The organism is Prevotella jejuni, assembly GCF_900187995.1.
In the GTDB taxonomy this organism is placed as follows: domain Bacteria; phylum Bacteroidota; class Bacteroidia; order Bacteroidales; family Bacteroidaceae; genus Prevotella; species Prevotella jejuni.
The window spans coordinates 57,672-106,054 of sequence record NZ_FZNZ01000012.1 but is presented as its reverse complement, the minus strand read 5'-3'; the positions used below and the strand labels follow the sequence as shown (position 1 = coordinate 106,054).

Sequence of the window (48,383 nt, the reverse complement as noted above, 5' to 3'; positions counted from 1 at the left end):
TCCATCATGGAAAGACTAACAGAAAGTAATAAACTAAAAGAACAACGAAAAATGAAGAAAACAATGAAACAGCATTCATTCGCATCACGTTTAAAGTCTCTGGCACTTGTGTTCGGCATAGGTTTGGCTTTTGCTTCTTGTGCCAATGAGGACATAGCGCAGAATCCCAATGGCAAAGATTACGATGCAAACCTAACAACTTTCTCAACAGGTGACCCAACAACCCGTACATCAATGGAAAGTGACGGTAAATTCTTTTGGGAAGCAGGCGATAAGATATACGTAAAGGACGATAACGGCACTTGGAACGCAAGTAGCAATTCGCCAACAGGTAAAACTGCTTACTTTAAGTTCAAAGTTCCTGGCACATACACAGCTCACATGTCTTACGAAGTTTATTACCCTGGTAAGAATGGCAATCAGAACCAAGTAACAATCGCCGCAAACCAAAGCCAGGCAGAGCCAAACAGCACCGCTCATTTTGGCGCATCAGGCGATTGTGGTATGGCAACAGCAACACGCATAGCAAGCGAGCGTAATTTTAACTTTACACTCGACCATAAGGCAGCTTACCTTCTCTTCTTGCCACGTACCAGCAATACCATTTTACAGGGCTGCTACTTGACTAAGGTAGAGGTTAACTCAGACAACGACATTACCAGTACTTATACGCTCAACCCAACAACAGGCGAACTAACAGGGACAGGTACAGGCAACCAGATTATCGTTTCAACAGGTGGTAGCGGAATATACGCTAATGGATTTCCTTTAAATAATAACGCAACAAGCGCAGCTACCAACGGTGCATACGTCGTAATAAAGCCAGGAACGCACATACTAAAGATACGTTATTGGGTGAAGGACGTTGCAACTGGTACAGAGGGAACTATAACCAAGACATTATCATCAGCAACCTACGACCAGAATAAGTATTATAATATCACCGCTAACCTTGATGTAACAAACTACGACGGCGACCATTATTATATGTGGGATGCCCAGCAGCAATATTGGTATGGTTACGAATGGACAAAGCACTTGTCAGGAAACACAGGTCAGCCAACATTAAACGGTAGCAGTTCATCAAATTACCCCCAGAGCAACGCTGACTCACGTTACTACAACGAGTATTACCCAGGTTATGGCGTAAGTAATCCAGCTACCCACGCATCATGTAAAGACCTTCCTAATGCTAACGAGATGTCTTGGTATTGCATGTACGGCGATCCTCGTTGGGACGGCGATGAACTTTGGACTACTATGGGTCATTTATATAAAGGTGGCATGTGGTTTAAGAAGAAGTCAGTATTACAAGCCGAGCATAATTACGACACAGAGAAATCCGCCGATAATACAACTGACTTGCGTACAACATACAAGTTTTATAACAACACTAACAGTAGCATCAACACCTCCGGCCTTCCTTCTGCAGCCGATGCAAACAAATATTTCTACCTGCCCGCCTTGGGTTTCTACTTCTCTGGTCAGCTGATCAATGTTGGCCGCGATGGCTACTATTGGTCGTCGAGTGCTTACCCATGGAACAGTTACTATGCGTACCGCCTGGGCTTCGACAGTGGTAGCGTCAGCGTGAACAGCTACAGCAACCGCATCAACGGGTACAGGGCGGAGGCGCTTCAGTAGTTCTCGCGATAGCCCCTTTACAGGTGTCGCCCTCTAAAAGGCGACACCTAAAGAACCGCCGTAAGACCCCACCCCGGCCCTCCCCGAAGGGGAGGGAGTGCCTAACGGATAGGGTTTCTGTTAAATGCGTATTCCGTTGCTGCGCTCACCGTATCTACGTGTTGGCAGATACGTATTTAGCTACTCGTAGATACGCATTGCGCAGCCGTTAGATGCGTATGTAACGGCAGCGCTCACCGCATTCAGCAGCAGCGCTCACCGTATCTAACGGCACGTAGATACGCATTGCGCAGCAAGGGAATACGTATTTAGCGGGAAGAGGATGTGGAAAGGAGGAAAGAAGAGACGATGAAAGGCAGGAAATGAACCAAGAAAATAGAATGGGGCAGCATGAAGAAGCACAAAGAAAGCTGCAGAGGCGTGCTGCCCTACGCTATGATAATAAGAATCTAATGTATAACTTTAAACACGAAGAATTATGAAAATTCGTTTAGTACCAAAGAAAAATCCGCAGAAGCGGGAGGAAGTAAAGTTTTATGCTAACCCTGTTAACCTTGGGCATAAGTCGCTCGACGACATTGCACGTGACATTGCGGGGCGTTCGTCCTTGACACGTGGTGATGTGTCGAACGTGTTGTATAACTTTATCGATTGTCTGCCCCATTATCTCCGTGATGGTTTCAGCATTCAGTTGGGCGAGTTTGGCTCAATGCGTGTCACACTATCGAGCAAAGGAGCCGAAAAGGAGGAGGATTTTAAGACCGCAACCATTAAGCCCCGTGTTGTCTTCACGCCTGGCGGAGAATTAAAGCGAGAGTTAGCCGCTAACTCCTATGAGTCGGTGAGGAAGAAGGAGGAAGCAGAGAAAGACAAGAAAAAGGAGGATAAGAAAAAGAATGGAGGAGGAAGTGGGCCGGTAGCGGGCCAGGGATAGGAAAGGATATTGGGCCAATGGGCCTAATAAGGCTAATAAGGCCAATAGAGCCTATTAGAAAGAAGAACAAGTTCGGTTTTAATAATACTGAATTGATTAATTTAGTTTTAATTATGTTTCCAGCGGGAAGCCATTGATGTGATATCAATGACGATACATCGGTAATTTAATTTTCGTTTCTTGCCCCTATCACCATCCTTGGTGTCATGGGGCAAGTTTTTTTGTGGTAGCTCGTTGAATTTTTTCTCACAGATTTTAGAACGTAAGAAACTCGTTGGGGATTTTATCTCTCACAGATTTTCACAGATGAACAGAACCCTTTCAGCGAACAGGGAGAACCCACAAACGCCGGCAAGCGACGACAGATATCACAGACCCTTTCTGCTAATTTCGGTTATATCGTTCTGTGTTATCGGTTGACTTAATGTCTCTGTGCGCCTTTGTGATTTCTGTTCTTCTGTGCAGTTCTGTGAGAAAAAAAGGAGAACATGAGAGAGAGCGGCCCCTCCCCCAACCCCTCCCCCGAAGGGAAGGGGCGTGATCACCGAGATACCCTATAATGAGGGTGTACGCTTCGTTCTATCTTCTTATCAACAGCCCTATAGGGGTAACCTCACATACTACGCCCCTTCCCTGCGGGGGAGGGGTTGGGGGAGGGGCCGCTTCCTTTAACGTTAGCTGAAAGGCTCTGTGATATCGGTTGACTTAACGTCTCTGTGCGCCTTTGTGAAATCTGTTCGTCTGTGTAGTTCTGTGAGAAAAAAAAGAAGAACATGAGAGGGAGGGGCCGCTTCCTTTAACATTAGCTGAAATGCTCTGTGTTATCGGTTGACGTAATGTCTCTGTGCATCTTTGTGATTTCTGTTCTTCTGTGTAGTTCTGTGAGAAAAAGAATACAAGTGGCTCGATAGATGTTCTGAATGCCATTATATAAGAGCTTTAGTTTATAACACCAAATCTCAGAAGAGTCCCCATAATTCACAATACAAAATAATAGTTTATCCTATATTTTTCTTACCTTTGCAATCAGAACATAAAATATAGTTTAACGAAATAATAAAGAAAATGAAACCTACATTATTACTCCTTGCGGCAGGTATGGGAAGCCGCTACGGTGGGCTGAAGCAGCTCGACGAATTAGGCCCTAATGGTGAGACCATTATGGATTATTCTATCTATGATGCTATCCAGGCAGGATTTGGTAAGATTGTCTTTGTTATCCGTAAGGATTTCGAGGAGCAGTTCCGCAGCCAAGTTCTTTCAAAGTATGAGGGTCATATCCCTGCAGAACTTGTATTCCAGAGCATTGATGCACTGCCAGAAGGCTTCTCTGTACCAGAAGGTCGTGAGAAGCCATGGGGTACAAACCATGCGGTATTGATGGCAAAAGATGTTATCAAAGAGCCTTTCTGCGTTATCAACTGCGATGACTTCTATAACCGTGATTGCTTCAAGGTTATCGGCAAGTTCCTTGCTGACCTCCCAGAAGGTGCAAGAGACAAGTATGCAATGGTTGGTTTCCGCGTAGGTAACACACTGAGCGAGAATGGTACTGTTGCTCGTGGTATCTGCTCTACAGATGCAGAAGGAAACTTGACAACTGTTGTTGAGCGCACAGAGATTGAGCGTCGCGATGGCGAAATCAAGTACAAAGACGACAATGGCGAGTGGGTAGCCGTAGGCGAGAACACTCCTGTATCTATGAATGTATGGGGTTTCACACCAGACTACTTCGAGTACAGCGAGGCCTACTTCAAGGAGTTCCTCTCTGATCCTAAGAACATGGAAAATAAGAAGTCTGAATACTTCATCCCATTGATGGTAAACAAGCTCATCAACGATGGTACATCTACCGTGAAGGTGCTTGACACTACCAGCAAGTGGTTTGGCGTAACATACGCTGCCGACCGTCAGAGTGTGGTTGACAAGATTCAGTCACTGGTTGACGATGGCACCTATCCTGCTAAATTGTTCTAATTGATATCCCTGCCTGGGTACTATTTCCACATACATCCTTTGATATTATTCAAGATGTAAGACGGATATCCAGGCAGGGCTTTTTTATCTCTTACATCTCTATACACATCGGGCATAATAGCCCAACCAATTTCAAACACACCAAAGCTTACAGCCGTAATGGAATTAAACCTATTGAATCAAGAAGAAATTGTGACGCTTCGCAACCTTCTCTCCAATGCAACAAACATCGTAATCTGTGCGCATAAGTCGCCTGACGGTGACGCAACAGGTTCGTCACTGGCATGGATGCACTATCTGAACCAGATTGGCAAGACTAATATCAAGGTATGTATGCCTGACGCTACACCTGATTTCCTGCATTGGCTACCAGGACATAATTCCATTATCCGCTATGACAGACGACCCAAAGAGGTAAAGAAAGCTTTTAAGGAAGCAGACCTCGTTTGCTGTCTTGACTTCAACCAGCGTTCTCGTGTAGATACGATGCAAGAGGTATTGGACTCTTCCAAGGCCCCTCGCCTACTCATCGACCACCACTTAGAACCTGAGACAAACAACGCCTTGACGGTTTCACACCCAGAGATGTCAAGTACATGTGAGATTGTCTTCCGTCTGATTAGTCAGTTAGATGGCTACGAGAAGATGACAACCCAATGTGCGTCTTGCATTTATTGTGGTATGATGACAGACACTGGTGGCTTCACCTATAATTCGTCACGCCCAGAGATATTCTATATTATCGGTCAGCTTCTTGCAAAGAATATTGATAAGGACGAGATTTATAACCGTGTATTCCACAACTACTCTACCAATGCCCTCCGCCTCCGTGCACACATTATCCTCAATAAGATGAAAGTGATTGAAGAGTTGCATGCGTCTTACTACACCGTAACAAAGGAAGAGATGGCACAGTTCCATTTTATTAAGGGAGACATGGAGGGACTTGTTAATATTCCACAGCAGATTAAAGGACTTAAACTAAGTATCTCATTACGAGAAGATACAGAGAAGCCTAAGACCGTACTCGTGAGTCTTCGTTCTTGCAATGGGTTCCACTGTCAACCTATGGCAGCAAAGTTCTTTAATGGTGGCGGTCACGCTGACGCATCAGGTGGAAGACTAAATTGCACCATCGAGGAAGCAGAACAGATTGCCATTAAGGCGATATTATATTATAAGGAGGAATTGCAATAGGTAAAATCCTCCATAGAAAAAGCATCAACAACATCGTATCTCATAGCCTACTCCCTGTTGAAAGGCCTTTATTCTTCACATTATGAGCATATTAGAACTGTCCCAAAAGCGCTTTTCCGTACGTAAATATAGCGACAAGCCTGTATCAGAAGAGGACTTACAATATATTTTAGAATCAGTACGTATGGCCCCCTCAGCTGTCAACAGACAACCATGGAAATTTGTCATTGTGAAGTCTGAAGCAGCTCGCAAGCAACTACAAGAATGCTACGACCGTGAATGGTTCAAGTCCGCACCACTCTACATCATTTGTATGCGTGAGGTTAACAGCAACTGGATACGCAAAGAAGACAACAAGCAGCATGGCGATATTGATGTTGCCATTGCTACTGAACATCTTTGCTTGGCTGCAACAGAGCGGGGCTTAGGTAGCTGTTGGGTATGTAATTTCAATGTGGCTAAATTAAAGGAGACATTCCCATACGTTGGGTTTGAACCTGTTGCCATCATTCCTATCGGTCACATAGCTGACGACTGTCCAACGAATGAGAAGAAGCGAAAGACATTAGAGGAAATTACAGACATCATATAATCTTCATAACAACCTTTGTCGTTTGGTGAACATTACCCGTAGAGATTGGTCATTAGTCGACTTATAAATATAATGTAACAATCATCGAGAATCTTTTCTCTTATCTTCATACAATACGCAGAAGGTCCTCAACACACAAGATGAAGCCAGTGTGAACAGTAAGATATTGTAAGAATTAGATTCAAAACTTACCTTATAATATTCAAGCAGAGGAGTCATCTGCTTATCAACATCATTATTCAACAATCAATTATGCGTATTCTTGGAAACATTATATGGTGGATATTCGGTGGCTTAGAAGCTGCCATCGGATATTTTACAGGTAGTTTAGCACTTGCCATCACCATTATCGGCATACCAGCTGCAGTACAAACATTCAAGCTCGGACTCTTGTGCCTATGGCCTTTTGGGGCAGAAGTGAGAGATGGAGAAAGTCTTTCAGGCTGTATCACCATTCCACTCAATATCATTTGGATAATCTTTGGTGGTTTATGGGCATGTCTTATCCACATCTTCTTTGGACTACTTCTTGCCATCACGATTATAGGTATTCCTTTTGCCAAGCAACACTTCAAAATGGCAGGCCTGTCCCTTGCTCCATTTGGTAAAGATGTTGAGCTTAACTTTTAGTCTAAAGCCGAAAATAAAGACATTTCTAAAACATTTGAATTAAATTCTTTTAATTCCTTGGTAGAACTATTAAAAGTCAGTATCTTTGGCAAAAACAAAGGAGAAAAAGCCCATGATTACGCAAGACAATTTCAACCAAGAATACGCTGACCCGATAGAGGAGCAGCAGATTCGCCATTTCGTGTGCATCGAAATGGGGCGACAGATACACAGATATATCAAAGCTATGCACGGCAGCAAGCAACAGATGTTACGTTTTGAAGAGCATCTGAAAGACCTTCCTATGAAGGAAAAGGAGGCTGCTATCGCCCGATACATCGATTTGAATCGCAAAGCTATCAAAGGGTTAGACATGAAGATCGTCTTAGCCCGTGCGATGGCCAACTACTCTGACACCTTCGAATACCTCGTTACATTGGTTAACGATAAGCGAAAGATGGTGAAGTATCTGAACCTCATACGTGAGATATACATTCAGTATCACGAGGTTATCGAACGGAAAGGAATGTTTGGAATCCTTGACCATAGAGGACGTATACTCGTTGAACCAAAGTATGAGTTTCTTCGTACTTGTTATGTATATGTCGACGACTTACGTACTATGCCACTCATAGCCCAGTTAAACGGCAAACTTGGTTTGATACTCCCCGATGGTAAAGATACTATCATTGCACCTTTCATCTATGATAGTATATCATTGAGAGATGAACCACCTTATTTCGAAGCAAAGAAAGGAAACAAGGAAATTCTGCTTAACACGGATGGTGAGGAGCAATAATACCCAAAAAGAGCTGTAACTGCTAATGCGGTTACAGCTCTTTTTTATTACGATAGAATCTTCTTTAAATCTTCTTCAACAAAGCAGTCAAACCAGCAAGTTGCTCCTGCCACATAGTAATCTTACTATTCACCTTGCCAAGGTCGACTCCCTGATTTAGTTCAGGAGAATCACGCTGCTGCTGCAACAAACTGATATACTGATTAACAAGTGCTATCTTAGCCTTAACAGTCTTCTTCTTAGGATAGCCACGTTTCTCTACCTCGCGCTGATACTGCTCAGATATAGTATTAATCTGACGACCACACTCTTCATACTGGCTCAACCATTGCTGGTAAGCAGCGCTATTCTGCTTGTTCTCAAACTGTGTCGTGTTAGCAGAATCACTCTTCTGCTCGTATGAGCTTTGTGCTATACCCATCATTGGGAAAGCCATCAAAGCAATAACCAATAACTTTTTAACTCTCATAATTGTGTTCTTTTAATATATAATATCGCTGCAAATATAAAGTAAATATCAGAAAGAACCAAAGTTTTTTTGTAATTTTGCATATTCCGATTAGCCCTTTAAATCTCTTTTAAGGGTCTATAAGAGTAAATATAGAATAAAGTTGAGCAATATGAATAAGTATATTGAGGTAAAAGGAGCCAAGGTTAACAACCTAAAGAATATAGACGTAAATATTCCTCAGGGACAATTTGTCGCCATCACAGGCGTATCTGGTTCAGGTAAGTCATCACTTGCCTTTGATACGCTTTATGCTGAAGGACAACGCCGATATGTGGAGAGCCTTTCTGCTTATGCCCGTCAGTTCTTAGGCAGAATGTCGAAACCTGAGGTCGATTTCATCAAAGGACTTCCCCCTGCTATAGCCATTGAACAAAAGGTTATATCCCGTAATCCACGTTCAACAGTGGGTACTTCTACCGAGATATACGAATATCTCCGTCTTCTCTATGCTCGCATTGGTAGGACCTTCAGTCCAATATCTGGCGAGGAGGTGAAGCATCACTCTGTTGAAGACGTCATTGAGAAAGTCATGTCGTACTCAGAAGGAACAAAGTTCTGTATCCTCGCTCCACTCCACATTGTCGAAGGACGAAGCATACAGAACCAACTTGAGATGGAGATGCAGGAAGGTTATGCACGTATCTATGTAGATAACGACTTTATCCGTATAGAAGATTGGCTGGAACAGAACCCTGCTGACGACAACAACAAAGCTACAACTAAGGATAAGACAAAGAGTATCTATCTTGTCATCGACCGCCTATCCGTTGACAGCTCTAAAGACACACTGACCCGACTCACCGATTCTTGTGAGACAGCCTTCTATGAGGGCGATGGCAATATGCAGTTAATGATTCTGCCAGCCAAGCTTACTTACGATTTCTCTACACGCTTTGAAGCAGACGGCATACGCTTTGAAGAACCGAACGATAACATGTTTTCGTTTAATTCTCCCCTCGGAGCATGCCCTACTTGTGAGGGTTTTGGTCGCGTCATTGGCATAGACGAGAAGTTAGTTATCCCTGACTCTTCTCTTTCTGTCTATGATGGTTGCGTTCAGTGTTGGCATGGTGAGAAGATGGCAACATGGAAAGATGAGTTCTGTAGACGTGCAGCTAAAGACAATTTCCCTATCTTCAAGCCTTATTTTGAACTAACAAAGGATGAGAAGGAAAGTCTTTGGAAGGGTCTGCCAAGCGAAAGAAAGAAAGACATCCACGACCGTATCTGTATTGATACCTTCTTCCAAATGGTAAAGGAGAACCAATACAAGATTCAATACCGTGTCATGCTCAGCCGTTATCGTGGTAAGACTGTTTGTCCTGACTGCCATGGCACAAAGCTAAAGAAGGAAGCTACATGGGTGAAGATAGGTGGTATGGCTATCACCGACCTCGTTGATATGTCTATTATCAACCTCAAACAATGGTTCGACAAACTGGAACTAACTGAGCATGAGCAAGAGGTCAGCAAGCGACTAATGACCGAAATAACAAGTCGTCTACAGTTCCTTTTAGATGTAGGACTCGGCTATCTCACCCTCAACCGCCAATCAAACACACTGAGTGGTGGTGAAAGTCAGCGCATCAACCTTACAACCTCCCTTGGTTCTTCCCTCGTTGGCTCACTCTATATACTTGACGAACCTTCCATTGGCTTGCATAGTCGAGATACGGATCGACTTATCCACGTACTCAAGGAACTTCAAGCATTAGGCAACACCGTAGTTGTCGTAGAGCATGACGAAGAGATTATGCGTGCAGCTGACTACTTAATTGATGTCGGACCAGATGCTGGACGACTGGGTGGAGAGATTGTATTTGAAGGTAAAGTATCTGACATCAAACGAATAAAGGGAGACATCAATGATAAAAACAATGCTGAGTCAAAGCAACTCCTTGAGAAGTATCCTCGTTCATACACCATTAAATATCTGACGGGAGCGGAGGTTATTGAAGTTCCAAAGAGTCGTCGACCATGGAATATGGCCATAGACCTAAAGGGAGCTCGCATGAATAATCTCAAGGGAGTAGATGTTAAGTTTCCTCTGAACGTCTTTACTGTGGTGACAGGAGTTAGCGGTAGCGGTAAGTCTTCCCTTGTGAAAGGAATCCTCTATCCTGCCCTCAAACGTCATTTAGATGAGGTTGCCTACACCCCTGGCGAATATTCTTCTCTTGGAGGTGACTGGAAACAGATTAAACACGTGGAGTTTGTGGATCAGAACCCTATCGGTAAGAGTACACGCTCTAACCCTGCGACATACGTGAAGGCATACGACGAAATCAGAAAGCTATTTGCTGACCAGCAGTTATCAAAGCAGATGGGCTACACCCCACAGTATTTCTCATTCAACACTGAGGGTGGTCGCTGCGAAGAATGTAAGGGTGCGGGTGTCATTACAGTAGAGATGCAGTTTATGGCAGACCTTGTCTTGGAATGTGAGGAGTGTCACGGACAACGTTTCAAACGTGAGATTCTCGACGTACAGTTCCAAGGTAAGAATATCAATGATGTCTTGAACATGACTGTGTCTGAGGCTATTCAATTCTTCAGTGAGCACAAACGCAAAGCGATTGTCAACAAACTTAAACCGTTGGAAGATGTTGGATTGGGCTACATCAAACTCGGACAAAGTTCTTCTACCCTCTCTGGCGGTGAGAACCAACGTGTGAAACTCGCCTACTTCATCGGACAGGAACAGCAAGACCCAACGCTCTTCATCTTTGATGAACCAACAACAGGTCTGCACTTCCATGATATCGATCGGCTACTCCATGCTTTCAATGCGCTTATCGAACGTGGCCACACCATATTGGTTATCGAACACAACCTTGATGTTATCAAGTGTGCCGACCATGTCATCGACCTTGGTCCTGATGGAGGTGATAAGGGCGGAAACCTCGTAATAGCTGCTACACCAGAAGAGGTGGCTCGCTGCAAGGAGAGTCTGACAGGTAAGTATTTGAAAGAAAAATTATAAATTCACGCCTTGATAAGCATTAATCCTATCACAACAGATTGATAACACCTCCCTTCACAGGCGTTTCTTGGTGGTATTAAGACACACTGCAACATAAATCAGTCGACTGAATCTTTTAAGACAGTCGACTGATTTTTAAAAAGGTCAACCCTTTTGAAGAAAAAGGTTGACCTTTTTGAGAGAAAAGGTTGACCTTTTTGAGCAAAAGGGTCAACCCTCTTTAGGAGAAGCGTCGACCGCTTTGAAAGCTATTACCATAACGCTGTTATCTGCCACATGCGTACATCCTCTAATCTGCTATAAGCAGTTAGGCGGATTCTATACGCTATCTGATTACAATAACATAGGTAATAGACTCATTATGACTATACCACCAAACGTCGGTATTGTAAGTAGACAAATAAAAAGGCTGAACTCATCCATTGAGCTCAGCCCTTTTTATATCATTGTATGAAACTACCAGAAAACTATATCAAAAGACCCATTTACAGTAGTCATACGTTCATTCTTGTATTCTACTATGCAACCTTCTCCAAACGCTTCATCATCAAGAACATGAAACCAGCGGAGAGGAGACAAAGTACAATAAAGACAGACCATACAATTGTCAGAGGTATGTCATTCCACAAGTATCCGCCGACACTAACAAGCAGGTTACCGATGGCTGTAGCAACAAACCATCCACCCATCATCGCGCCCTTATACTTTGGAGGTGCAACCTTACTAACGAAGCTGATACCCATAGGACTCAGCAACAGCTCACCGAATGTAAGAATGAGATAGGTACCAATCAACCAGTTACCAGAAGCAAATGGAACAGTCTCTCCTGCAGCCTTTGCTGCAGCCTGCGCATTAGGAGTTAGCAAACCACGTGATGCCCAAACCATAAGCAGATAAGCACAACCTGCAATAATCATACCGTAAGCTATCTTACGAGGAGCCTTTGGTTCCTTACCTTTAGCTGCTAAAGCACCAAAGATTGCCATACTGACAGGAGTCAAAGCTACTACATAGAATGGGTTAAACTGCTGGAAGATAGGAGCACTAACATCAACAGGACCACCGATGTTATGATACTTATAAACCAATACTCCTACGGCTGCAAGGAATACAACAGTAGAAATCAGCTTAGCCTTAGAGGTCTTGCTCTGGAAGAATGACATAAGACTGTAAACCATGAAGATAATCATCACAAGGTTGATTACATCAAATGCCATTGTCTGAACACCCTCTGCCTTTGGACTAACAAACTCATCAGCAAAGTAATTCAAGGTAAGACCATTCTGATGGAACGACATCCAGAAGAAGATAACAACAGCAAAAACAAGACAAAGAGCAACGATACGTTCCTTTGTCTGCTGTGGTGTGAGTTCTTCTCCAGCAACAGCAGTATCAGTTTTCTTGGTCTGACCTGCTCCAGCCTCTACATGCTTAAAGGTGCTACGGAAGGCATAATAGATAATCATTGAGATAATCAATGACACACAAGCAACTGCAAAAGAGAAATGATAGGCGTCATTACCAGAATAGCCAAGTGACACTTCAGCCCAATCCCTAATTTTCACAGCTGCTGTAGGAGCAAAGAGAGCACCAATGTTGATAGCCATGTAGAAGATAGAGAAACCTGAATCGCGCTTTGCTGACAGCTCTGGTGCATCATAAAGATTACCCACCATCACCTGTAGGTTACCCTTGAACAAACCTGTTCCAAGACTAACAAGTAGTAAAGCACTAAACATTGCTGCATAGCCCATTACTCCTCCACCCAATGGGATAGACAAGAATAAATAGCCCGCAAACATGACGATAATACCAATAGTCACCATCTTTCCATAGCCAAACTTGTCGGCCATAATACCACCTATCAATGGTAAGAAATAAACTAAGGCAAGGAAAACACCATAAATCAAGCCAGCGGTACCACTAGATAACCCGAAATTGGCTCTTAAGAATAAAGTGAATACGGCTATCATGGTGTAATAGCCGAAACGCTCACCGGTATTGGCTAATGCCAATGCGTACAGTGCTTTAGGTTGGTTCTCAAACATAATGATAAAATTATAGGTTAATTATTACTTTGTTCTTACAATGTCAAAAAGGTAAGTAGCCTTAACAACAATATTGCCGTAATTAGATTTGCCGAAAAAGTCTTTCTTTGAGCTTCCATAAATATTGCCCAATCCATAGTAATAGCGGGCTTCCAGCAAGAAATGTCCTACTTGGCGATTGCTATACTCCATTCCTAAACCAGCAGCAATACCGTAGTCTAACTTCTTTTCTACAGGCATTGACTCCTGTGCAATTACCGTATTACTCCGCCCAGTACCATCAGTAGCAAGATTTGGGGTGTCATAGTTTTTTGATGTCGACTCTCCCAAATAGATTCCTAACTGTGGACCTGCTTGGAAAAAGAAGTTAAAACCGTTTTGTTCACGTCCCCATGCGAGATGTGCAAAGATTGGTATTTGAATATAGTTTACAGTGTGTGAATACTCTTCAGCGGCCCCGTTAGAGTTGATAACAGGCTGATCAGTACCCGTCAGTATCTTCTCCTTCCATCCTACTGAAGCGTAATTGACTTCACCATAGATAGAACAGATAGTATTAAAATACTTCTCGCACACATAACGCACACTCAGTCCGCCCGTTAACCCACCGTGCATGGATTGTCTTACACTCGGAGTGAAGCCCACATTAGAGAGGACATAACCACCATTAACACCAATAGCGAGGTCATCACGATGGTCTCCTATCTGCGCTGCTGCAGTCAGCGGCAGCGCAAATAGAATAACAGCTAATATTCTTGAGCTTATTTTCTTCATCTCAGGATAAGATACTCTTCTTCAGATTAATAGACAAGATTCTCCATTGTCTGGTCTGTCTTAAAGTGAACCAGTTGGAAGTTATCATTGATATACCCGCCCTGTCCTACACGAACAAAGTCGTAACGAGTCTGTAACGGACGATACTTAACCTCGGCAGCAGAACCCTTGAAATCCTTTCCATGTGCTTTCAAACCACGAACAAAGAACTGTGCTTGGTCGTAGCCTGTTATTGCCATACGTGGAATAAACTGCTTTGACATCGGCTCGCCATACTGTTCTGTATATTTTGCCTCCAACTCCTTTGTTTTATCTGCTGCCTTATTATAGTAATAGGTAGATGGGATATAAGTGTTATACTTGAAGAACTGGTCAAGATCATAATCTTGATAGACAAACCACTGATTGTATCCAAACAGGCTGATAGCCACACCAGGACGTGCCTTCTTCAACTGATTTAATTTCGCAAAGACCTCATTCAACTGCGGACTCTTCTCTGAATTGATAACTACAACATTTGGACGAGTTGACTCAAAGTGCTTTGAGAAATCTGCATCTGATGACTTTGAACTCGTAAGATTATACTTAATCTTCTGTAAATCGAGCTGTCTTCTCAAAGTCGTTGTGAAGTCGCCCACCTGACTTGTTGCGTCCTTGCAATTAACAAAGATAGGATGGTGTGTTTTCTGAAAACGCTCTAAGAAAGCGGCTATGGCCTTATTCGTTAACGAAGCGTCAGTTTGATAAACCTGGAAAACATTTGGATTCGTCTCCACATCAGTCGCTGTTATTGAGAATGGAATAACGAGTTTTATGTCATACGTACGACAGAAATCAGCCAAAGGCTTTACCTGCTCTGAATAAAGAGGACCGAAGATAACATCCAATTTAGAAGCGTTTGGCTCCAACAATGTAGTTCGGATGTCAGCACCCTTTGGTACGTTCCATGCATGAACATCAGTCGTAATACCCTCACTCTTCAACTGGTTAAGAGCCAACAAGATACCACGATAGTATTCAACCATACGTTTACCATCTCCATCTTGGTTATGCAAGGGTAGCATAACACCAACACGAATAGCATTCACAGCCTTCGCAGCAACCTGATTAGCGGTAGCCTTTGCCGCAGCCTTCTTGTCTACCTTACCTTTTATAGACCCGTCAGCTTGGAAATCTCCCTCCTTTGAATAAGGAACAAAGATTAGGTCGCCCTTCTTCAGTTCGTATCCTGCTTGCTTCATCAAAGGGTTTGCTTCTATAAGTTGTGGGATGGTAACACCATACTCCTTGGCTATTCCGAATATAGTCTCCTTGCGTTTAACTTTATGTTGGTCGTGCCATTGAACACTTTGTGCCAATAAGCTATAACTAAAAGTCATCGCAAAGAATAACAAAAGATATTTCAAATACTTTTTCATAAACATACTGTTGGTTTCAAAAAGATTTAATTACAACTGCAAATATACAAAAGAAATCTGTAATCAAAAGATGTAGAATGATAAAAAACACAAAAACGTTAATAGCAGATAATTTATTTGTGTACATAATAACGTTCTTGTATAATTTTTTAGTAATCTATTGTTCGATGTTATCTTAGGTTCTTCCGAGTTATAGAAAGATAATGACTCACTCACCAGAGAGAAACGATTACATATCTTACAAGAATAGTTTTATTTTAAGTTGCTGTCATATTTAACATTTCATACAATCTCACTGTAAACCAATAAGTTAACATCTTAGAATCTATGACAGATATGACAGGAAAAATAATTTGAGTGAATTGAGCTGTTATAGCAACTTTTCTTCATTCATGCTTGATAAGAAGACAAAAAGCAAAAAGTTCAAAGAAAAGGACTCATCCTACTTCTGCCTTGACGCCTTGACCATTCCTTATACTCTTAGACTGCATCCCATTTGTACGCAAAGACTATGATATTCTGTGAGAACAAACTCCCCTTCTCCTTCCATCAGTATCTTCTATAGGGGGATTTCAATCAGCTCTCAATAGTCCGAAAGGGCCAATAAGAACATGAAAAATCATTACATAAAATTAAACCAATTATCCTCAACATAAGGCTAACCTTTCCTTAAAATACAAGTTTATAACATTCAACAAATCAGCATATTACAAACAGCGTCGAAGAAGGGGCCTTTCTTGCTTCAAGAAGGGCGTCTTCAATAGGCAAGAAGAGCATGTTCTTGAACGCAGTTAGGCCTCTTCTATGAGCATGAAAAGCATGTAGTAGCTTTAAGGGGAGCGAAAGATAGTGACAAACTAACAAGGAATTTTGAGCTGACGGGGAATGATTCTATGAGGAGTTAAGGAGTGAAAGGGAGTGAAAAGGAGTTAAGACAACACCGTTTATACTCTATTATGAGGGCTAAAAGGAAATGATTCTATGAGGAGTTAAGGAGTGAGGGGGAGTAATTTCATAAGGTGTTAAGGGGTAAAAGGGAGTGAAAAGGAGTTAAGACAATTCCATCTACACTTTTGATAAGGAGTGATGGGGAGTGAAAAGGAGTTAAGGCAACATCGTTTACACATTTTTGTAAGGAGTGAAACCACCGATGAAGAAATACGCAGTATTATCTTATCCAGACAGGAACATTTACTTGTCTGTATGGGAAAAATTGTGTAAATTTGCACGATTATACAATTTTCAAGGTAACATAAACGAACGATAAGGATGAAACAACATAAACCACGGATATTCGCCATACTGCTTTCAATGGTGCTATCTACAGTAGCTTGGGCACAAAACTGCCAGCCATCGGGCAAATATACAGATGCGAATGGTGAGACAAACACGATTGCAGCTGGTGATACTTATAGTGGTTCAGCTCCATTAACAATAACTTTCACAGCCAACCCAGCTACCACAACGGATGCAGCAACAAACTACGAATGGCACTTCTTCAACCAGAAGAATCCTCGTTCGGCCTTTCTTATCCGTTATGATAAGGACACGGAATACACGTTCACAGAGGCTGGTACGACGAGGGTAATACTCTATGAGATTCTAAATGGTGACACCACACGCTATAACCCGATAAGTCTGTCGATTAGTGAGAGTAGTCTACAAATGCCTAATGCATTCTCACCTAATGGCGATGGCATCAATGATATCTATCGTGCAAAGCCTGGCTATAAGAGTATTGTAGAGTTCAAAGCAATCATCTTTAACCGTTGGGGACAAAAGATATACGAATGGGACGACCCTGCTGGTGGCTGGGATGGTAAGTATAAAGGCAAAGACGTTGCCCAAGGAACTTACTTCGTCAATGTAACCGCCAAAGGAGCTGATGGCAAAGAGTTCCACATCCGACGAGATGTTAACCTTCTCAGAGGTTACACACAGTCGACGAGATGATGATGGGTGGGTGATAGGTGATGAGTGATGGGCGGTGATGAATAGCGATTTTCATCTGTGGTTATCTTCAAGGAAACCATCAACACAGTACTAATCATCAACACCCATCACCCAACACCAAACACCCAACTATCCATCAACACCCAACATTCAACACCAAACACCCAACATTTAACACCCAACAACCCCATGAACGAGAAAATAGAAGTCTTCGGAGCAAGAGTACATAATCTAAAGAATGTAGACATAACCATCCCACGTAACTCACTTACCGTCTTCACTGGACTGTCTGGATCAGGTAAGAGTTCGCTTGCATTCGACACTATCTTCGCCGAAGGACAGCGTCGATACATTGAAACCTTCTCTGCTTATGCACGCAACTTCCTTGGTAATATGGAGCGTCCAGACGTCGACAAGATTACAGGATTATCCCCTGTCATCTCCATCGAACAGAAGACAACAAACAAGAACCCCCGCTCGACCGTTGGTACAACAACTGAGATATACGATTTCCTACGCCTTCTTTATGCACGTGCAGGTGAAGCCTATTCTTATATGAGCGGTGAGAAGATGGTGAAATACACCGAGGAGAAAGTGGTAGACATGATTATGTCTGATTATCAAGACCGCAAGATATATATCCTCTCACCACTTGTTCGCAACCGTAAAGGACATTATCGTGAGCTCTTTGAACAGATGCGACGCAAGGGATACTTGTACATTCGTGTCGATGGAGAGGTACAAGAGCTTACACGTGGTATAAAGGTAGACCGCTACAAGAACCATAACATCGAGGTTGTTATCGACAAGATGAAACTTGGTGGTACGGAGAATGAGACACTACGTGAGCGTCTGGCAAAGACGGTCTCAACGGCCATGAAGCAAGGAGAAGGCTTGATAATGATTCTTGATAACGAACGAGACGAAGCTAAATATTTCTCTAAACGACTGATGGACCCAGTCACTGGGATAGCATACAAAGACCCTGCTCCAAACATCTTCTCCTTTAACTCGCCCGAAGGAGCTTGTCCGCAGTGTAAAGGATTGGGTGTGATTGATGAGATAGACCTAAAGAAGGTGATTCCTGATGATAAGCTTGACATCCATAGTGGAGCTATCGTACCGTTAGGAAAGTATAAGAACCAGATGATTTTCTGGCAGATAGATGCACTCTTAAAACGATATGATTGTAGCCTCAAGACCCCTGTCAAGGATATTCCAAAGGAGGCAATGGATGAAGTTTTGTATGGTTCTTTGGAGAAATTAAAGATTGCTAAAGAGCTTGTACACACCACCTCCGACTACTTTGTGTCCTTTGATGGTATCATTAAGTACCTCCGCACCGTGATGGAGAACGATGATTCCTCAGCTGGGAAGAAGTGGGCCGACCAGTTCATAGCCGAAGCACAATGTCCTGAATGTCATGGTCATCGTCTTAATCGTGAGGCTTTATCTTACAAGATATGGGATAAGAACATTGCTGAACTTGCAGAGATGGATATAACCGAACTGCGAGATTGGATAGACCATGTTGAGGAACACATGAATGAGAAACAGCGTACAATCGCTGTAGAGATAGTGAAGGAGATACGTAAACGTATAAATTTCTTACTCGACGTGGGCCTTGATTATCTTGCATTGAACCGTCAAAGTGCTACGCTTTCAGGTGGTGAAAGCCAGCGTATCCGCCTTGCGACACAGATAGGCTCACAACTTGTTAATGTTCTTTATATCCTTGATGAACCATCTATCGGACTTCATCAGCGTGATAATGAGCGTCTTATCAACTCGCTAAAAGAGCTGCGCGACATGGGAAACACGGTCATCGTGGTAGAACACGACGAAGACATGATGCGTGCAGCCGACTGGATTGTAGACATCGGACCAAAAGCTGGACGCAAAGGTGGCGAGGTTGTCTTCCAAGGAACACCTGCAGACATGCTCAAGACACACACACTTACCGCACAATACTTGAACGGTGAGCGTAAGATAGAGATACCTAAGGAACGCAGAGAAGGTAATGGAAAGACGCTACAGCTCACTGGCTGTAAGGGTAATAACCTGAAGGACGTAGACGTAACCTTCCCACTTGGCGAACTAATTGTCGTCACTGGTGTGTCTGGTTCAGGTAAGAGTACGTTAATCAACGAGACCCTACAGCCCATTCTCTCACAACACTTCTACCGCTCACTGAAGCGTCCAATGCCTTACAAGAGTATTGAAGGGATTGACAACATTGATAAAGTAGTCAATGTTGACCAAAGTCCTATCGGCCGTACACCACGTAGTAACCCTGCTACTTACACTGGCGTTTTCTCCGACATACGCCAACTCTTCGTCAATCTCCCCGAAGCTAAGATACGAGGCTACAAGCCTGGACGATTCTCTTTCAATGTGAAAGGAGGACGTTGTGAGGCCTGTGGCGGTAATGGCTACAAGACTATTGAGATGAACTTCCTACCTGATGTAATGGTACCGTGCGAGGTCTGCCATGGTAAACGCTATAACCGTGAGACGTTGGAAGTGCGTTTCAAGGGAAAGTCAATAGCCGACGTGCTCGACATGACGGTTAACATGGCTGTAGAGTTCTTTGAGAACGTACCACAGATACTACCGAAGATTAAGGCACTACAGGATGTTGGCTTGGGCTATATCAAGCTTGGACAAAGCTCTACAACCCTCTCTGGCGGTGAGAGTCAGCGTGTTAAGTTGGCAACAGAACTTGCAAAGCGTGACACAGGTAAGACCCTTTACATCCTTGATGAGCCTACAACAGGTCTGCACTTTGAAGACATACGTATCTTGATGGACGTCTTACAGAAACTTGTTGACCGTGGCAACACCGTTATCATCATCGAACACAACCTCGATGTCATCAAACTTGCAGACTACATCATAGACATGGGACCAGAAGGTGGTCGTGGTGGCGGTCGCATGTTGAGCTGTGGTAGACCAGAAGAGGTGGCAAAGAACAAGGAGAGCTACACTTCTCGCTTCCTTGCGAAAGTTCTGAAATAAGTCATAGCTATCAAGAATAAAGTTACAAGTTATCATCTCTTTTATTTGGATAATCGGTAAATTAGTTCTAAATTTGTCGGGCTTCTTTGATGAAGGAAGGACTCAGTAAGATCGTTCCTTACCCACCCTACACAGCTATCCATTGGAGAATAAACATATAGATAATATCACCTAAGATTATGAATAAGAAAGAATACTTACGTTCATGGGCTGAAACCTACAAGAACGACCTAACAAACAACATTATGCCTTTCTGGTTGAACCATGGTTGGGACAAGGAGAATGGCGGTATATACACCTGCTTGGACCGTGATGGATCCTTAATGGACACAACGAAATCGGTGTGGTTTCAAGGACGATGGGCCTTCATCTGCGCTTTTGCATACAACAATGTAGAGAAGAACCAAGAGTGGCTTGAAGCCTCTAAGTCGGCTATCGACTTCATTGAGAAATATTGCTTTGACAAGGACGGACACATGTACTTTGAGGTGACAGCAGAGGGTAAGCCACTGCGCAAGCGTCGTTATGTTTTCTCAGAGACATTCGCAGCAATAGCCTTTGCCGAATACTCTTTGGCTACAGGTGACAAACACTATGCAGAAAGAGCGTTGCAGGTGTTCCATGATGCACAGCGCTTCCTCTCTACACCAGGTTTTCTCCCTGCTAAGTATGAGCCTACAGTAGAGATGCAGAGCCATTCTATCATTATGATTCTCATCAACGTTGGTTCACGTCTGCGTGCGGTGATTGACGACCCAACACTGACTCAGCAGATTGATGAGTCTATCTCATTGCTCCGTCGCTACTTCATGCACCCAGAGTTTAAGGCGCTGCTTGAAACAGTCGGTCCAAAGGGAGAGTTCATTGATACCAATGCAACACGTACTATCAACCCTGGTCATTGTATTGAAACGGCATGGTTTATCATGGAGGAAGCAAAGTTGCGCAACTGGGATAAAGACCTACTCGACACTGCCCTCACCATCTTCGATTGGTCATGGGACTGGGGATGGGACAAGCAATATGGTGGTATCATCAACTTCCGAGACTGCCGTAACCTCCCACCACAGGACTACTCACAGGATATGAAGTTCTGGTGGCCACAGTGCGAGACAATCATTGCCTCCCTCTATGCTTACCTTGGAACAGGCGACGAGGAATATCTCTATCGTCATCAGCGTATTAGCGAGTGGACATACGCCCACTTCCCTGATCAAGACTATCCTGAGTGGTATGGTTACCTACATCGTGATGGAACCGTTGCACAGCCTGCAAAGGGTAATATCTTCAAGGGTCCATTCCACGTTCCACGTATGATGATAAAGGGATATATGCTCTGTCAAGAGATATTGAAGACTATGGAATAGTTATAAGCTACGAAAGAATAAAACAAAGAGTCCCATAATATAACTAATAATAGTTTGTTATGGGACTCTTTTTGTGTAGTTCTGATGTAGGAAATGATGGAGCTAACGAGAGATAGAAACCACTTAATAAGACTCAAGAAAGAAACATCCTTGGACTCTATTGGCCATCATCATAATTGATAAGGGATAGGTAATGGTTTTGAGAAGGGCAAGAAAGAATTTCAGTAAATCCTTACTTTTTCATGTCACAACACCCTTATTCCTTCCTCTATCCCATCTTCTCCCCACGTTTTAAGGCTTATCTTATCTTGTCCGGATGTCCTGGACAGATTGTCCGAAGGCCTCGGACAGGTTGTACGGAGGCTTCGGACAAATTGTACGAAGGCCTCGGACAAGTTGTACGGACGCCTCGGACAGATTATCCGGAGACTTCGGACTGGTTGTAAAGATGTTGTAAACCAATAAAAAAGGACTCATCACCCTACTCTCCCAGCTCGGTGTCAGTTATATAACTACAAGTTCTTGATGATTCAATCACCTATGTGAGCGACACTGCATTCAACCTCTTTAGTGTTCGTCTTCCTATTCTTCTAAGCCTTTTAATAGCTCCTTGCAAATAGAACATTTCCCACAACTTTGCTTCAGAGAGTCGATAACGCAGCATTTCACCTAAAACTAAATTTGCTGTCATTACTGTCATTCAATATTGTCACCTAACACATTAGTTTACAACGAGATTACATGAAATGTTAAATATGACAGCAAAATGAAATGAAAAATATTTCTGTAATTGTGAGTCTTATATTCAGTCTTCGTTAATAGACTTTATCAATGATTTGATAGAGCTTTTAAGATACCCTCACAGCCGTCTTCTATCAAATCAAGAGCGAAGTTGAAATCCTCTGTACCACCATAATAAGGGTCGGGAACACAAGTAGCTGAAGGGTGCTGAGTGAAGAAATCTGCCATTCGAATAACCTTCTTTCGGGCCGTCTCATTCGGTGCTTGCGACGTAATATTACGATAGTTCTCTTCGTCCATAACGACAATCTTATCGAAACAATCAAAATCTCTGCTTGCATCAAACTGCCGAGCATGATGATTGACATTATACCCACGCTGCCTTCCACACTCTCTCATCCGCTTGTCTGGAAGCTGTCCAACGTGCCAACCCCCAATTCCTGCTGAGTCTATCAAGTATAGGTTGCCCCACCCTCGTTCGTCAACAAGGTGTTGCATCACAGCATGAGCCGCTGGAGAACGGCATATATTGCCTAAACAAATAAACAAGATACTTACTTTCTCTTCTGCTTTTGTCTTCATCATTCGTATTCTGTTTCTTATAATGCAAATAGTTTCTTTATCTCATCTAACCTCTCTAAGGCTACTTCCCTACCCTGTTCATACGTTGCTTGCATCATTGCTGGGTCGTGTGAGAAATGTCCTATTGTTAGTTTTGCTTTAGGACGAAGCACTAAGGTGTTAGGCTTCTTTTCTTCTTCACAAACATAAGCTAACTGTTCATTATACATGATATGGCGTTGCTCCAAAGCTTTTACGACACGGGGATGACGATGCAACCACATACGCATAAGAGGCATCAGTGAGTTTGGCTCCATCACAAAGTCCTCTGGTTGAGTAAGAACAACCAAATTACGCTCATATCCTTGCTCCTGAAAGAAGCGGAGAGGGATAGAATCAGCAATACCACCATCTAAAAGTTTCTTCCCTTCTACCGTCACAATACGAGCAGCAATAGGCATAGATGCAGAGGCACGAATATACTCTAAACAATTATTATCAACCTCCATCAGTCGCTTATACTCCGCTTTACCCGTTCCAACGTTTGTACATACAGCCCAAAACTCCATTGGATTCTCACGGAAAGTATCAACATCGAAGTAGTCAATATGACGAGGCATATAATGATAAGCGTATTCACCACCATAGTAATCACCTGTTGTTAAGAGTGAACGCAAAGAAGCATAACGCCAGTCGTTTACCAACTTTTTGTTGTATCTTATCGCCCGTCCTGGCTGTTTTGACTTCATATTACAACCAAAGGCAGCACCAGCAGAAACACCAATCACACCATCAGGCCATATCTCATTCTCCATCAAAACATCCATCACACCAGCTGAAAACAATCCGCGCATGGCGCCTCCTTCTAATACAAGTCCTTTCTTCATTATCCTTTATATTATCTATACGACCAACTAATAATATCACGATATGGGAATTAGAGAAAACAAAAATTCCCATGGTAACACACTACCCTCTTATCTTCTTTTAGCCAAGGTCGCAATGGCATCAAAGTTATAAACAAGTGTTCCGCTGGTAAAAGTGGTTGTTTCTATCTTGAAAGAACGATACTTACGGAGACAGTCAACGAAACCTATGGGGTCTTGAACAAATGCGGAGTCAGTTTGTTTACTGATTCCAGGCTTATAACTGAACCTCCCCACCTCTTCTCCGTATGCGTAGACACGTACAAAATTAGTTGTATCATAACTATTACCAGCAAACTGCTCACCATCACCAAGTATCATACAAGCCTCAACTCCAACACGTCCAAGATATCTAACTCGTATCGTCATACGGTTAGAAGGAGTTATCTGTGATTTCTTATTTGGTGCACTTTGTGTCTTGGCAACAAGTGAGTCATTCTGATAAGACCATGACGATACATACGTCCCATCACCAGACGAATTACTATCAAGGTCGACAGCCATCATTGTGTCAACCTGTGTCGTATCATAATGTCCTACTCCTCGTGAAGAATAACCTGAACATGACATAATAGCAAAGGCCATAACAACCACAAAAGATGTAGGAAGAGCCCGCATAGATAGTAGTTTCATATTCTAAAAGTAAAAGGGTCAAGAGAGTAAAAGGCAGTAAACACATTACCACCTCGTTCTCAAATAAAAAGTTAAGGGAGTTTAGAAATATGTATGAATACCCTTAAAGATAACTTATCTCTAAACTCCCTATACGCTTATTAATATCTGAAGAGCATTAATACTCGCCCCATGCCTTGATATCAATATCATCCATTCCGACATTGCAGAAGGCTGAAATAAACGCACTTGCCAGTCGGCTATTCGTTATCAATGGTACATTGAGGTCGATAGCAGCACGACGAATCTTATAACCATTGGTCAACTCACGTGGCGTAAGGTCTTTTGGCATATTCACAACCATGTCTATCTTCTTCTCATGGAGAAGTTCAAGCGCCTGTGGATGCTGTCCTTCGTCTGATGGCATATAGACGAGTGTGTTCTCAATACCGTTCTCTGTGAGATACTTTGATGTACCGACTGTTGCATAAAGTTCATAACCATGCTGCTTCAACATCTTTGCTGCATCGAGCATCTCAGCCTTCTGCTTTGCGCCACCTGTTGACAACAAGATTGTCTTCTTTGGTATTCGAAGACCAACTGACAGCATTGATTTCATCAAAGCTGTAGAGGTATCATCACCCAAACAACCTACCTCACCAGTAGAACTCATATCAACACCCAACACTGGGTCAGCCTTCTGTAAACGATTGAAAGAGAATTGAGACGCCTTAATACCTACGTAATCAAGGTCGAAGAGGTTCTTATTAGGCTTCTCAACAGGTGCACCAAGCATAATCTTAGTAGCCAAGTCGATGAAGTTGAGCTTCAACACCTTACTAACGAATGGGAATGAACGGCTCGCACGGAGGTTACACTCAATAACGAGGATATCGTTATCACGTGCCATAAACTGAATGTTGAATGGTCCGTTGATGTGCAATTTCTTCGCAATCTGACGACTGATGCGCTTGATACGGCGCATTGTTTCAACATAAAGTTTCTGAGGTGGGAACTGGATAGTAGCATCACCAGAGTGAACACCAGCAAACTCAATATGCTCAGAGATAGCGTATGCCATAATCTCACCATCCTGTGCAACAGCATCCATCTCAATCTCCTTTGCATGTTCAATGAACTTACTTACCACAACAGGATGGTCTTCACTGACATTTGCAGCCAACTGAAGGAAGCGAGTAAGCTCATCCTTATTAGAACAAACATTCATAGCAGCACCTGAAAGGACGTAAGATGGACGTACAAGTACTGGGAAACCAACACGGTCAACGAACTTATCAATATCGTCCATACTTGTCAATGCACTCCATTCTGGCTGATTGATACCATTCTCTGTAAGCATTGACGAGAACTTAGCACGGTCCTCAGCGTTATCAATATCCTTTGCTGATGTTCCAAGAATGGACACGTTCTCCTCATCAAGATACATGGCGAGATTATTTGGAATCTGTCCACCTGTAGACACAATCACACCATGTGGGTTCTCTGCATCAATGATATCCATGACACGCTCGAATGTTAACTCATCGAAATAGAGGCGATCACACATGTCATAATCCGTTGACACTGTCTCTGGATTATAGTTAATCATGATAGAACGATAACCCTGACGACGGATGGTATTCAATGCCTGAACACCACACCAGTCAAACTCTACAGAACTACCAATGCGGTAAGCACCTGAACCAAGTACGATAACTGAGTTACGATCATTAGAGAATGTAATGTCAGAAGCCACTCCTGCGTATGTAACGTACAGGTAATTGGTCTGTGCTGGATATTCCGCAGCCAACGTATCTATCTGCTTAACAACAGGAAGAATACCAAAGCTCTTACGTAAACGACGAACGATTCTCATAGCTTCGTGCATCTTCTTGCACTCTTCCTCCAACCCAACAGCACGTGCGATTTGGAAGTCAGTAAAGCCATAAACCTTTGCTGTACGCAAAAGTTCCTTATCAAGTGTGTTGATATTCTTTGTCTTCAGTTCCTCATCAATATCTATGATATGCTTGAGTTTATTAAGGAACCAACGGTCAATCTTGGTTAGTTCGTGAATCTGGTCAACCGTATAGCCCTTGTGCATCGCCTTAGAAATAAGGAACACACGCTTGTCGGTAGGTTCACGCAACGCTGCATCAAGATCGTCTATCTGCAACTCTTTGTTCTCAACAAAGCCGTGCATGCCCTGTCCTATCATACGAAGCCCCTTCTGAATGGCTTCCTCGAAGTTACGACCAATAGCCATTACCTCACCAACAGACTTCATACTTGAGCCTAACTCCCTATCCACACCACGGAACTTACTGAGGTCCCAACGTGGAATCTTGCAAACTACATAGTCAAGTGCTGGTTCGAAGAAAGCAGAAGTGGTCTTTGTAACAGAGTTCTTCAACTCAAAGAGTCCGTAACCCATACCCAACTTAGCAGCAACAAAAGCAAGAGGATAACCAGTTGCCTTACTGGCAAGAGCTGAGGAACGAGACAAACGAGCATTTACCTCAATAACACGATAGTCTTCACTCTCTGGGTCGAAAGCATACTGAACATTACATTCACCAACAATACCAATATGATGTACTATCTTTATAGACAGTGCACGAAGCTTATGATACTCGCTGTTAGAAAGGGTCTGAGATGGTGCAATAACGATAGACTCACCTGTGTGAATACCAAGTGGGTCGAAGTTCTCCATGTTACAAACTGTTATACAGTTGTCGTAACGGTCACGAACAACCTCGTACTCTATCTCTTTCCAGCCCTTCAAACTCTTCTCCACCAATACCTGAGGAGAGAATGAGAAAGCCTTCTCACAGAGTGTATTCAGTTCTTCCTCATTATCGGCAAATCCACTACCAAGACCACCTAATGCGTATGCAGCACGTACAATAACAGGATAACCGAGGTTCTTTGCAGCCACTCGTGCTTGCTGAATATCCTCACAAGCCTCACTCTTGATTGTCTTTACATCTATCTCATCGAGTCGTTCAACGAAGAGTTCACGGTCTTCAGTGTCCATGATAGCCTTAACAGGAGTACCTAAAACCTTTACATTATACTTCTTCAGAACTCCTGTCTTATCCAACTCAACACCACAGTTTAGTGCTGTCTGACCACCAAAAGACAGGAGGATGCCGTCGGGACGTTCCTTCTCTATAACACGCTCAACGAAGTAAGGTTGAACTGGAAGGAAGTAGATTTGGTCGGCAACACCCTCTGATGTCTGTACTGTTGCGATGTTTGGATTAATCAAAACAGTAGAAACACCCTCCTCACGTAAGGCCTTTAATGCCTGTGAACCAGAGTAATCAAACTCGCCTGCCTCACCAATTTTCAATGCGCCTGAACCAAGTATCAGGACTTTCTTTATTGACTCGTCTTTCATTATTTCAGTGTTTCTACAAATTTATCAAACATAAAGTAAGTATCAACCGGACCAGAGCAAGCCTCTGGGTGGAACTGAGAAGTGAACCAAGGGTTCTCCTTATGACAGATACCTTCATTACTTCCATCATTCATGTTAACGAAGAGTTCCTGCCAATCCTTGTCTAAGGTTGATGCATCAACGGCATACCCATGATTCTGTGAGGTGATATAACACTTATTTGTACCCACCATACGAACAGGCTGATTATGTCCACGATGACCATATTTCAACTTATAAATCTTTGCTCCTGCAGCCTTTGAAAGCAACTGGTTACCCATACAAATACCACAGATAGGCTTCTTACTCATACTCATCTGTTTACGAATAACCTCAACAGCATCATTACACATGTCTGGATCACCAGGTCCATTAGCCAAGAAAAGACCATCGTAGTCCATTCCTGTATAGTCATAGTTCCAAGGAACACGAATAACTTCTACTCCTCTATTAATAAGTGACCGGATAATATTGGCCTTTACACCACAGTCTACAAGTACTACTTTCTTACCAGCACCCTCGTTATAACGGATAATCTCCTTGGTTGAAACACGGTCAACAAAGTTCACTCCCTCGTAATCGGCCTCTGGGATATTATCTGGTTCATCATCAAAGAGAATCTTACCCATCATCACTCCATGCTCACGCAGCACCTTTGTAAGTTCACGTGTATCAATACCAGTAATGCCTGGCACATGCTCACGCTTCAACCACTCAGCCAAACTCTCCACTGCATTCCAGTGAGAATACTCCTCTGTGTAGTCTGATACGATTAAAGCCGATACATAGATTTTATCACTCTCCATGAAGGTTGGGATACCACTCTCCCCTATAGTAAAAGGTGGTACACCGTAATTACCTACCAATGGGAAGGTCATTGTTAATAGCTGACCCGCGTATGAAGGGTCGGTTAAGCTCTCTGGATAGCCCATCATAGCAGTGTTGAAGACTACTTCACCAGCCACTGGGGCGTCATATCCAAACGACTTTCCATGGAATTTTGTTCCGTCACTTAAGACTAAAGTTACGTTCCTCATTGCTTATAGTATTGTTGGATTGAAATTTCTATTCATGAAAAGAATTATTTCTTATCGTGAAAAGAATTATTTCTTATCGTGAAAAGAAATCTTTCTTTTCATGAAAATAAATCTTTTTTATCATGATGATAATTTACAGGTAGGCGTTTATTACGCCTTTCCTGCATTTAAGTGTTCACGCTCATAATAGTTAACGAAGGCCGCATTGACCAATCGCATACCACCAGGAGTTGGGTAGTTTCCTGTGAAATACCAGTCACCTGGGTGATTAGGAATAGCTTTATGCAATCCTTCTACACTCTGGAAGACAAGTTCAACAGGCGTTGTCATCCCCTCAGGGCGAAGCATTTCAACTATCTTCTTATTTATCTCATCTACCGTAAATGGCTTATAGACAGCACGTACAGCATTGAAGATAGGTTCGCCCTTAGGCTTTGCCAATTCTTTCTTACAGTTCTCATACACTTCACGAAGAAGACTTTCTTGCCCACGCTCACGTATCAATTCGATTACTGCACGGAACACACAGAACTCCTCTGGATGAGGCATATCAATACCGTAGTAGTCTGGGAAACGAATCTGTGGTGCACTTGACACGACTACAATCTTCTTAGGATGCAGACGATCAAGGATACGGAGGATACTTTCTTTCAATGTTGTACCACGCACGATAGAGTCGTCAATGATGACAAGACTATCCTGATAGGGTTTAATACACTCGTATGTAACATCATAGACATGAGAGGCAAGGTCGTTACGTGAGTTACCTTCTGTAATGAAAGTACGCAATTTTATATCTTTCCATGCCACTTTCTCTGAGCGTACATCTTGATGAATGATATGATAAACCTCCTCTGGAGAAGCATTAGAACCCAAAGCTGCAATCTGCTCAACCTTCTTCTTGTCTATTTGTTCCTTAAAGCCATGAACAAGACCATAGAATGCTACCTCAGCTGTATTAGGGATGTACGAGAGAACAGTATGCTCTGTATCATAATCAACAGCCTTCAAGACGGCATCTGTCAACTGGCGTCCTAAGGTTTCACGTTCCTTATATATATCACGATCCGAGCCACGAGAGAAATAAATTCGTTCAAAAGAGCAAGCCGCATTCTGCTTAGGTTCAAGTATCTGCTGTAGTGAACACTCCCCACTCTTGTTGACTATCAGTGCTTGACCAGGCTTCAATTCTTGAATATCATCACATTCGAGGTCGAATGTTGTTTGTAGAACAGGACGCTCACTGGCTAAGACAACAATCTCATCATTCTTATAATAGAAAGCAGGACGTATTGCCCATGGGTCACGAATAGAGAACATCTCACCTGAACCAGTCAATCCACAAATAACGTAACCACCATCAAAGTGCTGCATCGTTGTCTTGAGGACATTACTCATCTGTACGTTCTCTTCAATATAGTTGGTGATAGCACGCTTCTCCAAACCTAACTTTTGAGCAGCCACAAAGTTACGTTCAACCTCACGGTCGAGTCTGTGTCCCATCAATTCCAATAGGATATTCGTATCGCTATAGATGCGTGGACACTGTCCTTGTTCGGTCAGTATCTCAAAGACATCTTCAATATTCGTCATATTAAAGTTGCCACACATACAGAGGTTCTTAGCCTTCCAATTGTTACGACGCAAGAAAGGATGAACATAAGAAAGGCCACTCTTGCCGGTAGTAGAGTACCGAAGGTGGCCCATATAAAGGTCTCCCGCAAAGGGAAGCTTAGTTTTAGCAAAAGAAACATCAGACAACTGCTCCTGTGAGTAGTCCTTATAATGCTTATGAACATTAGCAAATATCTCAGTAACAGCATTCTTTCCCTCTGCACGCTCACGGAACATATATTCATTACCTGGCTCAGAGTCTAATTTTACAGAAGCCATACCAGCCCCTTCCTGCCCACGATTATGCTGCTTCTCCATCATCAGATAGAGTTTATTCAGTGCATACATCCAGGTGCCATACTTCTCCTGATAATACTCTAACGGCTTCAGCAAACGTATCATTGCTACACCGCAATCTTCATGAATGTTCTTTTCCATTGATAAGCTTTCTGTCTATCTTGTTCTTTTAATTTACTCTTTTTCTCTATATATCTCCCTTTATAAAGAGGAAGATATTATTGGTTTCATGTTTTTAGGAGTGTACATAGCCTGCCCATTGAGCGTTAACTCGTACAGACTATGTCTTTTAATGTTCGGATTACTACCGTTCATCCTCTCCTTATTCAACAGTAACTGACTTCGCCAGATTTCTCGGCTGATCAACATCCTTACCTTTGCATACAGCTATATGATAAGCCAACAGCTGTAGTGGAACCGTTACTACTAATGGTTCAAGACATTCCATCATGTCTGGAAGTTCAATGACAGCATCCGCAATCTTAGAGATTGTTGTATCACCCTTTGATACTAAAGCTATCACACGACCTTGACGTGCTTTTATCTCTTGGATATTACTCCTTACTTTCTCATACATTCCGTTATGGGTTGCAATAGCTACAACTGGCATATCTGAGTCAATCAAAGCAATTGGACCATGTTTCATCTCTGCTGCTGGATAACCTTCTGCATGTATATAAGATATCTCTTTCAACTTCAATGCACCTTCCAAAGCCACAGGATAACTATATCCTCGACCAAGATAGAGGAAGTTACGGGCGTAAGTAAACGTACGAGCTAAGTCTGCTATCTGCTCATTTGACTTTAACACCTCTTCTATAATAGATGGCATTTCAGCCAATTCCTTTATTACTTTCTTGTAATCTTCTTCGCTGATAGTTCCTTTTGCATGTGCAAGTGCAAGTGCAAACATTGTCAACACAGTAACCTGTCCTGTGAAGGCCTTCGTTGATGCTACGCCAATCTCAGGTCCTACATGAATATAAGTACCCGTATCAGTAGCACGAGGAATACTTGAGCCTATCGCATTACAGATGCCATAAATGAAAGCACCCTTAGACTTTGCAAGCTCAACTGCCGCAAGTGTGTCTGCTGTTTCACCACTCTGCGAGATAGCAATGACAACATCACCACTACCAACTACGGGATTTCCATAACGAAACTCACTTGCATATTCAACTTGAACAGGGATACGACAATATTCTTCTATCAACTGCTTACCTATTAATCCTGCATGCCAACTTGTTCCACAAGCTACGATAATTATGCGCTTTGCATTGAGTAATTCATTACGATGGTCTATCAAAGCACTCAACGTAACCTGATTATGCTCAGGATGAACACGTCCTCGCATACAATTCTTTAAACATTCTGGTTGCGCAAAAATCTCTTTAAGCATGAAATGAGGGAACCCACCCTTCTCTATCTGACCAAGATTAATATCTACAGTACGCACTTCAGGTGATAACTCTTCATTCAGAATATTAACCACCTTCAGCTCCTCTCCTAACTTCATAACGGCAATATTACCATCATCTAAGTACACTACCTTATCCGTATACTCAATGATAGGACTGGCGTCAGAGCCCAGAAAGAACTCTCCATCACCAATACCAACCACCAACGGACTCTGCTTACGTGCCGCAATTATCGTATCAGGATTACGCTTATCAAGTATAGCTATGGCGTATGCACCAATGACTTGATGAAGTGCTAACTGTACAGCTTCCAACAGACTGAGGTTTTTCTTCGTCTGTATATAATCTATCAGTTGCACCAACACTTCTGTATCAGTCTCTGATTGGAACTTCATTCCCTTCTCTATGAGGTTATACTTTATCTCAGCATAGTTCTCAATGATGCCATTATGAATAATAGCAAGATTCTTAGACTGCGAATAATGCGGGTGAGCATTTACTGATGAAGGCTCTCCATGAGTAGCCCAACGTGTATGAGCAATGCCGATATTACCTGTTGTATCCTTATCAGAGCAATACTCTTCCAGGTCGGCAACCTTCCCCTTAGTCTTATATACATTCAGATTCTTACTCTCGTTTATCAACGCAACACCTGCACTATCATACCCTCTATACTCAAGACGCTGTAAGCCTTTAATTAAAATGGGATAAGCATCACGCTTTGTTCCAATGTATCCTACAATTCCACACATATTCCTAATACAATCTATTATTCTATTCAAAAAAGAGAACACCTCTCACACCCCCTCTTTTTGGTAGACCCGAAAGGTCTACCCAAGACATGAATGTCAAAGATATTCTCATTCCAATTATATTTCTTCCATAGAAGACTATATGAATAGCCTCCAAGGACAGTATATTACTTTCTCAACACGTTCACAAGCAGCGAAGCTACTGACGTCACGATACCGATAAAAGAGAACCAGAGAGTGGTTGAACTACCGATACCAGAGTTCTTAGCCTTTACGCTGTTTGGCTCAATATAGAGCACATCATTCTGTTGAAGATAATAATAAGGTGAGTTCAGCAAGTTTGCATCATTAAGATTCAAACGTACAACGTGCTTCTGACCTGTCGCATCTTCACGTATCAACATGATGTTATTACGCTTACCATAAACGCCAAGGTCACCTGCTTGTGCAATAGCTTCCATAACGCTCATCTTCTCCGTTGACACAGGAATAACGCCTGGGTGACCAACTTCACCAAGCACTGTTATATGATAACTGCTCATGCGAACCGTCACAATAGGATTCTCTGTGCGTGCCAAATAAGGTTGAATCTTACTCTTGATAAGGTCCTCACACTCAGGCTTTGTCAAGCCACTTACATGAATCTTACCAATCACAGGGAAATTGATAAAGCCAGAGTTGTCTACCAAGTAGCCCTGTAAAGAACCACCACCAGAACTAACTTGCTTACCACCTCCCAACTGGTTGCGTACTTGCAGGTTAAAAGGAGCTGCCGCATCAGGGTCGGTAGTGTTCACCGTGATGGTCAACTCATCCTTTGGCATAATGCGTGCGTCATACAAACCACGTGAAGCAGCAAGGCTAATAGAGTCAGCATTTTGTAAGTAGGTAAAGCCCTTACTTGAACCACATCCTGACATTGTCACAATCATAGCCGTAACTATGAGGGAGAAAATAATTTTTTTCATTTGAACAAATAACGTGTAGTCAACTATCAACATTAATTTTAGCAAAATAAAAACGAACGAAAATTATGGAACTTCGCCCCTTATTTTATCGATCGAATCATATTCTTTGCAAAAATACAACTATTTTCTGATAACTACAAGCTAATAACTGTTTTTCTTTTTAGATTCTTCAACACATAATAACGCACACCTTTCCACATCAGAAATGTGTTGAAGTGCATTGAGAGAAATTCTGTCTAAAACTTAGGACTTGCCATAAACTATAATGGTCAAATCTGGTTATTAATCGTATTGCTATCAGACATCTTGTTAGTCCTTGGTCGTTTACAGCCGTCCTACTGATAAACAGGATTCAGACCAAAGACATTCTACAAGACTTTTAGCCTTTAACAGCGATGGTGCAGACACCTCACACCATTGGTATTTGACATCAATACAACATGTGCAAAGTACCAGCACCAAAGTAGACAACGAGGAGAAAGACTTACGTTTATAATTTAACCGTACGTAGTAAATATCTAATTACAAGCGTCTTATATGTATAGTTGCTTTATAAAGAGTGTCATTCAGAATGAACAACACACCTTACTCCTTCTTGATATCAGCCACCACATACTCAGACCTTGTTCCAATTCGGAACTTACCACCCCAAATGCCAATTCCTGAAGATACATAATAATGCGTATCTCCCTTCTGTAAAGGCCCAAAGGCATCCTCGTAGATAAGGTCCTCTATCCAACTTATAGGCCATACCTGTCCATAGTGTGTATGCCCAGAGAGTTGGAAATCTACCCCTGCCTGCTGTGCCTCTTCTAAGTGATAAGGCTGATGATCCATAAGAATCGTATAATAACCTTTTGGTGCTGACCCTATCAAATGTCGTAGACTGGCACGTCTTTTATTCGTCCTATCGTCACGTCCTACAATAAGGATTGAGTCACCACCTGCCAAAGGTACCACACTATGCTCGTCGATCAGCAAATGTATCCCCGCATCTTGATAGAACTTTTTAGCACGGGGTTCGCCACTATAATACTCATGATTGCCCAAACAAGCATATACAGGAGCTTTCAAGCGATGGAACTCTGACGCCATATCTTGATCAATCAAAGCTCGAATACTTCTATCAATGATATCGCCAGCTATCAGAATTACCTCTGGATTCTCTTCATTAATCATGTCAACCCACTTTCTAAACTCATCTGCACGATTATGATAACCCAAATGTAAATCCGACATCATTACCAATCTATGCGGTTGGTGAAAAGGTTTATCGGACTGTAAAACCATAGGTACACGTTCTTTATGTAGATAATTGAAATAGCCATAGACAAATAAACCTGTCATAATGACGATAACCGACACCGTACCTATCCAACTATTGTAAAAGAAGGAACGAGGAACAAGATGAAACAGTCTACCTAAATCGAGTACAAGAAAGAACAACAATAAATAGAATCCGATGAAAAGAGAAGAGCTCCCCAGTTCATACAGGGCTACAGCCACAGACATTGGCTTATCATCAAGACCAAAAATAAAATTGGTAAAAAAACATACTAAGCACAAAAGCAACGCACCTGTAACGACCCATTTACCTGTAGCCGTCATCGGCAGGAGTTGCCACACATGCCAACTTACATACCCAACACCTATTAGAAGGATTAGAAGAAGGACTATTACTCTACTAAGATTCATCTTACAATCTTTTTACTTAAAATATTACTAAATATCTACGTGCCCACAGTATAGAGGCTATTCCTCTCATACCAAGAAACGATAAGAATGCTATCCATAAAGCATCATTCCCATAACTACTCCACAGTAGATAATAGACAACGAAGAATGTTATCATTGCCATAGCTGTTGAGAACAACATCCCTCTAGTTGCTGTCAACCCAATAAAGACCCCATCCAACACAAAAGCTGCCATCCCCACTACGGGAATAAGGTAGGCCCAGAAGAGATAGGGGTGTGCTGCGACGACAACAGTCCTATCGCTTGTGAGAAGATGGAGGAAACCTACACCCCCGAAGACATACATCAATGTAAAAAACAAAGCCATAATGATGCCAAAACCAAACAATCGACGAACGGTTATGCGCAACCCTACTTTGTCTCCCGCACCATAATACTTCCCACTTAGTGCCTCTCCTGCGTATGCAAAACCATCCATTATATAAGAGAACAGCGTAAACAATGTCATTAACAAGGTGTTTACGGCCAAAATCATTGGTCCTTGCTTTCCACCTGACGAGGTAAAGAAAAAGTTGACAGCTACCAAACAAAGGGTGCGTAAAAAGATGTCCTTGTTTACACGAAAGAACTCACCCCACTTCCCCGTCATAGCCAACACTCGACGGACACACTCTTGCAAACACTCACGCTCGACAACTCCGACAGTAGTTATCTGCCTATAAGCAGCATACAGAGAGACAAGAAAACCTACCCATTGAGCAAGTAATGTTCCTGTTGCAACGCCACTTACCCCCCAACCAAGCACGAAGACGAAGAAGAGAGAGGCAAGGATATTGACTATATTCTGCAATACTGCGACAAGCATAGGCGTACGTGTATTCTGCATACCGATAAACCATCCGGTCAAGCCATAGAGTCCCAACATTGCCGGAGCGCCCCATATCACTATTCTAAAATAGGTGGCTACAAAGCGCCACGAGGCTGCTGGCGTATTCATCAACCGAAGCATCCCCCACTCTATGCCACGTTGTGCCACAATGAAGAGCAAGCCCATGCCCACTCCTATCATCAAGGTGCGTATTAGAATATCTAAACATTCTTGCCTATCTTTCCTCCCGTATGCCTGAGAAGTCATACCACTCGTACCCATACGAAGGAAGCCTAACAGCCAATACATCACATTGAATATCATCGAACCGACTGCTATCGCACTGATATAGGTCTCATTGCCAATATGCCCTACCACCGCCAAGTCGACAAGACCTAACAGTGGTACTGTCACATTACTTATAATAGAGGGGATGGCAAGGCGCAGTATCTCCCTGTTCCAGTTATCCATCAATTGCATTTCTCTACTCTCTAATGTAATCCTTAGCCACCAGGTCGTAATACAAAGCCTCCAACTCTGCCAATGACAAGCGTTCTATTGAATGTTCCAACACTCTAATCAGCTCTGCTCGACGTGCGTCATTCTCTATTCTATCAAAATCCATATCGTTCGTTTATAAGCAATTGTACAAATACTATGCCGAAACAAATGTAATTGAATTAATTGTGAATTCAAAAGATATTAGCTACTTTTGTATGCTTTATTGGATAATTAAATGATATGAGTAAGAAGCAAGAATACAAACTGAAGAACGAAGAGTATCTAAAAGAACTTAGTCAGAGAGAGGGTATCCGAAGCCTTTCGCATGGTGTTCTCTATGAAGTAATAAAGGATGGAAGCGGTGAGGGACAAGTCTCTGAACGTTCGATCGTCACCTGTCACTACTGCGGTAGCCTCATCTCTGGTAAGGTGTTTGACGATAGTTGGCAAAGAGGTATCCCTGAGGCATTCCGTGTCAACGAACTGATTACAGGTTTTCAAACAGCACTCTGCGCAATGCACAAAGGCGACCACTGGCGTGTCTACATTCCTTATCAAGAAGGCTATGGCACAAAACGCGACGGTGACATTCCTGCTTTCTCTACTCTAATCTTCGAGATAGAACTGTTTTCAATAGGATAAGTGTCTCACTCTTCCTTTTGTCTACAAGGACCATTAGTTGACAATACACATCCCCGAAAGAACGGTTATACCAATCATGGCATAGCCGTTCTCTTTCTATTATGGAATAGGAAAGACTAAATTACGCAATATTTCACCATACGGAATACGTCACTTGGCATATTTTTTGTAACTTTGTAGTCTAAGAATTATAAAACAAAAAGGCACATAATATGAATATAAAAGAGACTCCTGTCCTTCTGCTTACAGGTTACTTAGGCAGTGGTAAGACAACATTAGTAAACAAGATACTTGCCAACAAGAAAGGTATTAAGTTTGCCGTCATCGTTAATGACATTGGTGAAGTGAATATTGATGCCGACCTTATTGAGGCTGGTGGTGTTGTCGACCAGAAGGATGACTCGCTCGTTGCACTCCAAAACGGTTGTATTTGCTGTACGTTGAAGATGGACTTAGTGCAGCAGTTGAACGAGATTGTATCACAGCAAAAGTTCGATTATATCGTCATTGAGGCAAGTGGTATCTGCGAACCAGCCCCTATTGCACAGACTATCTGTGCTTATCCACAGATGTATCCAGACCTGGCCAAGAAAGGAAAGGCTGTACTCGATTCTATCGTTACCGTCGTTGACGCACGTCGTATGTGTGATGAGTTCTCTGCGGGTAGTGACCTTCTGAAGAAAGACTTACAGGAAGATGACCTTGAGAATCTACTTATCCAACAGATTGAGTTCTGTAATATCATTCTCCTCAACAAGGTGGATGATGTCAGCAAGGATGAGTTGGGATTGGTAAAGAAGATTATCCGTTCACTCCAACCAAAGGCTGAGATTATCGAATGTAACTATGGAGATGTTGACTTAGATAAGATTATCAATACGGGAGACTTCGACTTTGATAAGGTTGCAACGTCTGCGGCTTGGATTGCAGAGATTGAAGGACACGATGAGGAGGAGGAAGAACATGAGCATCACCATGACCATGATGAGCATGAAGACGACCACGATGAGCATGAAGAACATCATGACCACCACCATCATCACCATCATCACCACCACCATCATGGCTTGGAAAACGAAGAGAGTGGCGAGGCTTTGGAATATAATATCCAGACCTTCGTGTATAATGCACGTAAACCATTTGATATAAACTTCTTTGATGACTTCGTTGCACGCCAATGGCCTAAGCAGATTATACGTTGTAAAGGCTTATGCTACTTCGCTAACGAGAAAGATATTTGTTATGTTTTCGAGCAAGCAGGAAAGCAAGTTAGCCTACGCAATGCTGGTCAGTGGTATGCTACAATGCCACAGTTCCAATTACGTGAGTTCCTTGAGAAAAATCCTAAACTTAAGAAAGATTGGGAGGAACCATACGGAGACAGAATGCAGAAACTCGTATTTATTGGCCAAAACCTCGATAAAGAGGCTATCACCAAAGCCTTGGATACCTGTCTGACTGATTTCTAATCAGTTGATACTCTCACCATTCATGGGAGGTTAACAGTATCTTATCTATGGCTTACCCAACCTACGGAGCATCATACTGACTATTCGTTATAGTCGTAGAGAGGGTTACTAAATGAGAGAAGGACGTGGGTTTACCACATTCTCTCAAACCCTCACGGGGAGTATCTCTATAATCATTCCATCTTTTAGGGGTACCGATAAGACTGCGAAAAATCATTACATGATATCAAGCCAAAGTCTTTCACTACGAAGGTATAATATCTCTTATAAACAAGTTTATAACCCGCAATAAGTCAACGAGTTATATATAGCATTATTAAAGATGCCTTTCTTGCCTCAAGAAAGGCGTCTTTTGTATGCAAGAAGGGCATGTTCTTGAACGTTGAAAGGCCCCTTCTATCATCTTAAAGAGCATGTGTCAAGTTCGAGAGGAGCAAAAAGATTTGACATGATGAGAAAAGGAACCCTTCCTCCCAACCCCTAAAACCTCTCCCCTATCCTCTCCTCGAAAAGGAGGAGGATGCCAAACGGACTGACCTCCTATCAACGTCTATGAAAAAGGAGAGTGTCTAAAGAGACATCTTCTCCTACCTCCTCCGAAAGAGAGGAGTACCTAACGGGATTAAGTTCGCTATAACTATATAGGTAATGAGCGAAATATGACTTTCTTACTCCGGCCAATAACAGCCAATATTCAATACCCAACAACGTTTGCAAACATCTCCACAGGGATAACCCGGTGGGTTCTGTACTAATATAATATCACCTCATCGCCAATCCGCAGACCACGCTCAGCAAGTTTCTCGTTCTTCTTCACGAGACTCTTCAGACGAATACCATATCGCTGTGCAATATCATATAAGCTCTCAGACTTGCTTACATAATATGGACGATTCTTATATTCTTTCGGTGCTTTCTTCTTTTTCTTCTTCAACCAGATATACTCGCCAGGAATAAGTCGGTCATGCTTATCACGCTCATTATACTTAGCAAGCTTCCTTGCACTTATCTCTAACTCCTTACTTAACGACTTAAACGAATCGCCCTGTCTTACAACAATATAATAGTTATCATTATATCTATTGATAGGATGGGCTCCTACTATCTGAGCAGGACTAATCCTACCCTTATCAATATCACGAACAACAGTGTTCTCACCGCTGTGATGCGCCATAAAGCGGTCGTAACGAGTGGCCTTGTCATACTCGTAGAGCTTATACAACTCTATCAGGTTAATCAAACTCTGTGCATAAACAGGATTAGTAGCATACCCAGCTCGCTTCAACCCGTATGCCCAACCACGATAATCAGTCCTATCTAAACTGAACAGACTATTATAACGTGGACGGTCGCGAAGGAACTTGCAATGGTCTTCAAAGCTCTCTAATGCACTATCGTAGGCACGGAAACATTCTCCTTTTGCGTCATCATCGTGTGTGATAGTACGTCCAGCCCACCCATGACATTTGATTCCAAAATGATTATTACCTAAAAGTACGAGTCGACCACGGCCTGCCCCACTCTCAAGCAAACCTTGTGCTAAGGTGATACTTGCTGGTACTCCATACTTCAACATACCTTCAATGGCCATGTCTTTGTACTGATCAATATAAGATTGATAAACTTGATTCCACCTTGCCTGTCCCGACGCTACGGTAGAAAACATATAGAGGAATGAGATAAAAAGGAAAATATATCGCTTCATAAAAGTTCTTTTTATATAATATAACTGCAAAAATACACGTTTTATTATATACTACAAAGTGATTTATCTTAAATCTCTCAAACATTTCAAAACTTATACGTAACTTTGTACTCTATGAAGACTATTATCGCATTGGGGTCAAACTGTAATCAAGAGGAGAATATTTCAAAGGCACAGACACTGTTGAAACAGCGTTTCAAGAATGTCAAATTCTCGGATACACAATGGACTGAACCGATTGGAATCACGTCGGATAAGTTCTTAAACTGTATAGGAACTCTTGAAACAGAGATGTCGCTCACTCAAGTAGTACAATGTCTAAAGGAGATTGAACAGACGATGGGTGACTCGCATGAAAACCATCAAAAGGGAAAAGTTCTGATTGATATCGACCTTGCACAATACGGCGAGAAGATTGTAAAAGAGATTATATGGCTGTAAGAATAACAGGGAAATTAATCATAACACTCCTACTGTTCCTAACGTGCTCTGTCTCTGCATCTGCACAAAAAAGCAAGGATGCTGAAGAGTTGGGAAAGGCATTGGAATACTTTACGTCGGCAAAGTATCATGAAGCCCTGCTTATCTTTCAACGATTAGATAAAGAGTATAAGCTTAACGAACGCTTTAAGGCTTATATAGGATTGTGCTATTACCACGATTGGGATTACGAGACTGCCGCAAAATACTTAGAAAACGCTATGCCAAAACTGGAGGTGTTCGCTCCACATGAACGGTCAGTCTACTATTACACCACGGCTGAAAGTAAGTTCAACCTTAAGCGTTACAAAGAGGCTATCCCCTATTATGAGAAGACACTAACCGTATGTTATGAACGAGAAAAGGCTGATGTCTATTACCGCTTAGGCCTATGTAATATGTTTCTTCAATCATGGAAACCAGCATACGACCAATATATGAATGCTGAAAAGATTTATAGTCTGTATAAACAGGATGAAGATGTGCAAGTAAGACTTGCTCAAATAAAAAGAATGTCAGCTGCTTGCTTGGCAAATTATGAGGCTACATTGCCGAAAGATTCACTGTCGAAAATAGACAACAATACGACCAACAAACACAATGAGACGATGCAATTAAAAAACATATCGACAATTCTCAACTCATTGATATCTACAATGTTACTACCGCCAAACACGCCTGAATCTGTAAAAGATATTATCAAAAAAGAAGAGAAAAGAAATCTTGAAAAATAAGTACTATTTTTCTTTTCTTTTCTTCGTTCGTTCATTTTTTTTCGTACTTTTGCGACACTAACATTATTAAATAGCATAAAAACTCTGGCTTATCACCCACTTGAGGTACAAACCTAATAGAATTTAGGATTTTTATTCATCCGCTCAATAATTCGACGGCTTACATGTATCAGATAAGAAAGTAGAGTCACAAGATATTACCATAATCTAATATATGGAAAAACACAACAAGGGCTGGCACCGAAGACATTAAGATCTACGACGTCAGCCCTTAATAATTCCTATAAAGCTTATACTATCTCTATCCCTGATGCAATTTAAAGAACTTCCGCATGAATAGTATATATATAATAGATAATATTATAATCTGGCACAAAAGTGTAAGATAACCTGGATACATAATATACCAAATACAGCACAATAATTGTACCGCCATATAAACAAGGGAAACTATTACATGGGGTATCTTCAACTCATTTGCCATAATCTGAAACAAATGCTTTCGATGAGGTTGAGAAATATTCTCATGCAACATTATACGATGTAAAATAGTTAGACAGCCGTCAACACCATAAACAACGAGGAAAGACAGCCAAGAGAGGTCCCCTGTATTTATAACTATAAAACCAAGTGTAAACAAGATAATAAAGGCTATAGAAACAGAACCAACATCTCCTGCAAAGCACTTGGCCCTACTACGGAAATTAAAGAAACAAAATACAAGGGCAGCCGATAAAACTATCTTTAACAAAGATACAATGGTCTCAACTTCTGATGACTGACCCAACAAAGTTTCTTTATCTAAAATGAAAAGTATAGCTGAAAGGACTATTAATGAATATCCACCTGTTATTCCATTGATACCATCCATGAAATTAAAAACATTCATAGCTCCCGTACAAATCACCAAGCCCAAAACAAGAATAAGGACTATAGTAAAGAATCCACTACTGTTTATATCTATTATACTATTATTCCCAAGAATTAACTGGAATAATAGCAGTAACATTCCTATAAACTGCAATGGTAAACGTAATCGTGCACTTAAAGAATGTATATCATCAACAAAACTAAGTATAGAGACTATACTAAGTCCTGTAAAGAAAAGCCAATACTCTCTTCCATAGAATATAAACCAAATTAAGGCACCAATATAAAAGATTATACCACCTCCTCTAAGAGTAATAAACTTTGAAGACCCTCGTTCTGATGGCTTATCTATAATATTAAAGTAATCAGCAACCTTAAAATATAAAACTTCAAGAATGAAAAGCGAAAGAAATATAATTGCTATCTGCAACATGCTTACTTATTTTAATATATCTTGTTCTGTTATAGGAGTATACGGACCATCCTTTGTTTCGAAGATTATAGTACCAGACTCTAATACCTCCATAGAATGCCATATCCCAGCAGGAATATGGACACCATAACATCCATGAGATTGGTCGAGAACATCCTCTTCAATAATTACTTTCTCTTCATTATAGAAAAATATCTTAAGCTTTCCACGCAGTAGTATATAAGTCTCTGCTGTATGTCTATGACGATGGATAGGGACAAAAGTTCCAGGTTCCAAAGCATTCAACATACGCTGACATGGAGCCTCTAAAGTTTCATGAAAATTATGATTCATCCGCAAGCGTTCTGACGACTTTGCTGCTGCACTTACAGTATCTAACAAATTCTTATCTATGATTTCCATTTACTATTTTTCCTTAAAACTATGTATCGTATAAGAAAGACCTTCACGAGCAGGAACAGGCATTCTGTCTATCTTTAACGCATTCTTAATCTTGCTATTATCAACAATATAGTTCTCTGTAAGCTTAGCCAAACGTTCCGTGGTTAGAGGTAAATGCAATTTGGCACCAGTCTTAGCTAAAGATGACATAGCAGAGCGTCCAAATTTCCATATTCGAGTCGGACGACCTAAGTTTTCACAAATAATACCAATCAACTCATTTGTAGACAAAACTTCATCATCAGCCAAATTATAAGTTCCACTCTTTACATCAAAAGCCAAAAGCTGCCCCACTACATAACAAACATTGCTTATAGAACAGAAAGAACGCTTATTCTCAAAGGCTCCTAATGGCCAAGGTAATCCTACATTTACGACTTTATAAAGTAAGTTCAGATTACCTTTATTACCGGGCCCATGCATCATACAAGGACGCAAAATATACACATGACGAGAGCCCTTTTGATTCATATCCAAATTACTCCATACCTCATTTATTTTCTTCTCAGCCTCAGCCTTACTTTCTCCATAAGGGCCTTTAGGCGTCATCGGCATATCCTCTGTCAAAGCCTCACCATTAACTTGGTCTGCTGCGGCCTTGACAGAAGAGAAGAATATGAACTTTTTTATATTTGGATGTTTGATAAAGTAATTAAAGACCTTCATTGTCAAATCAACATTAACTTTGAAATAAACACCAGCTTCTGTCTGATTCTTCGTATCATGTGCTTTACCAGCAAGATGAATTATAGCATCTACATCCGGTAATTTATTTTCTTCAAGATCTTTCCATAAATAATCGCCTGACCGCCCAAGCCCGTAGACAACATGTCCTTTCTCTTTCAAATAAGGTATAAGATTTTGTCCAACAAAGCCATGATAGCCAGTAATAAGTATTTTCATTTCAATATAATTTTTCTATTTCTTTCCAAACAATATGATTCTCAAAGTTATCACGAACCCACTTACGTGCCTTTACTCCATCTATATTTGTTTCTCCATTATGAATACGACGAATAGCTGCAGCCAACTGGTCTACATCATGTCTTACAAACAATCCTGTCTCATTTTCAAGTATAGAATCACAGCATCCTGTTGCACGAGTTGTAATAACAGGGACTTTCATTGACTGAGCCTCCAAAACACCTGTAGGAAATCCCTCACGATAAGATGCAAGGACATAAACATTCATCATTGCGTAAAAATACTCCATATCACAATTCTGAAAGTCAGTCCATATAATCTGAGTATCTTTCTTTATATCTTCTTGAACATCATCAGGAAGCGCATCTCGAACTTCAAACATTCCAACAAGAAGAAGTTTGTAATGAGGATTGTCTTTTTTTACCTTGCGAAAAGCTCTTACCAACTCTATAATTCCTTTGTCCTTCACTAAACGACCGGAATACCCTATCACCCAATCGTTAGTATCAATGCCCCACTTTCTTCTCATAGAAGATAGCTTAGCTGTATCAATATTATCTGGATTAAACTTTCCTTCGGTATCAATTCCACAGCACGTCCCTTTATGAAGAATTAATTGCTTGGCTGCGGGCGCTAAATGATCCTCTACAGAGTGTTGTAAAACAGAAGGAGACACACATACTATCTTGGTCGCACAAAGGGATGCCAATCGATCTACACTCATAAGGACAAAACGTTTTAGCCCACGTGAAGTTTGATAGACAAGTCCATGACGGAAATAAATACGATTTGGCACCCTCATTAACCATCCGGCTATCATCGACAACAAACCACCCTTAGGCGTGTGTCCAACAACAATCCCTATTTCTTTTTCTTTGATATATCGACAAATACCAACAATAGTCTTAAAATCTTGAAGAATATTAATAGATCTCAGAACAGGCATCACACGATAATCAAAACCATTCTCCTTGGCATAAGCATCCAAGTATTCTGACGCTGAACACACAACGTGGAAACGATATCCCTTCTCTTTAAAGTACTTAAATTGCCCTCCTATAAAATAAGGAAGTACAAAGTAAATATTTACAACATGGAGTATGTTTTTATTATTATATTTCATTATATACCTTGTTATAACCAACAACCATCATACTGATATCGAACTCTAAAGCTCTATTATAACAGCGTTCAGCAATCTCGTTATAATAAGTCTCATCACTTACTAAACGTTTAATTTCATCAGCCAATGCCTTTGCGTCCTCATGTGGGAAAAGAATACCATATCCCTTAGTAACTTCTTTCAAGCCATTAACATCAGAGGCTATAAAAGGCTTATGTGCACTCATTCCCTCTACATTACTAAGGCTCAACCCTTCCCAATGAGAAGACATCACGATAACATCTGCTGCTCTCAGGACATTTGGAATATCAGTACGTAAGCCTAAGAATCTAACTCGCTCACTTACACCAAGTGAATCTGCTAACTGCTTAACGATTTCTTGACGTATACCAACCCCAGCAAACCAAACCTCAAAGTGACTGTTATCGAGTAGCCCTAAGGCTTTAACAACCGTATCTTGATCTTTCGCATCCCGAAATCCAGCTACCATCAAAATAGCTTTTCTTTGTTCCTTTAATGACAACAAAGCATTATCGGGAGTTGCATCACTTATAGCCTTAACATCTACGCCATTATTAATTGTTGAGATTTGATTATATTGAGGATTGGTATTATCTAACCAAACTCCTCCCATATACTCTCGCAACTTGTCCTCAGCAATCTGACTTATACAGATAACATGATTATACTGTCCATACATCCAGCTTTCAATTGGTGCATACCATTTCCAATCACGCTTACGATTAGAAGTTGTATGCTCCGTAGAGACCAACTTTCGAGAACTAAATAAGTTAGCGATTGCTACAAATAGCTGTGGTGAAGAATTATGCGTATGAACAATATCATAATTCTTCATTATCTTTACCAGCTTTAATATATAGAGCGGATTATAAACCCCATGTCCTAACGCATATATCTTTGTCTGTGGACTCTCTTTCCTTAATCTCTGAGTCAATGGTGTTTCTTTTTCATTAAAGATACATAAATCCACCGTATTCCCCAAAGCCTGCAACCTTGGTATCAAATTAACCACCAAAGTTTCAGCCCCACCCATATCCAAAGATGTTATGACTTGTAATATTCTCATTATCCTGTTTCTTTTGTTCTATAATGCCAGATAATCTTCAAAAGTATTCCACAAATACCACAGAAAGTTTAAAACGTGTTTGCTGTCACTTTTAACATTTCATTATATAAAATTGATATTCAAAGGGTTATGACTTACTCTCAAGTGATAGGAATGACAGCAAAACCGAAAATTTACGCAATAGTAATAATCTATTTGCTTCCGAGAAGACACATAATAATATAGCATTTTCAGTGTTAGTATGCTTGGAACCAAATATAGGACTAACATTCCAGTTTAACACATATATACAGGTATGTTATGAATTATAGAATCCTCTTAACTATCTTTTATTTACACGCTTATCTTTCAAATGTATCAACCAACCTAAAGGTGCTACAGCATTCCATAATCCAGGAATCTTCGGATAACTATCATTTCCATTATAACACAAACGAAATCTCCAATAGTTAATAGCAGCTTTCAACTTATCTTTAAAGGGAATGTTAAGTTCTAACATCTCTGCGTAACACATCATAGAGGTAATTGGACTTTTCATCCTAACTTTAACTATATTAGAAGTTAATCCTTCTGGTTGATACTCTACCTTGTATATTATCTTATTGAAATAACGTAACTTATATTTTTTTGCGATACGATTCCACACCAAAGCCTCTGGACAAAACCTTTCTCCTTCTATATCTGGGAAGGGGAACTCTTTCATTATAGAAGTACGAAAGACTTCTTTCATATCTCCTGTTACATGAAACTTATATCGAATATCAACAGAATTGCAATCTATAGAGTTATCAGGAAGCCCACTACCTATTATACGTCCATCAAAATATCCATCAATGCCTGACACACCAGCAAAAGATATATCATGTTTAATAGGTTGATAAGTTTCAACTACCAGTTCTAAAGCATTATTAGGAAGAATATCATCACTGTCTAAAATAAAGAAGATTTCTCCTTTGGCTAATTTAACACCTGAATTAATAGCCCTATGCTTTCCGCCATTCTTTTGCTGTACATAATGTATATTTAGCTTTCCTTCCTTTACAAAGGAACTAACAACGTCTTTAGTATTATCCTTAGAACCATCATCTACTATAATCCATTCAAAATTCTTATATGTTTGAAGAATTAAAGTGTCATATAGGCGGTGCAAAAGGTCTGCACGATTATATGTGGGAGTAAAGACACTAATTAATATATCAATCATATCAAACACATTTAC

38 protein-coding genes (1 of these 38 only partly in view) are annotated in these 48,383 nt (G+C 41.5%); 15 read left to right on the top strand and 23 right to left on the bottom strand.

What is annotated here, in order from left to right:
- The first annotated feature begins 51 nt into the window (after positions 1–51).
- The 7 genes from CHB62_RS06210 to CHB62_RS06180 all read left to right on the top strand — a co-directional run bounded on the left by CHB62_RS06210 (position 52) and on the right by CHB62_RS06180 (position 7,752).
- On the top strand, positions 52–1,644 hold the full coding sequence (locus tag CHB62_RS06210; protein ID WP_089366131.1) for an Lcl C-terminal domain-containing protein: 1,593 nt from the start codon (positions 52–54) through the stop codon (positions 1,642–1,644).
- 478 nt (positions 1,645–2,122) lie between these two features.
- Positions 2,123–2,578 (top strand): HU family DNA-binding protein, encoded by a 456-nt coding sequence (locus CHB62_RS06205; protein ID WP_089365196.1) that lies wholly within the window; start codon positions 2,123–2,125, stop codon positions 2,576–2,578.
- A gap of 1,065 nt (positions 2,579–3,643) precedes the next feature.
- Positions 3,644–4,555: a glycosyltransferase family protein gene (locus tag CHB62_RS06200; protein WP_089366130.1), complete on the top strand. Its 912-nt coding sequence runs from the start codon at positions 3,644–3,646 to the stop codon at positions 4,553–4,555.
- Positions 4,556–4,714: 159 nt separating this feature from the next.
- Positions 4,715–5,752: a DHH family phosphoesterase gene (locus CHB62_RS06195; protein ID WP_089366129.1), complete on the top strand. Its 1,038-nt coding sequence runs from the start codon at positions 4,715–4,717 to the stop codon at positions 5,750–5,752.
- A gap of 82 nt (positions 5,753–5,834) precedes the next feature.
- Entirely contained in the window at positions 5,835–6,344 is a 510-nt protein-coding gene (locus CHB62_RS06190) for a nitroreductase family protein (RefSeq protein WP_089366128.1), read from the top strand.
- Between the two features lie 252 nt (positions 6,345–6,596).
- Positions 6,597–6,974 carry a YccF domain-containing protein gene (locus CHB62_RS06185; protein WP_013264763.1) on the top strand — a complete coding sequence of 126 codons (378 nt, stop codon included), beginning with the start codon at positions 6,597–6,599 and terminating at the stop codon, positions 6,972–6,974.
- A 112-nt stretch (positions 6,975–7,086) separates the two neighbouring features.
- Positions 7,087–7,752, top strand: a complete 666-nt coding sequence (locus CHB62_RS06180; RefSeq protein ID WP_089366127.1) for a hypothetical protein — start codon at positions 7,087–7,089, stop codon at positions 7,750–7,752.
- A 64-nt stretch (positions 7,753–7,816) separates the two neighbouring features.
- Here the strand turns inward: CHB62_RS06180 and CHB62_RS06175 are convergent, their stop codons facing one another.
- Entirely contained in the window at positions 7,817–8,221 is a 405-nt protein-coding gene (locus tag CHB62_RS06175; RefSeq protein WP_089366126.1) for a hypothetical protein, read from the bottom strand.
- Positions 8,222–8,372: 151 nt separating this feature from the next.
- Between CHB62_RS06175 and uvrA (CHB62_RS06170) the strand changes: the two genes are divergently transcribed.
- On the top strand, positions 8,373–11,246 hold the full coding sequence (uvrA, locus tag CHB62_RS06170) for an excinuclease ABC subunit UvrA (RefSeq protein WP_089366125.1): 2,874 nt from the start codon (positions 8,373–8,375) through the stop codon (positions 11,244–11,246).
- 518 nt (positions 11,247–11,764) lie between these two features.
- Here uvrA (CHB62_RS06170) and CHB62_RS06165 read toward each other — a convergent pair.
- Genes CHB62_RS06165 through CHB62_RS06155 form a run of 3 tightly spaced genes read right to left on the bottom strand, consistent with a single transcriptional unit; the run spans position 11,765 to position 15,486 of the window.
- The gene (locus CHB62_RS06165) at positions 11,765–13,294 is read right to left on the bottom strand and encodes a peptide MFS transporter (protein ID WP_089366124.1); all 1,530 of its coding nucleotides are present in this window, start codon (positions 13,292–13,294) and stop codon (positions 11,765–11,767) included.
- Between the two features lie 24 nt (positions 13,295–13,318).
- A complete protein-coding gene (locus tag CHB62_RS06160) occupies positions 13,319–14,068 on the bottom strand; it encodes a porin family protein (RefSeq protein WP_089366123.1) in 750 nt (249 codons plus the stop codon).
- 26 nt (positions 14,069–14,094) lie between these two features.
- Positions 14,095–15,486: an amino acid ABC transporter substrate-binding protein gene (locus CHB62_RS06155; protein ID WP_089366134.1), complete on the bottom strand. Its 1,392-nt coding sequence runs from the start codon at positions 15,484–15,486 to the stop codon at positions 14,095–14,097.
- 1,269 nt (positions 15,487–16,755) lie between these two features.
- Between CHB62_RS06155 and CHB62_RS06150 the strand changes: the two genes are divergently transcribed.
- The 3 genes from CHB62_RS06150 (at position 16,756) to CHB62_RS06140 (ending at position 21,824) form a co-directional block, all read left to right on the top strand.
- Entirely contained in the window at positions 16,756–17,439 is a 684-nt protein-coding gene (locus CHB62_RS06150) for a T9SS type B sorting domain-containing protein (RefSeq protein WP_089366122.1), read from the top strand.
- 189 nt (positions 17,440–17,628) lie between these two features.
- Complete coding sequence (gene uvrA, locus CHB62_RS06145) at positions 17,629–20,457, top strand: excinuclease ABC subunit UvrA (RefSeq protein ID WP_089366121.1); 2,829 nt, start codon at positions 17,629–17,631, stop codon at positions 20,455–20,457.
- A gap of 179 nt (positions 20,458–20,636) precedes the next feature.
- Positions 20,637–21,824: an AGE family epimerase/isomerase gene (locus CHB62_RS06140; RefSeq protein ID WP_089366120.1), complete on the top strand. Its 1,188-nt coding sequence runs from the start codon at positions 20,637–20,639 to the stop codon at positions 21,822–21,824.
- An 828-nt stretch (positions 21,825–22,652) separates the two neighbouring features.
- On the opposite strand, the gene CHB62_RS06135 is transcribed toward CHB62_RS06140, so the two are convergent.
- The 11 genes from CHB62_RS06135 to CHB62_RS14845 all read right to left on the bottom strand — a co-directional run bounded on the left by CHB62_RS06135 (position 22,653) and on the right by CHB62_RS14845 (position 37,380).
- Positions 22,653–23,150: a low molecular weight protein-tyrosine-phosphatase gene (locus CHB62_RS06135; RefSeq protein ID WP_089366119.1), complete on the bottom strand. Its 498-nt coding sequence runs from the start codon at positions 23,148–23,150 to the stop codon at positions 22,653–22,655.
- 14 nt (positions 23,151–23,164) lie between these two features.
- The gene (locus tag CHB62_RS06130; RefSeq protein ID WP_089366118.1) at positions 23,165–24,013 is read right to left on the bottom strand and encodes a patatin-like phospholipase family protein; all 849 of its coding nucleotides are present in this window, start codon (positions 24,011–24,013) and stop codon (positions 23,165–23,167) included.
- 90 nt (positions 24,014–24,103) lie between these two features.
- Positions 24,104–24,685, bottom strand: coding sequence for a hypothetical protein (locus CHB62_RS06125; RefSeq protein ID WP_089366117.1), 582 nt, complete (start codon positions 24,683–24,685; stop codon positions 24,104–24,106).
- A gap of 157 nt (positions 24,686–24,842) precedes the next feature.
- Positions 24,843–28,067 (bottom strand): carbamoyl-phosphate synthase (glutamine-hydrolyzing) large subunit, encoded by a 3,225-nt coding sequence (carB, locus tag CHB62_RS06120; RefSeq protein WP_089366116.1) that lies wholly within the window; start codon positions 28,065–28,067, stop codon positions 24,843–24,845.
- On the bottom strand, positions 28,067–29,143 hold the full coding sequence (gene carA / locus CHB62_RS06115) for a glutamine-hydrolyzing carbamoyl-phosphate synthase small subunit (RefSeq protein ID WP_089366115.1): 1,077 nt from the start codon (positions 29,141–29,143) through the stop codon (positions 28,067–28,069). Before carA ends, carB begins: the two co-directional genes overlap by 1 nt.
- Positions 29,144–29,293: 150 nt before the next feature.
- Positions 29,294–31,195: an amidophosphoribosyltransferase gene (locus CHB62_RS06110; RefSeq protein WP_089366114.1), complete on the bottom strand. Its 1,902-nt coding sequence runs from the start codon at positions 31,193–31,195 to the stop codon at positions 29,294–29,296.
- Between the two features lie 181 nt (positions 31,196–31,376).
- Complete coding sequence (glmS, locus tag CHB62_RS06105; protein WP_089366113.1) at positions 31,377–33,224, bottom strand: glutamine--fructose-6-phosphate transaminase (isomerizing); 1,848 nt, start codon at positions 33,222–33,224, stop codon at positions 31,377–31,379.
- Between the two features lie 167 nt (positions 33,225–33,391).
- Entirely contained in the window at positions 33,392–34,192 is an 801-nt protein-coding gene (locus tag CHB62_RS06100; RefSeq protein WP_042856203.1) for a polysaccharide biosynthesis/export family protein, read from the bottom strand.
- A gap of 585 nt (positions 34,193–34,777) precedes the next feature.
- Complete coding sequence (locus CHB62_RS06095) at positions 34,778–35,887, bottom strand: metallophosphoesterase (RefSeq protein ID WP_089366112.1); 1,110 nt, start codon at positions 35,885–35,887, stop codon at positions 34,778–34,780.
- A 16-nt stretch (positions 35,888–35,903) separates the two neighbouring features.
- Entirely contained in the window at positions 35,904–37,226 is a 1,323-nt protein-coding gene (locus CHB62_RS06090; protein WP_089366111.1) for an MATE family efflux transporter, read from the bottom strand.
- A gap of 13 nt (positions 37,227–37,239) precedes the next feature.
- The gene (locus CHB62_RS14845; RefSeq protein WP_009011888.1) at positions 37,240–37,380 is read right to left on the bottom strand and encodes a hypothetical protein; all 141 of its coding nucleotides are present in this window, start codon (positions 37,378–37,380) and stop codon (positions 37,240–37,242) included.
- Between the two features lie 116 nt (positions 37,381–37,496).
- Here CHB62_RS14845 and bamJ point away from each other — a divergent pair, with 116 nt between their 5' ends.
- Positions 37,497–37,898 carry a BamJ family beta-barrel-assembly machinery protein gene (gene bamJ, locus CHB62_RS06085; RefSeq protein WP_089366110.1) on the top strand — a complete coding sequence of 134 codons (402 nt, stop codon included), beginning with the start codon at positions 37,497–37,499 and terminating at the stop codon, positions 37,896–37,898.
- 212 nt (positions 37,899–38,110) lie between these two features.
- Entirely contained in the window at positions 38,111–39,367 is a 1,257-nt protein-coding gene (locus CHB62_RS06080) for a GTP-binding protein (RefSeq protein ID WP_009011886.1), read from the top strand.
- A gap of 751 nt (positions 39,368–40,118) precedes the next feature.
- On the opposite strand, the gene CHB62_RS06075 is transcribed toward CHB62_RS06080, so the two are convergent.
- Positions 40,119–41,072 carry a glucosaminidase domain-containing protein gene (locus CHB62_RS06075; RefSeq protein ID WP_089366109.1) on the bottom strand — a complete coding sequence of 318 codons (954 nt, stop codon included), beginning with the start codon at positions 41,070–41,072 and terminating at the stop codon, positions 40,119–40,121.
- Between the two features lie 114 nt (positions 41,073–41,186).
- Between CHB62_RS06075 and CHB62_RS06070 the strand changes: the two genes are divergently transcribed.
- Together CHB62_RS06070 and CHB62_RS06065 are read left to right on the top strand one after the other, a co-directional pair.
- Positions 41,187–41,513, top strand: coding sequence for a 2-amino-4-hydroxy-6-hydroxymethyldihydropteridine diphosphokinase (locus tag CHB62_RS06070; protein ID WP_089366108.1), 327 nt, complete (start codon positions 41,187–41,189; stop codon positions 41,511–41,513).
- Positions 41,504–42,286 (top strand): tetratricopeptide repeat protein, encoded by a 783-nt coding sequence (locus CHB62_RS06065; protein ID WP_089366107.1) that lies wholly within the window; start codon positions 41,504–41,506, stop codon positions 42,284–42,286. Before CHB62_RS06070 ends, CHB62_RS06065 begins: the two co-directional genes overlap by 10 nt.
- Positions 42,287–42,587: 301 nt before the next feature.
- Here the strand turns inward: CHB62_RS06065 and CHB62_RS06060 are convergent, their stop codons facing one another.
- The 7 genes from CHB62_RS06060 to CHB62_RS06030 form a co-directional block, all read right to left on the bottom strand.
- Complete coding sequence (locus CHB62_RS06060; protein ID WP_240616159.1) at positions 42,588–43,589, bottom strand: MraY family glycosyltransferase; 1,002 nt, start codon at positions 43,587–43,589, stop codon at positions 42,588–42,590.
- Positions 43,590–43,595: 6 nt separating this feature from the next.
- Positions 43,596–43,991, bottom strand: a complete 396-nt coding sequence (locus CHB62_RS06055; RefSeq protein ID WP_009011881.1) for a WbuC family cupin fold metalloprotein — start codon at positions 43,989–43,991, stop codon at positions 43,596–43,598.
- Between the two features lie 3 nt (positions 43,992–43,994).
- Positions 43,995–44,933, bottom strand: coding sequence for an NAD-dependent epimerase/dehydratase family protein (locus CHB62_RS06050; protein WP_009011880.1), 939 nt, complete (start codon positions 44,931–44,933; stop codon positions 43,995–43,997).
- Between the two features lies 1 nt (position 44,934).
- Positions 44,935–46,077 (bottom strand): glycosyltransferase family 4 protein, encoded by a 1,143-nt coding sequence (locus CHB62_RS06045; protein WP_009011879.1) that lies wholly within the window; start codon positions 46,075–46,077, stop codon positions 44,935–44,937.
- Positions 46,067–47,164: a glycosyltransferase gene (locus tag CHB62_RS06040; RefSeq protein WP_042856182.1), complete on the bottom strand. Its 1,098-nt coding sequence runs from the start codon at positions 47,162–47,164 to the stop codon at positions 46,067–46,069. The genes CHB62_RS06045 and CHB62_RS06040 overlap by 11 nt, the downstream gene beginning before the upstream one ends.
- A gap of 322 nt (positions 47,165–47,486) precedes the next feature.
- Positions 47,487–48,368, bottom strand: a complete 882-nt coding sequence (locus tag CHB62_RS06035) for a glycosyltransferase family 2 protein (protein WP_176414847.1) — start codon at positions 48,366–48,368, stop codon at positions 47,487–47,489.
- Between the two features lies 1 nt (position 48,369).
- On the bottom strand, positions 48,370–48,383 hold the 3' end of the coding sequence (locus CHB62_RS06030) for an acyltransferase family protein (RefSeq protein WP_089366106.1). The gene runs 1,042 nt beyond the window's last position; the window shows 14 of its 1,056 coding nt (coding positions 1,043–1,056); its start codon lies beyond the right edge, outside the window; it ends in the stop codon at positions 48,370–48,372.

Coding starts and splice junctions, on each gene's coding strand:
- CHB62_RS06210 (WP_089366131.1), top strand. CDS start 52: ATGAAGAAAACAATGAAACAGCATTCATTCGCATCACGTTTAAAGTCT.
- CHB62_RS06205 (WP_089365196.1), top strand. CDS start 2,123: ATGAAAATTCGTTTAGTACCAAAGAAAAATCCGCAGAAGCGGGAGGAA.
- CHB62_RS06200 (WP_089366130.1), top strand. CDS start 3,644: ATGAAACCTACATTATTACTCCTTGCGGCAGGTATGGGAAGCCGCTAC.
- CHB62_RS06195 (WP_089366129.1), top strand. CDS start 4,715: ATGGAATTAAACCTATTGAATCAAGAAGAAATTGTGACGCTTCGCAAC.
- CHB62_RS06190 (WP_089366128.1), top strand. CDS start 5,835: ATGAGCATATTAGAACTGTCCCAAAAGCGCTTTTCCGTACGTAAATAT.
- CHB62_RS06185 (WP_013264763.1), top strand. CDS start 6,597: ATGCGTATTCTTGGAAACATTATATGGTGGATATTCGGTGGCTTAGAA.
- CHB62_RS06180 (WP_089366127.1), top strand. CDS start 7,087: ATGATTACGCAAGACAATTTCAACCAAGAATACGCTGACCCGATAGAG.
- CHB62_RS06175 (WP_089366126.1), bottom strand. CDS start 8,221: ATGAGAGTTAAAAAGTTATTGGTTATTGCTTTGATGGCTTTCCCAATG.
- uvrA (WP_089366125.1), top strand. CDS start 8,373: ATGAATAAGTATATTGAGGTAAAAGGAGCCAAGGTTAACAACCTAAAG.
- CHB62_RS06165 (WP_089366124.1), bottom strand. CDS start 13,294: ATGTTTGAGAACCAACCTAAAGCACTGTACGCATTGGCATTAGCCAAT.
- CHB62_RS06160 (WP_089366123.1), bottom strand. CDS start 14,068: ATGAAGAAAATAAGCTCAAGAATATTAGCTGTTATTCTATTTGCGCTG.
- CHB62_RS06155 (WP_089366134.1), bottom strand. CDS start 15,486: ATGAAAAAGTATTTGAAATATCTTTTGTTATTCTTTGCGATGACTTTT.
- CHB62_RS06150 (WP_089366122.1), top strand. CDS start 16,756: ATGAAACAACATAAACCACGGATATTCGCCATACTGCTTTCAATGGTG.
- uvrA (WP_089366121.1), top strand. CDS start 17,629: ATGAACGAGAAAATAGAAGTCTTCGGAGCAAGAGTACATAATCTAAAG.
- CHB62_RS06140 (WP_089366120.1), top strand. CDS start 20,637: ATGAATAAGAAAGAATACTTACGTTCATGGGCTGAAACCTACAAGAAC.
- CHB62_RS06135 (WP_089366119.1), bottom strand. CDS start 23,150: ATGATGAAGACAAAAGCAGAAGAGAAAGTAAGTATCTTGTTTATTTGT.
- CHB62_RS06130 (WP_089366118.1), bottom strand. CDS start 24,013: ATGAAGAAAGGACTTGTATTAGAAGGAGGCGCCATGCGCGGATTGTTT.
- CHB62_RS06125 (WP_089366117.1), bottom strand. CDS start 24,685: ATGAAACTACTATCTATGCGGGCTCTTCCTACATCTTTTGTGGTTGTT.
- carB (WP_089366116.1), bottom strand. CDS start 28,067: ATGAAAGACGAGTCAATAAAGAAAGTCCTGATACTTGGTTCAGGCGCA.
- carA (WP_089366115.1), bottom strand. CDS start 29,143: ATGAGGAACGTAACTTTAGTCTTAAGTGACGGAACAAAATTCCATGGA.
- CHB62_RS06110 (WP_089366114.1), bottom strand. CDS start 31,195: ATGGAAAAGAACATTCATGAAGATTGCGGTGTAGCAATGATACGTTTG.
- glmS (WP_089366113.1), bottom strand. CDS start 33,224: ATGTGTGGAATTGTAGGATACATTGGAACAAAGCGTGATGCTTATCCC.
- CHB62_RS06100 (WP_042856203.1), bottom strand. CDS start 34,192: ATGAAAAAAATTATTTTCTCCCTCATAGTTACGGCTATGATTGTGACA.
- CHB62_RS06095 (WP_089366112.1), bottom strand. CDS start 35,887: ATGAATCTTAGTAGAGTAATAGTCCTTCTTCTAATCCTTCTAATAGGT.
- CHB62_RS06090 (WP_089366111.1), bottom strand. CDS start 37,226: ATGGATAACTGGAACAGGGAGATACTGCGCCTTGCCATCCCCTCTATT.
- CHB62_RS14845 (WP_009011888.1), bottom strand. CDS start 37,380: ATGGATTTTGATAGAATAGAGAATGACGCACGTCGAGCAGAGCTGATT.
- bamJ (WP_089366110.1), top strand. CDS start 37,497: ATGAGTAAGAAGCAAGAATACAAACTGAAGAACGAAGAGTATCTAAAA.
- CHB62_RS06080 (WP_009011886.1), top strand. CDS start 38,111: ATGAATATAAAAGAGACTCCTGTCCTTCTGCTTACAGGTTACTTAGGC.
- CHB62_RS06075 (WP_089366109.1), bottom strand. CDS start 41,072: ATGAAGCGATATATTTTCCTTTTTATCTCATTCCTCTATATGTTTTCT.
- CHB62_RS06070 (WP_089366108.1), top strand. CDS start 41,187: ATGAAGACTATTATCGCATTGGGGTCAAACTGTAATCAAGAGGAGAAT.
- CHB62_RS06065 (WP_089366107.1), top strand. CDS start 41,504: ATGGCTGTAAGAATAACAGGGAAATTAATCATAACACTCCTACTGTTC.
- CHB62_RS06060 (WP_240616159.1), bottom strand. CDS start 43,589: ATGTTGCAGATAGCAATTATATTTCTTTCGCTTTTCATTCTTGAAGTT.
- CHB62_RS06055 (WP_009011881.1), bottom strand. CDS start 43,991: ATGGAAATCATAGATAAGAATTTGTTAGATACTGTAAGTGCAGCAGCA.
- CHB62_RS06050 (WP_009011880.1), bottom strand. CDS start 44,933: ATGAAAATACTTATTACTGGCTATCATGGCTTTGTTGGACAAAATCTT.
- CHB62_RS06045 (WP_009011879.1), bottom strand. CDS start 46,077: ATGAAATATAATAATAAAAACATACTCCATGTTGTAAATATTTACTTT.
- CHB62_RS06040 (WP_042856182.1), bottom strand. CDS start 47,164: ATGAGAATATTACAAGTCATAACATCTTTGGATATGGGTGGGGCTGAA.
- CHB62_RS06035 (WP_176414847.1), bottom strand. CDS start 48,368: ATGATTGATATATTAATTAGTGTCTTTACTCCCACATATAATCGTGCA.